A 56,375-nucleotide genomic window follows, 5' to 3' on the forward strand; every position below is an offset into this window, starting at 1 on the left:
TGCTCCTGCAGTACGACCGGGTCTATCCGGGAAAAGGCGGGAATCCCACCGGCGGCTTCATCGAAGAAAACCTCCCGTGGATTCCGAACCTCAAGCTTGACTTCGCCTTCCGCATGGACGTCCTGGCATGGGTGATGTCCTTGCTGGTCCTGGGAGTCGGCTCGCTGGTCCTGGTCTATTGCGCTCGGTACTTCAAGAACAAGGACGCCAACCTCGGCGGGTTCGGAGCCCAGCTACTCGCCTTCGCGGGGGCGATGTTCGGCCTGGTGACGGCGGACGACCTCCTGATGATGTTCATCTTCTGGGAACTCACCACCGTCCTGTCCTACCTCCTGATCGGCTACGCGCGAACGCGCCTCGCCGCCCGCCGCTCGGCCTTGCAGGCCCTCATGGTCACCACCGCGGGTGGCCTGGCCATGCTGGTCGGCCTCATCATCCTGGGCCAGGCAGCCGGAACATACCGGATTTCGGCGATCATGACACAGGCGGCCACCCTCATCACGGGACCCGCGCAAAGTGCGGTCGCAGCCGCCGTCGTACTCATCCTGGTAGGTGCGATTACCAAATCGGCGCTGGTCCCTTTCCACTTCTGGCTCCCGGGGGCCATGGCCGCTCCCACCCCGGTGAGCGCCTACCTGCACGCGGCGGCCATGGTCAAGGCCGGCATCTACATCGTGGCCCGCCTGGCGCCGGGGTTCAGCGAAAGCCCCTACTGGTTGCCGCTGGTGCTTGGGCTCGGCCTGGCGACGATGCTGGTGGGCGGCTACCGGGCGCTCCGGCAGACCGACATCAAGCTCATCCTTGCGTACGGCACAGTCAGCCAGCTCGGGTTCCTCATGATGGTGGTGGGCCTCGGCCGGCCCGACGCCGCACTCGCCGGTCTCGCGCTTCTGCTGGCGCACGGGCTCTTCAAGGCTTCCTTGTTCCTGGTGGTGGGCATCATCGACCACCAATCCGGCACACGCGATATCCGCAAACTCTCGGGCGTCTACAAGTCCTCCAGGGCGCTCGCCATCGTGGCGGGGATCGCCGCCGCATCCATGGCCGGCATACCTCCGCTGGCAGGTTTCGTGGCCAAGGAATCCGTGTTGGAAACGTTCGTCCATTACGGCACGGGTCACTCCGGCGCGGGCGCTGCGCCGGAACCGTGGGGGCTGGTCCTGCTCGGCGGCTTGGTGCTGGGGTCCATCCTCACGTTCGCCTACAGCGCCCGCTTCATGTGGGGTGCATTCGCCACCAAGCAGGGCGTCGACCGGACGCCCTTCAAGGCCGTCCAGCCATCGTTCCTCGCGGCGCCCGCCATCCTGAGTTTCCTCACCATCGTGTACGGCCTGTGGCCGGATCCCGTTGACGGGTGGATCCAGCCGTACGCCGCGCTTTTTGCAGCGCCCGACGCCGGAACCGGCGCTCCCAGCGCCAACCACCTCGCGCTGTGGCACGGCCTGACTCCCGCCTTGGGGCTGACCGCCCTGACGTTCGCGGCCGGCGTCGTCATGTTCCATGCCCGCAACCTCGTCTCCCGGGCGCAAAGCCGAGTCCCGGACTGGGTGGACGGCGATCGCGCCTACCAGCGCACCGTCGGGGCCCTGGACGACGTCGCCGTATGGGTCACCGGCCGCACGCAGCGCGGTTCCCTCTACTTCTACTTGGCGGTCATCCTCACCGTGGCTTTCGCCGTCCCGCTCACGGCGCTCATCGTGGCCAACAAGCCGCTCCCGGGCGGTGTGTTCTTGATCGACCCGAATTCTCCGCTCCAGCTCATTGCCGCGGCAGGAATCGTCGTTGGCGCGCTGGCCGCGGTTCGTGCCAACAAGCGCTTCCTCGCTGTGCTGATGGTCTCCGTCACCGGTTACGGCATAGCCCTGATGTTCGCATTGCAGGGAGCCCCCGACCTCGCCCTGACGCAGATGCTGGTGGAGACCATCATCCTGGTGGCCTTCGTGCTGGCGATGCGCAGCCTCCCTCCGGAACTCCGGGACCGCACTGGCGGCAAATACCGGGTAGTACGCGTCATCATCGGCGTGGCCTTCGCGGTCACCATGATCTTCGTAGCGATCTACGCCATGGGTGCCCGCATTGCCGAGCCTGTGTCCCTCTCCTTCCCGCGGTTGGCCTACGAAGGCGGCGGCGGACTCAACGTGGTCAACGTGACGCTGGTGGACATCCGGGCATGGGACACCTTCGGTGAGATCTCGGTGCTGGCAGTCGCCGCTACCGGCGTCGCGAGCCTGATCTTTGTCCGCAGCAGGGGAGAGCGCCTCGACAAAGCCGCCACGATCCCCGAGGGAACCGTGGGAAGGCGCGCCGCGGCCGGAGGCAGTTCGCGCGACGACGCCTCGCTGGCGCTCGTGCGCAAGTTCGCGGGCTCCCTGACGGACCCTTGGCTCGTGGCCGGCCGAACCCTTGCACCCGAACGGCGTTCCATCATCTTCGAAGTGGTCACGCGGCTGATTTTCCACTCGATGATCGTTTTCTCCGTGTACCTCCTGTTGGCGGGACACAATCTTCCCGGAGGCGGCTTCGCCGGCGGACTCACTGCCGGACTCGCCCTGACGATCCGATACCTGGCCGGCGGACGGTTCGAGCTGCGGGAAGCCGCGCCGATCAGCGCAGGCATGCTCTTGGGAACCGGCCTCGCGACGGCGGCCACCGCGGGATTCGTCCCGCTGCTTCTGGGCGGCCAGGTGTTCCAAAGCGCCATCATCGAGTTCTGGCTACCGCTGTTCGGCGACATCAAGTTCGTGACCTCCACGATCTTCGACATCGGCGTGTACTTGGTGGTTATAGGCCTGGCCCTGGACGTGCTGCGCAGTTTGGGAGCCGAGATCGACGAACACTTCGAAGAGACCTCCAGCGCAGACGCAGACGCAGGGGATCAAGGGGGCATCGGATCCGCCGCCCCCGTCGCGTCGCCGGCAACCACTGGCGAGTCCGCAGCCACCGCGCCCGGAAAGGGAATCCCATGAGCGTCAATTTGACCTTGTTGATCGTCATGGGAGTGCTCTACGCCTGTGGGATCTATCTGATCCTGGAACGCAGCCTGACCCGTGTTCTCCTGGGGCTCATGCTCCTGGCCAACGCCACCAACCTGCTCATCCTCGCGACGGGTGGCTATGCCGGACTTGCCCCGCTGTTCAGCAAATCGACGGATCCGCGCGACTACAACGATCCCCTGCCGCAAGCCTTGATTCTCACGTCGATCGTGATTTCCTTCGCGGTGACGGCATTCATGCTCGGCATCATCTACCGGACATGGGCGTTGGCACGGCAAGACGACATCCAGGACGACGCCGAAGACCGGCGCGTCGCGAAGACACCCAGCTTTGACGCCGAGGACGACTCGGTGGTTCCCGAGGAAACATCCGAGTTCCCGGTCACGGCAGTCACCGAAGCAGCCAAGGAAGGAGGCCCCCTGTGAACATCGCCAGCCTGGCGCCGCTCGCCGTCGTACTTCCCATCCTCGGTGCCGCACTCACGTTCGCCTTGAACAGGAACCCGCTGGCCCAACGGGTGGTCAGCATCGGTTTGTTGTCCCTTACCTTGCTCCTGGAATGCTTGCTCCTTGCCTCGGTATGGACCACGGGCACCGCATCCGTCACCCTGGGTGGCTGGCAACCGCCCTTTGGCGTGGTGATGGTGGTGGACCAGTTCTCTTCGCTCATGTTGGTGGTCTCGTCCGTCATCAGCCTCGCGGTGCTGATTTACGCCACCGGCCAGGGCATGGCCGACGGCGACCGCGAGGCACCGGTGTCGATCTTCCACCCGACCTACCTGATCCTGGTGGCCGGTGTCTCCAACGCCTTCCTCACGGGTGACCTCTTCAACCTGTACGTGGGCTTCGAGATCCTGTTGACGGCGAGCTACGTGCTCATGACGTTGGGGGGCACCGGTCCGCGCATCCGCGCAGGGGTCACGTACGTGGTGGTTTCCGTCGTGTCCTCGGTGTTGTTCCTGATCGCCATTGCGATGATCTACGGAGCCACTGGAACCATCACGATGGCGGATCTCGCGATCAAGCTGGCCGGACTGGATCCGGGCACCAGGAACCTGCTCCACGTCATGCTGCTCGTGGCCTTCGGGATCAAGGCCGCCGTTTTCCCGCTGTCCTTCTGGTTGCCTGACTCGTATCCGACCGCGCCGGCACCGGTCACCGCCGTGTTCGCTGGCCTGCTCACCAAGGTAGGCGTGTATGCCATGGTCCGGACGGAAACCCTGCTCTTCCCTGGTGACACCTTGAATACCCCGTTGATGGTGGTAGCGCTCCTGACCATGCTGGTGGGCATCCTCGGCGCCATAGCCCAGAGCGACATCAAACGATTACTCTCCTTCACCCTGGTCAGCCACATCGGCTACATGGTGTTTGGGCTTGCCATGTCTTCCGTTGCCGGGCTTGCGGCAGCTGTCTTCTACGTGGCCCACCACATCACGGTCCAAACGAGCCTGTTCCTGGTCACGGGTTTGATCGAACGCCGGGGCGGCAGCTCATCCATGGACAGGCTGGGCGGGCTTGCCAAGCTCTCTCCGCTCCTGGCGCTGCTGTTCTTCATTCCAGCGATGAACCTCGCGGGAATTCCACCCTTCTCCGGGTTCCTGGGGAAGCTTGGACTCCTGCAGGCAGGGATCGCCCTGGGGACACCCTTGTCCATGACTTTGGTGGTGGGGGGAGTGGTCACGAGCCTCTTGACCTTGTTGGCGATCGCCCGCGTCTGGAACCGCGCATTCTGGCGGAAGCCCGAGGACGCTGAGTACCCGGCCCCCGTCCTGAAAGACTCTGCGGCCGTCGGGCTGCTTCCACGGACCATGGTGGGGCCGACCGCCGCGCTGGTGGTCTTTGGCGTGGCCCTGACCGTCTTTGCGGGTCCGCTCTTCCAATTGGCCGGAAACTCTGCGACCCAGATGCTGGACCGTACGGCGTACATCCATTCCGTGCTCGGCGGGAATGCGAAAGTTCCGGACATCGCTGGACCGGATACGTCGATCCCAGCGCAGGGAGGTGGAAAGTGAGCCGCAAGCGGATCTCGTTCCGCACCGAGTTGCCCCTGCTGGTCTGGCTGGTGGTCGTCTGGGGTGCGCTCTGGCGGGACTTCAGCCCCGGCAATCTGGTGTTCGGTGCGCTGATCGCCGTGGTGGTAGCCAGGGTCTTCTACTTGCCCCCTGTGGAGCTCAGCGGGCGTTTCAACGTGCTGCGGGCCATTCCTTTCGTCGTGGTGTTCCTCGGTAAAGTGGTGGCCGCGAGCTTCCAGGTCATGTACCTGGCGGTCTTCCGGGGTCCTTCGGTAACCAACGCGGTGGTTGCTGTTCCCCTGCGCAGCCGTTCCGACCTTATGGTGACGGCCACAGGGCATGTGATTTCGCTGATTCCGGGTTCCTTGGTGGTGGAGGTGGATCGCTCGACGTCCACGCTCTACATCCATGGGCTCAATGTGCGCAACGTTGTGGACACCGCCAAACTGCGCAAGGAAGTCCAGGACACCGAAGCCTCGCTGATCCGGATCATGGGTACCCGGGCCGAAATGGACGCACTCCAGGCCGAAGGCCGGCCTGCAACGAGGGGAGCCGGCTCATGAAGGACATCGTGCTGATCGTCACGGCGGTGATTCTTAGCCTCGCGGCGGCGGGCGCAATCTACAGGATCGCCGTCGGGCCTTCGCTGCTGGACCGGGTGCTCGCCTCGGACGTGCTGCTCGCCATATTGGGCGCAGCGCTGGCCATCGACATGGCCGTCAACAGGCACCTCAACAACCTTGTGCTCCTCGTCGCCCTGACGCTGATCGGGTTCGTTGGCTCGGTGACGGTGGCCCGCTTCGTGGCCGACCGAAGGGGACAAGTCAATGACTCCTAATGCCACCGGAGTTGACGCAGTGATCGATGTGGTCACGGCAGTGCTGCTGATTGTTGGTGCGCTGATGTCATTCGGCGCGGCAATCGGCCTGTTGCGGTTCCCGGACCTGATGAGCCGCATGCACGCAGCCACCAAGCCCCAAGTGCTCGGGTTGTTCCTTGTCTTGGCGGCCATCGGGCTTCAGATGCGCGAATGGTGGGTGTGGCCGATCCTGGCCGTCGCCTGGATCTTCCAACTGCTGACCGTGCCCGTGTCCGCACACATGGTGGGCCGCGCAGGCTACCGGACCAAACACCTCCACCCCGAGCTGCTGAGCATAGACGAACTCGAGGCTGTGGTGGTGCGGGCAGCCGGTCAACGGGCAGCGGAGAAAGCCCAGGAAGCGGCTTCGGAAATGCGCCCCACCGGGAGCACGCGCGACGACGGGAGGAGTGCCCGGGAGAGCGGCAACGCCCGCGACGCCCGGGATAGCGGGAGCGCGGGCGCTAACGACGGGCCGTCCGCTTAGACGACGTCCTGTGTCTTTTCGAAGTGCGAGATGGCGCGCTTCGTACCCCGCCCCGCTACAACCTGGATGACGGCGCTCACAGCGGCGGAAATCAGGGCGAAGGTCAGGGCGGAACGCAGGCTCGCTTCCATGTCGTCGTTGCCCTTGGGTGGCTTGTTGCCTGTGGTTTTTTCCCACAGGGCGTTGACGAGCTTGGTGCCGGCAAAGCCTGCGCCGATGCTTACTCCGGTACCGAGCAGTTTGAAGAAGAAGTTCATTCCGGGACTCCTTGCGGGAGGAAACAGGACCGTCCCCAGCCTAACCCCACTTCAGGGCAGTTCCGGAGCATCGGATGGCGGCTGGTGCCTCAGCCGGAAGAACTCCTGCAGGGCCCCCGGCTTTGGACGCACGGGAACGATGTCCCGGCTCTCCCCCAGCACCGCTTCCATCGTGCCGAGGGCGAGGAGCTCATCCAGCAGCGCCAAGGTGGGCGGCATGAGCTTGAGCGTTCCGGCGGCTTCGGCATCAAGGATTGCGCGGACCGGCATCCACAGGGAGGATGACGCTTCCGTGGTCTGGTGCCTTGGCTCGGCACCGGAAACCGGGCAGGCAAGGTAGAAGTAGGTGTCGAAGCGCTTGGGCTGGTCTGCCGGGGTGACCCAGTTGGCCCACGGACGGAGGGTGGCGGCGTCGAGCTTCACCCCGGCCTCTTCGAAAACCTCGCGCTGTGCGGCCGCCAGTACGCGGCCGGCGTTGAAGCGGGCGGAAGAGGGCTCGACGGCGATGCTGCTCCGGTGCCACGCGGCAGCGTGCCGCTCCACGACGTCGTCCGCGAAGTCCCAGCCGGAGCTGTCCGATTGGTCCACCCGCCCGCCGGGGAAAACGACCATTCCCGCGGCAAAGTCCATCGTGGTCACCCGGTGCTGGACGAACACTTCCAAAGCGCGCGCCGCATCTTGAAAGCCCTCCGGAACCGCGGCGTCGCGGACCAGGATCACGCTCGCGGCGAGTCTCGGTTCGGCCGTGCTGTTCGCTTCGTCAATCCCTGCCAAGACCGCTCCTTTGCCTGCGCTTCTGCGTCACATTCTGCTGGATCATTCTCCCAGTTTCCGCGGCAGCCCGCGTCATTCCGGGCAGGACTGCGCCCAACCCGCGAGTGATCCAGCAGAATCCGCCGATTCGCGTTCCGGCACAGCGCCCGCAACCCCGTCAAGGTGTAAACTGAACCACGCCCAAAAGGGCGGATTGATAACGACAGGGGAGCGCCGCCGTCGGGCTCGCAGCAATGCGGCACGGAGGACGGGCGCTGAGAGTGCGGACAGCCGCAGACCCTCGAACCTGATCCGGCTAGTACCGGCGCAAGGGAGTCGAGTTCTCATAGTGTCCGGAACCGGCGCGGCGGAAGCCGCCCGCAGGAAACCGGAAACACTTTCCCCTCCTGTTCCTCAGGAGGACAAAATGACTGGTATTTCTGCAAAGCGGGGCCTCACCAAGCCTGCCTACAATTGGCGCGTCGTGGACATTGTCGTGGCGGCGCTGATCTCCATCGCCGGTGGCGTGATCTTCTGGGCATGGGACCAGATGGCTCTGGTTGCCACGCCTATGTCCGCCGGCTACCCGCCCCTGAGCGGCCTGATCGCCGGCGGGTGGATGATTCCGGCAGTCTTGGGCATGCTCATCGTGCGCAAGCCCGGTGCTGCGATTTTCTGCGAGACGGTGGCTGCCACCAGTGAGCTCATCATGGGTTCGCAGTACGGCACCACGGTGCTGATCTCGGGCCTGCTCCAGGGCCTCGGCGCGGAACTCATCTTCCTGGCCTTCATGTACAAGAAGTTCAACCTGCCGGTGTCACTGCTGGCCGGTGCCGGCGCGGGCCTGTTCTGCGGCCTCAACGATTCCTTCCTGCCGTGGGGCTGGAACATCGCCTACGAACCCGTCGACAAGCTCGCGTACATCGTGTTCTGCACCATTTCCGGTGCCGTTATTGCCGGAGCTTTGTCCTGGGTTGCGACACGCGGCCTGGCCAAGACGGGTGTCCTGAGCGCGTTCGCGTCCCGCAAGGCCGCTTCGGAGCCCGTCTTTTCCTGATGCCCAGTCCTGATTCCGGCACCCCTGCTGCGGTGCGACCCGCCGCCATTTCCGCCCAAGGCTGGGGCTGGCGGCACGCCGGCCGCACCACGCAGGCCATCCATGCCCTCGACCTGGACATCCGCCCGGGCGAGCGCGTGCTCCTGCTCGGCCCCTCGGGCGCGGGCAAGTCGACGCTCCTGCATGCACTGGCCGGTGTGCTGGGCGAGGAAGGGGACGACGCCGACGAGACCGGCTCGTTGCTGGTGGACGGCGTGTCGCCGAAGGCCCAGCGGGGCCGTGCCGGACTCATGCAGCAGGACCCGGAAACCCAGGTGGTGCTTTCCCGGTTGGGCGACGACGTCGCGTTCGGTGCCGAGAACCTCTGCGTGCCGCGGGAAGAGATCTGGAAGCGCGTCGGTGAAGCGCTCGACGACGTCGGGCTGCGGAATAGCGCGAGCGGCAACTTTGCGCTCGACCACCCGACGTCGGCCCTCTCCGGCGGGCAGAAACAGCGCCTTGCGCTGGCCGGCATCCTGGCGATGCGGCCGGGATTGATCCTGCTGGACGAGCCGACCGCCAACCTGGACCCCGCCGGCGTGCTGGAGGTCCGTGACGCCGTGGGCCGCTGCCTCGACAAGACCGGCGCCACGTTGGTGGTGGTGGAGCACCGGGTCTCCGTCTGGAAAGACCTCGTGGACCGGATCGTGGTGCTCCAGCCTGGCAGTTCTTCCTCTGCGGGGGGCTCGACGCCGGCGGTTCTCCTGGACGGCGATCCCGAGACGGTGCTGGTTCAGGCAAGGGACATGCTCATTGCTGCGGGCGTCTGGGTGCCCGGGTACGTCCCGGCCACCCGGCCACGTTCGGGTACAGCGGCCGGCTCGGGGGCCGGCTTCGAGGCGGGGAGCTCCGGGGCGTCGGGAGGGGAGTTGCTCCTCGCCACCCGGGAGCTCGCAGTGTCCCGTGAACGGTCGCGGCGCCGGGGTTTCACGACGATCCCGCCGCTTCCCGTGCAGTCCGGTCTCGACGCCGAGGTGCTCGCCGGGCAGGCACTGACCATCACGGGCCCCAACGGCGCCGGAAAATCCACCTTCGCCTTGACCCTCGCGGGGCTGCTGGCGCCGGTGTCCGGCGCGGTGACTGCCGCCGTCGGGCTCAGCGACGGCGCCGGCACGGACCCGTTCAAGTGGAAGGCCCAGCAGTTGATCTCGCGCATCGGGACGGTCTTCCAGGAGCCGGAGCACCAGTTTGTCACCGGCCGCGTGCTCGACGAGCTCATGTTCGGCCCCAAGCACCTTGGCCACGGCGAGGAGCGGGTGGACGAATTGCTGGAGCGTCTGCGCCTTCGGCATCTGGTGGACGCCAATCCGTACACGCTCTCCGGGGGCGAAAAGCGCCGGCTGTCCGTGGCCACGGTGCTCGCCGCGCACCCCCGGGTCCTGGTGCTGGACGAGCCCACCTTTGGCCAGGACGCGAACACGTGGGCTGAGCTTGCCTCGTTCCTGTCCGAACTGCTCGATGCAGGAACCTCCGTTGTGTCGGTGACTCACGATCGGGAATTCAGCTCCGTCCTGGGTGGCACCGAGATGCGGCTCGAGCCTGCGCTCCGGGGCGGGGCCCGGCAGGAAGCAGGTGCGGCATGAGGGAAGCCTTGACACTGCGCGGCAACAATGCCCTCCTGACACGCGCCAATCCGTTGGCCAAGTTCGTGTCGGTCTTCCTGATCACCCTGGTGCTGGCGTTGTCCATCGACCTGGTGTCGGCTTCGACGGCGCTCTTGGGCGAACTGGCGTTGTTCCCGCTCGCGGGCCTTACCGTGCGTTTGCTCTGGCAGCGCGGCTGGCCGTTGATCATCGCGGCGATACTGGGCGGCTGGAGCACAGCGATCCTGTCGGCTGGCAGCGGCAGGACACTGCTCGACGTCGGGATCTGGTCAATCAGCGAAGGCTCGCTCCAGCTGGGAGTCGGCTTCATGCTGCGCGGCCTTGCCATAGCGCTTCCGGCCATCCTCCTGATGAGTTGCACCGACCCCACCGATCTTGCCGATGCGCTGGCACAGAAGGCGAAACTGCCGCACCGTTTTGTCCTGGGTACCTTGGCCGCGCTGCGGCTCGTGGGGCTCATGGCGGAGGAGTGGCAGACCATCGGCATGGCCCGGCGCGCGCGGGGTGTCGGCTCGCACGGAAGCCCGCCGCAACGGGTCAAGGCCATGCTCGGCCAAAGCTTCGGGCTGCTGGTCCAGGCGATCCGTCGGGCGTCCCGCTTGGCCGTGACCATGGAGGCGCGGGGCTTCGGCGGGGGACAGCGGACCTGGGCCCGTGAATCAAGCTACAGCCGCCTGGACGTCTGGGTTCTGGCCGGCGGGGTGGTCATCGCAGCCGCAGCCGTGCTCGCGGCCCAATGGGCAGGGACGTGGCACTTCGTCTGGCTGAAGCAACCCAACTAGCTCGCATTTGTTGTCGTTTTGGCGCCTCATAACGACAACAACTGTTAGTCAGTTGGGTGCGCCAGATCCAATCCAGGCGGGCGTCGTCGTCGATGGCTGCCGCCAGCCTGATCGGGTCCGGAAAGGGACGGCCCGCTTCGGGGGTTCACTCGAGAGAGGCTTTCGCGGCGGGCGCGAACCTGTCAACCCCCGGCGCTTTCGGTGCCCGGAATCCGGCGGGGAATTTTGTTGACCCCCAGGTTCGTTGTAATTCACGAGTGACCAACTTCAGAACGTGAATATCGCACGAGGTGACTATTGTTCGACGGAATCGGCGTGTTGCATCACAAAATATCTGATCAATAGACCATCTGTGATATTTGTTGATTATGACTCAACCGACTGCCGAACATGTAGGTCTCCTTCTTCGTGACGCCCGCGGCGAAAAGGGTTGGACGCAGGGACAGCTAGCCTCGGAACTGGGCACCAGCCAAAGCGCCATTGCACGCATGGAACAGGGCAAGCAGAATCTCAGCCTCCGCATGATTGAGCGCCTTGAGTCGATCTTCGGGCGAACCATCGTCAAGGTCGGAAAACGGCAGATGACCCACCTGCGCGTAGAAGGCGGACGCACGCTCTCGGGCTCGGTGGACGTCAACAGCAGCAAGAATGCCGGCGTCGCACTGCTTTGCGCGAGCCTCATCAACCGCGGCACCACCACCTTGCGCCGGCTTGCCCGGATCGAAGAAGTCAACCGGATCGTCGAGGTCCTGACCTCCATCGGCGTCGAATGCACCTGGCTGAACGGCAACGATCTGCGCATCCGCCGCCCGGAAACCCTGGACCTCGCCTCCATGGACGTGGAGGCCGCGCGGCGAACCCGCAGCGTCATCATGCTGCTCGGCCCGCTCCTCGATGAGGCTGCCTCATACCAACTGCCCTACGCTGGCGGTTGCGATCTCGGGACCCGCACCGTGGAACCGCACATGCAGGCGTTGCGGCAGTTCGGACTCTCGGTGGAGGCCAAGTCCGGCTTCTATTCCGTGCAGGCCCCGCCGGCCGACGGCGAGGACCGCACTTTCGTGCTTACGGAGCGCGGCGACACCGTAACCGAGAACGCCATCATGGCCGCCGCGCACCGCAGCGGTACCACCGTGATCCGCAATGCCAGCCCCAATTACATGGTGCAGGACCTCTGTTTCTACCTGCAGAGGCTCGGTGTGCTGATCGACGGCATCGGGACAACCACCCTCAAGATCACGGGCCGTCCGGCGATCGACGTCGACATCGAGTACTTCCCGTCGGAAGACCCCATTGAAGCCATGAGCCTGATCACGGCGGGCATCGTGACCAACTCGGAAGTCACCATTTGCAGAGTCCCCATCGAGTTCATGGAGATCGAACTGGCCACGCTTGAGCAGATGGGCCAGCAACTCGACATCTCGGGGGAGTATTTCGCGCGCAACGGGCGGACCCGCTTGGTTGATGTCACCACCAAGCCATCGCGATTGCGTGCGCCGGAGGACAAGATCCACCCCATGCCCTTCCCCGGGCTCAACATCGACAACTTGCCGTTCTTCGCGGTCATCGCCGGCAATGCCGAGGGCCAGACCATGATCCACGACTGGGTCTACGAGAACCGGGCGATCTACTTGACCGAGCTCAACAAGCTCGGCGCCCAGGTCCAACTCCTCGATCCCCACCGCATCTATGTCAATGGCCCCACCAAGTGGCGTGGTGCCGAAGTCGGATGCCCTCCGGCCCTCCGGCCCGCAGCTTGCCTGCTGTTGGCCATGCTGGCGGCCCGCGGCACGTCCGAGTTGCGCAACATCTACGTGATTGAGCGCGGCTACGAGGACCTGGCCGAGCGGCTCAACACCATCGGCGCGAAGATCGAGTACTTCCAGGACTGACGGCGTCGGATTCTGCACGATCATGTGATCCAGCAGAATCCTTCAGCGGCGCCCCCAAAATCTCGATCTGTCTCCGCAAGGCTGCCATGGCGCACAATTGTTCCGTGCGCACTTTTGGTGTGGAAGAGGAATTGCTGATCGTCGATCCCGTGACCGGCGAGCCGCTCGCGCTTGCCGACGCGCTCCTCGCTGGCGCTGCCGATGACGGGCCCGCCCACGACGGCCCCGAACCTGGACCCACCCTTGACGAGGTCGACGGCCCCGATACCGGCCTAAGCCACGAACTCAAACTTGAGCAGATCGAAACCCAGACCCGGCCATGCCGCAGCTATGCCGAGCTCTTACACCAGATCCGCAGGGGCCGGGGCCTCGCGAGTCACGCCGCCCGGCGCCACGGCGCGCGGATCGCCGCGTTGGCCACGTCGCCCGTGGATGCCGCGTTGCACACCACTCCGGATCCCCGGTATGCCATCATGCTCGAACGCTTCGGCATCACCGCACACGAACAGCTCACGTGCGGATTCCACGTCCACACCTCGATCGAGTCTCCCGAGGAGGGCGTGATGGTCCTGGACCGCATCCGGGACAAGCTCGCCGTCTTCACCGCGATGAGCGCCAACTCCCCCTACTGGCGGGGGCTGGCCACGGGCTTTGAAAGCTATCGGACGCAAGCATGGAACCGCTGGCCTTCGTCGGGGCCGTCAGCCATCTTCGGATCCCTTGCCTCCTACCGGCGGGTTGTCCGGAGGCTCATCGAAACGGGAGTGTTGCTGGACGAGGGGATGGTCTACTTCGACGCCAGGCTGTCCCGGCACGTTCCCACGGTGGAGGTCCGGGTGGCCGATGTCTGCCTCCGGGCCGAGGATGCGGCGCTCATCGCCGTCCTTGTCAGGGCCCTGGTTGAGACGTCTGTTCGTGAATACCATGCCGGAATAGAGCCGGCGGCCGTGCCCACGGCGCTTCTGCGGATGGCGTCCTGGCAGGCAAGCAACTTCGGCCTGCGCACCGAGCTGCTGGACTTCGGGACCTTCCGCCCTGAGCCCGCCGCGGACGTTGTCTGGTCCTTGGTGGAGTATCTGGAACCTGTGCTCGCCGAACAGGGCGAATTCGACTTGGTCCAAACCGGCGTGGCAGCCATCCTGGGCCGTGGCAATGGCGCCATCGAGCAGCGTGGTGTTGCCGAACGCTGGAGCGGCAGCAACGGGGGCGCGCCCGACGCCGCCGGGCTGGCCGCCGTCGTCGAGCACGCTGTTCAGATCACGATGCGCTCAGAGCGGGACGAGAGCGACACCAAGCCGCAGCCCGTCCTCACCTGGGTGCGCCAAGACTGGCGCGAAGCGCCGGGCTAGACCTGCTTGAGGGCCCGCTCGAGGTCCCCGATGAGGTCGTCCACATCCTCCAGCCCCACCGAAAGCCGCACGACGCCGTCGCTCAGGCCAATGGCTGCGCGGCCTTCCGGACCCATGGCGCGATGCGTGGTGGTGGCGGGGTGCGTGATGAGGGACTTGGAGTCGCCCAGGTTGTTCGAGATGTCGATGACGGCGAGCCCGTCCAGCAGCGCGAAGGCGGCCTCCTTCGCTGATCGCCCCGCGGAGGGGAGCAGCTCGAAAGTGAGCACCGTTCCGCCGGCCTTCATTTGCTTCGCGGCGAGCTCGTGCTGCGGGTGCGACTTCAGCAGCGGGTACTTGACCCAGCTGATGGCCGGTTGTGCCTCAAGCCATTCGGCGATCCGCAACGCAGATGCCGAGGAGTGGTTGACCCGCAGGGCCATCGTCTCCAGGCCTTTGGTCAGGACCCAGGCGTTGAACGCGGAAAGGGACGGCCCGGTGTGCCGCATGAGTTGCTTGACCGGCCCGTCGATGAACTCCTTGGTGCCCAGGATCGCGCCGCCCAGGACCCGTCCTTGGCCGTCGATGTGCTTGGTGCCGGAGTAGACAATCACGTCTGCGCCGAGATCGCCGCAGCGCTGCAGCAAGGGGGTGGCGAAGACGTTGTCGACGACGACCGTGGCGCCCGCCGCGTGGGCAAGCTCGCTCACCGCGGCAATGTCCACGATTTCCTGCATGGGGTTCGACGGCGACTCGAAGAACACCGCCGTTGTCGGCTCGGACAACGCGGCACGCCATTGGTCGAGGTCCGGCCCGTCGACGAAGACGGTCTCGACCCCCCAGCGCGGCAGGATCTCGTTGAGGATCACGAAGCAGGAACCGAAGAGCGAGCGGGCGGCAACCACGCGGTCACCAGCCGCCAGCAACGCACCGAGGGCGGTGAAGACAGCTGACATGCCCGACGCCGTCGCGAAGCACGCTTCGGTGCCCTCAAGCAGGCGGAGGCGCTCCTGGAAGGTGGCGACCGAAGGGTTGCCGTAACGGGAGTAGACGAAGCGTTCGTCCTCGCCTGTGAAGGCACGCTCGGCAGCCGCGGCGGACTGGTAGACGAAACCGGAGTTCAAGAAGACGGCTTCGGACGTTTCCTGGAAGTTGGTACGGTCAAGACCGCCGCGGACTGCCTGGGTGTCAGGGCTCCAGCTGGCGGCGTCAGGATTGAAAGTCACTTAGATATTCCCCAGGTTCGTCGGAAGTCCACGGTTTTTCCAGCCATTCACGGTTCGCTCGCCGTAGCGGTCCGGTTCGCCCTCAAAGCCCTCGAGGACGTTGTAGGCGGTGTATCCGGCCTGGGTTGCGGCGATCGCGGCCGCGATGGAGCGCTGGCCGGAGCGGCAGAGGAAGACGAGTTCCGTGCCGTCCCCCTCGGGAGCCTGTTGTGTCAGCTGTTCGATGAAGCGGGTGTTGGGGATGCCGCCGGCCAGGTTCCACTGGATGAACAAGGGATCGTTTTCGGTGGCTTTGGTGTCCGGGATCCCGATGTGTGCCCACTCGCCTTCGGTGCGGACGTCCACCAAGATGGCGCCCTGCTCGAGCTTGGCCCAGGCGTCGTGCGGGCTGAGGTCGCCTGCGTAGCTCATGCGTGGCCCTCGCCGTCGAACTCTTCATCAAGCTGATCCACCGCATTGGCGACGGCGGCATCCGCGCTCGCGATCGCCGCGGGCAGGACGATGGCTTGTGCCACAATCACGTCCTTGCCGTTGAAAGTCGCGGCCGGGCTGCCGTGCAACACGTATCCCTCTGCGAGGGCGGTGGAGATCCGCTCGCAGAATTCCTTGGTGTCAGGGCCCGTGATGAGACGGTAGGAGAGTTTTTCCTCGGTGGGTTCAGGCATTGGTGCTCCTCAGTCACGCTTGCAGTTCGAAAGTGTCGATACGCCGAGTAGTCACCTGAGGCACCCCGCCGGAGAGAGGGTTGCCGACCAGCAAGTCAGGGCTTCGCGCTGGTGCTCATTACTCAAGAAGAAAAATAACACCCACGACGGCGGCCCGCATCACCGGCCGTCGTCATGTTCCGTAACCGGGGGGCGGCCGGTGGGGAGCCGGCGGGTGGGGCCACGCTGGCGCGGACCCTAGGCTTCGGTTTCTGTAGGCAGCGGGTCCAGGCTTGCCTGGACCCGGGGTGAAACGGCATCAAAGCGCGATGCTACTCCTGTGGGGGAGTGATGAAACGTGGAACCTTGATGCTTCCGGATTTCCAGCAACTCGTGCACGGATATCCCGGTGGCCGTGGCGAGTGCGTGCAGCGAGAGGCTGTTGTGATGAGCCAGGGCAAAAACCACGCCAGACAGCGCTTCGAAACCTTCTGTCTCGTAGATTTCCTTTATCAAGTTGGACATGCCGTTCGCATCATCGATTGATCCCGCTGACGCACCGGTTGCCATGGCCGTCAGCGACCACGCAGCAGAGTCGGGGCTGATGTAGATGCTCATGTCGATACCCTACGGACTCAGGCCCACTTGGGGAATGGGCGATACGTTTATCTTTATGGCAGCACTCACCGACCTTGACCGCCAGCTCCTCTCCGCCCTCAGGGAGGACGGCCGGGCATCTGTCGCGAGCCTCGCGCGCCAGCTGGGCGTCGCCAGGGCCACCGTGAACAGCCGGCTCGAGCGCCTGGTCTCCTCCGGAACGATCGTTGGCTTCACCGCGAGGGTGCGCGACGAAGTCGATCCACTTGCGATCCGGGCTATTGCGCTCATTGCCGTGGAAGGAAGGTCGGCCGACAGGGTCATTCGCCAGCTGAGGGGGCTCCCCGAGATTTGGGCACTGCACACCACGAATGGCGGCTGGGACCTCGTGGCTGAGCTGCGCACGGAAAGCCTCAGCGACTTTGACCAAGTGCTGGGCAGGATCCGCGGGATCGAGGGGATCGTCAATAGCGAGACAAGCCTGCTGCTCAGCTCCGTCCTGCGGTAGCCGGTTGCTTGGCGGCGACAAACCTCATGAGCATTATGTTCGAAAGGACTCGTCATTTTGTGCATTTTTTCAATGAAAAGTACATACTTTGGCAATTGCGGATGCATATCGCCGCTCCGTAGCCTCATAGCAACAATGCTCATGAGGGAAAGGAGCGCACATGACGCGCTTTGTCGATGTCCGCAATATGGTCCGCTGGACGGCCGGGCGAGGCCCGGAAACCATCATTTCGGAGATGATTCAGTACTTGGAAGACGACTTCCGGCGATGGGAATCTTTTGACAAGACCCCGCGGGTGGCGAGTCACACCGCGTTTGGCGTCATCGAGCTGATGCCCACCAGTGACCAGGAAACATACGGCTTCAAGTACGTCAATGGACACCCTTCGAATCCAGCGCGCGGCTTCCAGACTGTGACAGCCTTCGGTGTCCTGTCCGATGTCCATAACGGCTACCCGACGTTCCTCGCGGAGATGACAGTGCTGACGGCGCTGCGGACGGCGGCCACGTCCGGCATGGTCGCCAAGAAACTTGCGCGCCCCGATGCACGGGTCATGGCGATGATCGGAACCGGAACCCAGTCGGAGTTCCAAGCGCTGGCCTTCCGGGCAGCCCTGGGCATCAACACTGTCAGGATCTGGGACACTGATCCGGCTGCGATGGAGAAGTTCGTCAGGAACATGGCTCCCCTCGGCTTCGACATCACCATCGCGGGCTCGGCGGCCCACGCAGTGGAAGACGCCGACGTCATCACCACGTGCACCGCGGACAAGGCCAACGCCACCATCCTGACTGCAGACCAGGTTTCTCCGGGCGTTCACATCAACGCGATCGGCGGCGATTGCCCAGGAAAGACCGAACTCGACGCTGCCATCCTGGACCTCGGCGACGTCTTTGTGGAATACGATCCCCAGACGCGGATTGAAGGCGAGATCCAGCAAATGTCCGCCGATTTTCCCGTCACCGAGTTCTGGCAAGTCCTTGGCGGTCATGCGCCGGGCCGGACCTCCAGGCACCAGATCACGGTATTCGATTCCGTGGGCTTCGCGATCGAGGACTTTTCCGCCTTGCGGTATCTCCGCGACGCCGTCGAGGGTTCGGAATTCTTCGAGGAGATCGACCTCGTCGCGAACCCCGACGACCCCAAGGACCTCTTCGGCTTGGTGCGCGCGCTCTCTCCGGTCGGATCCTGAGAAGCCCAACTGACTCGCATTTGTTGTCGTTTAGGGCGCTCTAAACGACAACAACTGCGAGTCAGTTGGGGAGGGAGAAGCCTGGTGCGCCGGCCCCAGAACCGGCGCACCAGACGTTTTTCCCGGCCAGACTGCCAGCCCGGCAGCCCGGGCTATTCCGCCGCCAGTCGCAGGATCAGCTCAGCATGCCCGGGGAACCTCATGACGAGCGACTCGATGTCCCGTGCCGTTGGTTTCGCGGAGTCAGACCTCTCGTATCCGGGTGAGACGCTGCAGCTGACCAAGGCGAACCCTGGACCGGCCAACTCGGCACCGAACCAGGTGGAGCCCGGGGCAACTCCTTGCAGCGTCTCGCCTGCCTCCGGATCCGGCCCTAACACGGTCTCGGTATAGCCAAAGTCCTGGTGTCCAAGCTCCCGGGAGAAGACGTGCAGCCTGATGGGCGTCCCCAGGTGGAAGAACCACAATTCGTCCTGCTTCAGGGCGTGCAACTGGAGGACTTCTCCTGATTGCAGCAAGTACCAGTTGGAACTGTAGAGCGGATGATCGACGCCGAAGCGCGGAGGCAGCGCCGATCCCGCGATGTCCTCGTTGCTCACGAGCGCCGGCGCGAACCAGCCGCCCACGAGAGCGGGGGACATGTCCAGCCGTTTGATCCAGTCCTCGGCGGCGGCAATCACGTGACCGGATCCTTCAGTGAGAAGCATGCCGGGAGGCCGATGGTCTTGTTGGGATCCTGGGGTCCGGGCGTGGGAAAACCGTGATTGAAATTCCAGGACGAAGAAACTGCGCTCATCATGATGCCCTCCATCAACTGTGCTGATTCCACGGCACCGTGAAACCAGGTGCCCGCCGGGCCGAGAGCCAGATCACCCTTCCCCAGCAGAGGTCACGGGACTAGTTAACTACTGCCGCCATGGCGGCACAATAGCGTTCGCCACGCTGAATTTTCCGGCCCGTGGACGGAGCCGTCGCTCCCGACGCCCGCGCCGCCGGCGTGAGAGTCACAGCCGGCGGCTGAGATAGCCGCGGCGAGCACTCCGCGGCTATTGACGGTCTCCCGGTTTCGGCGGGGGCCCGGGCGGCCGATGCGGCGGTGGCGGGCCGGGATGCGGGGGCAGGGGCACATGTTTGTGCAAATGTGGCGGATGCGGCGGATGTGGCCCCCCGTGCGGGGGTGGCGGGCCGCCGTGCGGCGGATGTGGCCCCCCGTGCGCCATCGGGAGAGGCAGGTCCGGTGCGTTCTCGCCGGAGGGGGTGTCCGCAGGCGCGAGCCCGGTATCCTCGGTATCGTTTGCCGCGGCGGCATCATTGGATTCCTGGGCCACCAGCCCGTAATAGCTGTAAAGTTCCTGTTCCTGCGTCTCCGTGATCACGCCGCGTTCACTCTCGATGCGCGGGCCGTTCTTAACTTTGTCCTTGGCGAAAGCCACCTTGATCACCGAATTAACCAGGCTGGCTCCGGAGAGCGGAGCGAAAGATTCGCCCATGCCGAACAAACCGGTCCGCACGGTGACAAAAACCGGATCCCCGGAATCGCCACTGGTGAAGACCTGCTCCACTGAGCCGATTTTCTCCCCGGCGGAGTCCACCACAATCCCTCCGTTGAGGACGATGTTGTCGATGTCCTGCAGACTGAGCATGAGGCGGATCCTTCGTGTATTCGGCCCCGACTATACGACCGGGCTGTTCTACATTCTGTCTTGATTCTTCACGCCGGGCGACACGGCTACTGCCGAAGACGCTCAGTGGCCGGTGGCTGCCAGGACCGCCACTGCCGCGAGCACCGTCAGGGGCGCGACAATCAGTCCGAAGAGCGCATAGCCCTTCCACGTGATCAGGACATTCATGCGGACGAGCCGGTCGTGCCAGAGCAATGTGGCCAGGGAGGCCCAAGGGGTGATGATCGGTCCGGCATTGACTCCGATCAGCAAGGCCGCCATCCGCGCAGGCGTCCCCGCCAGCGGTTCCGCCAGCAGGTAGGCAGGCAAATTGTTGAGGACATTGGAACCGGCGGCGCCCGTCACGGCAAGCCGAACCAGGTCCATGAAGCCTTGGCCTTGTCCGGCCAACTGGCTCAGCAACACGGGAGCCCCCAGATGCCTGGCGGCTTCCATCACCAGGAAAAGTCCGGAAGCGAACAGCAGCAAGGACCATGGAATCAGCGTCACCTTGAGGACCCGCGGACTCCGGAGCGCGAACACGACCCCCAGTACAACAGCCCCGGCCAGGGCCGGGATCCAAACCGGGACCCCGGACACCAACGCAGGCAGAAGCAACGCCAGCACCAAGGCGCTGAACCCGAGCAGTACCCGGTCCGCGGCAGCCCTGGTTTCAGCCCCGGCCGGCTGATCCGGCCTGATCCGCACCACCGGGATCCGTGAATAGCGGTTGCGCAGATCCCGTCGGAAGACGATACCGATGAAGAGCAACGGCACGACGACGGCGGCAAGGGCGGGTGCCCACATGAGGCCGGCGAAGCCACCCGGAGTAATGCCGCCAAGGCTGTGCTGGGCGAGAAGGTTGGTCAGGTTGGAAATGGGCAGCAGCAGGCTTGCCGTGTTGGCCAGCCACACCGTGGTCAGGGCGAAAGGCAGGGCCGGCAGCCCGGCTTGCCGCGTCACACTGACCACCACGGGTGTCAGGAGCACCGCTGTTGTATCCAAAGAGAGGAAGACGGTGCTCAGCGTCGCGAAGACCGCCAGGAACAGCCACAAGAGAATGCTGTATCCGCGGCCCCAATAACGGAGCCGCCGGGCTGTCCAAAGGAAGACTCCGGCCTCACTGCACAGCTCAGTCACAACTGTCATCGCCACGACGAACAGCAGAATCGGAGCCACCCGATCCACGAGTGCCATGAGATCCGTGAAAGGGAGGGCACCCGTGGCGATCGCCACGGCCCCTAAGCCAAGGAGAACCGCTCCAATGATCGCCAGACGCATGAACGGAGTCTATTGCCCGGCAAGCGATCCTCAGACCAAGGACTGCGCCCCCAACGTCAATCGACGGCGGAATTCAGGACAGCCGCTAAGCTCGGATCACGTCGATACTGACTGAATCCCTGCTTGACGGAAAACATAGGTGCAACCGTGACGCTCGCCGAGGACAACCTCAACCAGCCAATTCGGATCCAATTCGAAGCATTCATCGACGAGCACCGGCGCGCGCTCAGCGACTGCTTGAACGGTTTGACGGAGGAACAGGCCCGGCGGTCATTGGTCCCGTCCCGGACCACGCTGCTGGGCCTCGTGAAACACGTGACCTTCGTGGAAAAGGTCTGGTTCGACGAAGCCGTCACGTGCCGCTCCCGCGCAGAGATCGGCATCCCGGCCACGCCGGACGAATCCTTTATCCTCGACGACGGCGACACTATCGCCACGATCCAGCAAGCACACCGCGAGGCTTGCGAAGCTTCGCGCCAAGCGACGTCGTCCTTGGGGCTCGACGACCTGCTCAACGGCAACCGACGCGGTCCGCTCCCGTTGCGTTGGGTTTACCTCCACATGCTCCGGGAGCTAGCCCAACACTGCGGGCACGCAGACATTCTGCGCGAACAGATCACCGCACCCAAGTAGCTCGCAGTAGATGTCGTTTTGGGCGCTCTTAACGACATTTACTGCTAGTCACTTGGGCAGGCGGAGGCAGTCGGGTTGGAACCCCTACTCAATCCCCGCGAACAGCTCGTTGAGCTCGGCCGTCAGCTGCTTGCGCATTGCCGGGGTGCCGATCTCCCTGCCGTCCACGTGGTTCACGGGAGCGATGAGCCGGATGCTCGAGATCAGCCACACCGCATCGGCGTCGAACAGGTCTTCCGGGACCAACGGGCCGTAGCCCAGCTCCCAGCCCGCTGCCTTTGCCTTGGTGAAAAGCGCGTCCTGGGACGTGCCCGGCAGGATGCCGCTGTCCAGTTGCGGAGTGATGAGGCGCTTGACCGTGCGCACCGAGCCGGCACCGTCGTCGACCGTTTCCACGTGAGCCAGCAGCACCGTGGACGTCGGGCCCTCAAGAACCCGGCCGTCCGTTGAGGTGAAGATCGCGTCGTCCGCGCCTTGCTTGTGGGCGTAGCGCAGTGCGGCCATGTTCACGGCGTAGGAGAGCGTCTTGGCGCCGAGCAGCAGCCAGGGAGCGCGGTCGCCCGCCTCCGTGTCGAAGCCACGGTCAAGAAGTACGACGTCGATGCCCGTCTCGCGCTGCCGGCGGCTGCCCGCGGGGGACGGCGAAGCCTGGATCCAGCAGGTAGGAGTCGAGGCGCCTTCCACTCCGCGCATCACCAAGAGCTTGACGACAACTTCGTCCTCGGCCGGGCTTGGCGCGGGGAAGGCGTCCCGGAATTCGGTGATCGCGGTGTCGATCGCTCGGCGCCAGACCTCCTGTTCGGGAATGTTGAGGTCCAGCGCGCGGGCTGAGCTCTCAAGCCTGTTCAGGTGCGCCTGTACCTTGCGCGCACGGCCCTCGACGGCGAGCAGCGACTCGAAGACGCCGTCACCCCGGGTGGCGCCCAGGTCTGTGGCCATGAGCTGCGGCTGGCTGGAATCGGCGACGCGGCCGTTTTCGAACGCTGGATCCAGGAATACGAGGACCGTCGAGGCAGGTAAAGTCATGTTTCCAGCTTAGTGCTGGCCCGCGGGACGGACGGTCGGATGCGGCGTGCCAGATAGGCTGGGCTGACTGTTGGTTCTTTGAATAGCTGTTCGATCGTGGGGGTGTGGGTGCTGTTTCCTTTTCAGTTCGGGCCAGAGTGGACCTGGCTCCTCGGTGCGTGGGCCATCTTTGAAATCATTTTGCGCATCGTGCTGCTGGGCGTCATTCCTGGAAACCGCCGACCCACGACGGCCATGGCGTGGCTCCTCGCCGTCTTCCTCGTTCCATCCGTCGGTTTCGTCCTGTTCCTGTTGTTCGGCAATTTCCGTTTGTCCCGCCGCCGTCGGGAGCAGCAGGAGCAAGTCAATGATCGGGTGCGTGCAGGCACGTCGGCGCTCGCCGACGTCGTAAGCACGTACTCGGGACCCGAATGGGTGACCTCGGCCGGTGAGCTGAACCGGCGCCTGGGTTCCTTGCCGATGGTGGACGGTAACTCCGTGGAGCTCTTCCCAGGCTACGAGGAGTCGATCAAGGCCATGGCGGAAGCGGTCCGGGGGGCCAAGAAGTTCGTCAATGCGGAGTTCTACATCATGAGCAGTGACTCGGTCACTGACGAGCTCCTCACCGAGTTGGAAAACGCGGCAGCGCGCGGCGTCAACGTCCGCCTTCTGTTCGACCACATCGGCACCCTGCGTATCCCCGGCTACCGAAAGCTCGTCCGCCGGCTCAAGCGCGGCCAGATCCAGTGGCGCCGTATGTTGCCGCTGTTGCCCATCCACGGCCAGTGGCGTCGGCCGGACTTACGGAACCACCGGAAAATCCTGGTTATCGACGGCGAAATCGCCTTCACGGGCTCGCAGAACCTGATCGAGCCCTCCTACAACAACCCCAAGCACCGACGCGCCGGGCGCAAATGGGTGGAACTCATGGCGCGTATGGAGGGTCCGATTGTTGCGACCCTCAACGTCGTCTTCGCTACCGACTGGCTCAGCGAAACCGACGAGTCCCTCGAATACCAGCTGCAGGTTGCGGTCCAGGCAACGCCCGGCCGGATGACGGCCCAGGTGGTTCCCAGCGGGCCCGGGTTTGTCACCGAAAACAACCTGCGCCTGTTCAACACGCTCATCTACTCGGCCCAGCACCGCATCTCGATTTGCAGCCCGTACTTCGTGCCCGACGATTCGCTGCTGTACGCCATTACGACGGCGGCCCAGCGCGGCGTCGACGTGGAGCTTTTCGTCTCCGAGAAGGGCGATCAGTTCCTCGTCCACCATGCCCAGCGCTCCTATTACGAGGCGTTGCTGGAGGCCGGGGTCCGGATCTACTTGTACCGCGCCCCTTACGTCCTGCACGCCAAGCACTTCACGATCGACGAGGAAGTGGCTGTCCTCGGCTCCAGCAATATGGACATGCGCTCCTTCTCGCTCAACATGGAGGTGTCCGTGATGATCCTGGGCGCCGAGGCCGTGGACAGCATGCGCGCCGTGGAATCGAGCTACCGGGAAACGTGCCGCGAGCTGACCCTGGAGGGCTGGTTGCACCGGCCGATGCTTGCCAAGTACGTGGACAACGTGGCGCGGCTGACGGCCACCCTGCAGTAGGGACTCAGTCCTCGCAGGCCTCGTCCGCGGGTTCGCCGTGGATCCTCGACAACAGTGCATGGAGTTGCTGGAGCTCATCGGAGGAGAATCCGGCAAAGGCCTCCTGCTCGACGTCGGCCACCGCCACCTCAATCGACGCTACCGCGCGCTTGCCTTCTGCGGTGATGTCGACGATATGACGACGGCGGTCCGCGGGATCGCGGCGCCGTTCCGCCAGTCCCGCGCGCTCAAGGTCGTTCAGGACCGCAACCAGTCCGCTCGCGTCGATTGAGAGGATATCGATCAGGTCCTGCTGACTGAGCGGACCGGAATCGTCAAGCCGGCACAGCAGCACGGCATGCCTTGGGCTCAGCCCGGAGGAGTCAAGGGCTTGGCGGAGGCGCGTATTCATGATGCGCCCGTGGCGTGCCAGAAGAAACCCCAGTTGCTTTCCTGCTGCCGAAGAACTCATCAGGAAAATCTTATCACTGAGGAAATTATTGACTACGGGCAATCGTTGTCCTTCATAAACGATCTGAGCGGCACGAGCCGAGCAGCGTGAGCTTTCTACTAAGGAGTTGCGATGAACAACGAGGCTCCGCACCCCACTGTGGCAGTCATCGGCGGAGGTTACGGCGGGATCTCCGTAGCGAAGGCGCTGGACGAATACGCGACGGTTACCTTGGTGGAGCCCAAGGACGCTTTCGTGCACAACATTGCGGCCCTCCGATCCGTGGTCCAACCCGACTTCCTGCCGCGGATGTTCCTTCCTTATGACCGCCTGCTGGGGCACGGTGAGGTACTCCGGGATCGCGCTGTCCGGGTAGACGGGCACACTGTCGAGTTGGCTTCGGGTGCCCGGCTGGCGCCGGACTACATCGTCCTCGCAAGCGGTTCCAGCTACCCCTTCCCGGCCAAGAGCGATCGAATGGTCACGAGCGACGCCATCGCCCGCTACCAAGCCGCACATGACGACCTCAAACGTGCCGGCAGGGTGATGCTGCTGGGCGCCGGGGCGGTGGGCCTTGAATTTGCGGGCGAAATCGCGGCGGCATGGCCGGACAAGGACATCGTGATGGTGGATCTTGCGCCGGACATCCTTCCCGGCCCGTACGACCCGCGGCTGCGGATCGAGGTCAACCGGCAGCTGGATGAACTCGGCGTACGGCGAATTTTGGGAAGCCCGTTGGTGCAGTTGCCGCCGGTTCCTGCGGGTGAATTCGCCACGTTCACCGTCAACACCGTGGACGGTACCGCCATCGGGGCGGACATCTGGTTCCGTTGCTACGGAATCGCCCCGCAGACCGACTACGTGGCAGGCGACCTCCTGGCCGCACGGACCGCCGATGGCTACCTGGACGTCACCTCCGAACTGCGCGTCGTAGGCTTCGACAACGTCTACGCCTTGGGTGACATTTCGGCGATCGACGTGAACAAAGCCGGAGTCGCGGGACGCGAAGCCGCGGTGGTTGCCAGGAACATCCAGGCGCAGATCGAGGGCTCCGCGGAACTGGCCGCGTACACGCCGTCGAAGCCCGTCATCATCCTTCCCCTGGGGCCGTCCGGCGGCTCGGGACAACTGCCCGACGGCGAGATCGCCAGTCCGGAACTGATCTCCGAGATCAAGGGCCAACACATGATGATCGACCGCTACGTCGAAATGTTGAACCTCGGCGCTTGATGGACTGCGGCGGAAGGGTGCCGTGTTCGTAGTCCGCCGTGAGACTGTGGAGCATGGTGAGTTCAATCGAAGTTTCCTGGCAACTGGACGGCATCACGATGGAGGGCACGGTTGTCCGTCCCGACGGCGAGGGGCCGTTCCCTGCTGTGGCGCTCGTGGCCGGGAGCGGACCGACGGACCGGGATTGGTGTTCGCCCCTGCTCCCCGGCAGTAACGGAAGCGGGCGGCTGTTTGCCGAGGAGTTTGCACGCGCCGGTATCGCCTCGATCCGCTATGACAAAAGGGCGTCCGGCCCGCACGTGATGGACAACATCACGAAGCTCATCGGGAAGCTGAGCATGCAGTCCCATCTGGACGAGTTGGTGGCGGCCGTCCAGGTGCTTTCCGGGTTGGATTTCGTTGACTCCGCAAGAATTGCCGGGCTCGGCAACAGCGAGGGTGCCCTCCATGTGCTTCACTACGCCACGAGCAGCCAGACCGTTCCCTTCGCCGGGATCGTTCTCGCTGCGCCTCCCGGCCGCGCGATACAGACTGTGCTGCTGTCCCAGTTGGCTCTTCAGTCCGCCCAGGTCCCAGGCGGCGCTGAATTGATGCCCAAAGTCGAGGAAGCTGCTGCGCGGTACGCGGTCGGGCAGCCGATGAACCCCGACCCAGGCCTGCCCGACAGTGTGAAGATGGTTCTCGCGAGCTTCGAGGCTCCGGCAAATCTGCCCTTCGCCCGTGAGCTATGGGGCGAGTCTTCGTGCGACTCCCTGGGCAAGACGCGGATTCCCACACTGGTATTGATCGGCGGCAGGGACGTGCAGGTCGACGTAGACGCCGACGGCGGCCCTCTCCGGGAAGCCGCCGCCGGGATGGCGAACGTGGCTTTCGCCTTCCCGACCAACGCAAATCACGTGTTCAAGGAGGATGGGCGGAGTCCGGCCGAAGTCGCCGCATCCCCCGGGAACGGCTACAACGAACCGGGCACACATCTCGACCCTGAAAGCCTGGAAACGATTGTCGCCTGGCTGGGGGAGACCCTGAAGATTCAGAGCCTCCCGCCTGGCGGGCCGGGCTGAGTCCTCCGCCGCCCGATTACTGGCCGAGGACCGCGTCGACGAGTTTGACCAGTTCCGCCGCCGAGTCAGGGGTGACGGTGGCGCCCGTCTTGATCGCCGTGGCCCCGAGGTTGCCTTTCACTCCGGTCACGGTCAGTGTGGTGGCCTTCTGGCCCGACGGCAGGACCTGGGTCATCAACATCCCGACCGACTGGTCCCCGCTGGTCTTTTCCGGCAACGACTGTGTCCGGGTAGTGACCTTCTGCCCTCCCGCCTCGATCGTGAAGGTAGAACACTGGGCCAGCGCATCACTGGACTTCTTCGTCTGGCCGCCCAACACCGTGGGATCCTTCACCGCCAGGGCGGTGATCACGGTGACGGACTTGTCCGCCGCCGAGATGCTCTGCCCCGCCGCATACGTCGCCCCCTCCGGAACCTGAGCGTTGTTGTTCGCCAAGGCCGCGCACGCCGGGGGTGTGATGACGGCGGACTTGAGCATCTGCTTCGCGGCGATGATGCCCTGGTCGATCTGCGCAGCGGGTATGACGGTCAACGGCTTGCCCTGGTCGTCCTTCAACTGCGCGACGATCGAAGCGAGTTCTTCATTCGTGTACGTCTTCGGAGTGGGCGTCGGTGTAGGCGTCGGCGTCGAGGAAGAAGCGGCCGCGGTTCCCGGATTCGAGGGACCTCCGCAGCCTGTCAACGCCAGGACGGCAGCAAAGAGAATCCCGAGCGGTGCGAGCATTTTTTTCATGTGTAAACCCCAATTTTCGTGGCGGCATGGCCTTTCCCGGGGGTAACCGGCACAGCCTTGCCTCAACCGCCGGGCCGGTCTTTTCCCGCACCGATCCCAAGCAGTCATGAATAGGATGGTTGCCACGGTACATAATCAGTAGGCTTCCTAAATAGAGTGTTGTCTACTTGGATGCCGTCGGCACGGTCAGTACTCGCCCTTGATCACGAAGAACGAGCCGCGGATAACGCCTGCAAGCTTCGACTTCTGGCGGGCAAACTTGAAGCGTGACTCCAGTTCCTCTGGAATCTCCATGCCGTCGGAGAGCTTGAATCCGACTGCCCGCTTCCCGCCGGCCTCGATGCTGTACATGACGTTGATCGACAACCCCGACTCGTAGAAGACGTAGGCCATGCGCAAACCGTCGACGTCGAAGGCGGTCGCTTCCAGCGGGCGGGAGCCGATGACGATGTCACGCTCCTCCTTCAGGATGCGGCTCACGTGCTCCACCACCTCCGGAACCTCGCCGGCAGGGCTCACGGTGAAGACGTGGCCGTACTTGTTCCTGTAGTAGCGGCCTTCGTTGGCGCGCAGCCCGGCAAGGGCCTCGGCAACGGGAGACGATTCCAGCCCGGTAGTAGAAACATTCTCGAAGTCAACGATGTATGGCATGCATCCTCCTGGTACGACGTGGTTTGACCAATGCTAACGCGACCAGGATCCGGCGCTCCCGAGGGGTCTTTCCATCCTGGAGCAATGGGGCGATTCTGGAAGTCCAAGCATGTTTGGAAGCGTTGTTCGGAGGCGTCATGGCGCGGAAAAACGAGTCCCCGGCTGTGCAGGCACCGCCAGAGCCTGGAGACGAATACCCTGAGAAAGTCCGGATCCTGGCCGAGGGCAGATTGGTCAGCGACAGGTTGTGGAACGCAGACCTAGCACCGGCCCGGCAACGCAACTGGAGGGTCCGCAGCCTCTTCGCCCTGTGGATGTGCGACGTCCACAGCATCGCCGGATACACTTTCGCGGCCGGCCTCTTCATCACCGGCCTCGTGGGCTGGCAGGTCTTCCTTGCCCTTGTCCTCGGCATCACCCTCGTCTACTTCCTGATGAACTTTGCCGGGACGGCGGGGCAGAAGACCGGCGTACCGTATCCGGTCCTGGCGCGGATGTCCTTCGGCCTCTTCGGTGCCAACCTGGCTGCACTGATCCGGGCACTCATCGCCATTGCCTGGTACGGCATCCAGACCTGGCTCGCCTCCGAAGCCGTGTTGGTGCTGCTGTTTTCCGTGTGGCCCCAGTTGACCCCGCTCGATGGCCCGGACGTGCCACACATCCTTGGCTTGACGCCGATCGGCTGGGCGGCGTTCCTGGTCCTCTGGGCGGTCCAGCTGCTCGTCATCCGGCGCGGCATGGAGACCGTGCGGAAATTCCAGGACTGGGCCGGCCCTGCTATCTGGGTGGCAATGTTCGCGCTCGCGATCTACATCCTGACGCAAGCGGGCAATAAGTTCAGCCTCTCGATCCCCGGCGTCGCCCCTTTGGACGGCCCGGCAGCCGTGACCCAGTTCTTCTCGGCAATTGCCCTGACCGTCACCTACTTTGCGGCGCTGCTCCTGAACTTCTGCGATTTCTCGCGGTTCGCACCGGACCGCAAGACCATCCTGCGCGGCAATTTCTGGGGCCTGCCCGTGAACTTCATCGCGTTCGCCCTGGTCACAGTGGTGGTCACAGCGGGCGCGGCGTCCTACTTCACCGCAGACCAGTACCGCGGCCAGGACATGTTCAAGGTCATCACCGATCCGGTGGCGATCGTCCAGGCGATCAAGAATCCGTGGATCACCATCATCGCCGCCGTCACGTTCGTGGTGGCCACGATCGGCATCAACGTGGTGGCAAACTTCGTCTCCGCCTCCTACGACCTCGCCAACGTGGCCCCGCACAGGATCGACTTCCGCCGCGGCGGCCTCATCAGCGCGGTGCTGGCCATCGTGATCCTGCCCTGGAACCTCTTCAGCAGTCCCGTGGTGATCGTGTACTTCCTGGGCGGCCTCGGCGCGCTGCTCGGTCCGCTGTTCGGGGTCATCTTCACGGACTTCTTCCGCATCCGGCACCAGCGGTGCAAGGTCTCGGACCTTTACCACGAGGACGAGAAGGGCCTCTACTTCTACACCAAGGGCTGGAACCTCAAGGCCATCGCCGCGTTGGTTCCAGCCGCCGTCGTCGCAGGCGTTCTGGCCTTGGTCCCGGCGCTGCAGACCTTCCTGCCGGGAGGCTCGGGCCTGGGTCCGTATTCATGGTTCGTGGGGGCGATCCTGGCCAGCCTGATCTACTACACGATCACCCGGAACGATCCGCGGACGGTCCGCGCCCGGACGGAAGAACACAACTGATTCTCAGGTAGAGGGAAACTCCGCGCCCAGGGCGGAGAGCACGCCGAACGCCTTGGTCCGGATTTCCTCGTATTCGTCCTGGGCCGTGGAGTCCGCCGTGATGGCGCCCCCGACGCCGAGACTGAGCGTGCGTCCGCCGTCGCCGTCGGGACCCATCACCAGGGTCCGGATCACGACGGCGAGATCCGTCGCCGCGTTGAGCGAAAAGTACCCAATCGCGCCCGAGTAGACCCCGCGCGGTCCGGACTCCAAGCTGTCAAGGATGTCCATGGTGCTGATCTTCGGAGCTCCCGTCATGGACCCGGCAGGGAACGCTGCCGCGACGGCTTCGGCCCGGGGTGCTCCGGGTCGCAACCGGGCGTCGATCGTGCTCACCATCTGGTGTACGGTGGCGTAGCTTTCCACCGCGCATAACCGGCTGACCGTCACCGATCCGGGCACGGCGAAATGGCTGAGGTCGTTGCGAAGCAGATCCACGATCATGATGTTCTCCGCACGGTCCTTGAGGGAGGATTCAAGGCCACGCCGCAGTGCCTCGTCGATGACAGGATCGTTGGCCCGGCCCCTGGTGCCCTTGATCGGCTCGGCCCGCATGCCGCCGTCGGAGGTTATCCGGAGGAAGCGCTCAGGCGAGGTGCTCGCGACCGTCAGATCGCCGAAACGCAAGTAGCTCGCGAACGGCGCCGGGTTGCGCTTGCGCAGCGCGAGGTAGCCTTCCCACGGGTCCAGCCCGGGATCCGTGGCGGTCACGGTGGTGGTCAGGCAGACCTCGTAGGTGTTGCCCTCGGCGATCTGGTGCTGCGCGTCGCTGATTTTGCTTTTGTATTCGTCCTCGGTGTCGCGGCTGGAGAACTCAAGCGCCACTGTGCGACCCCCGACGGCGGGATCCCCGGCCGAGTGCCTCGGCGCGCTGGCCGCTTGGGGTGCCGACGCCGCGGACAGCACGGCCTCCCGCGCAAGCCCAAGCCATTCGCCGGCGTCGGGGGTATCGATGGCGAGCAGCCACACGGCAGCCTCACGGTGGTCGATCACCACGGCCCTGCCGGCGAAGAGCAACGCGGCATCCGGAGTGCCGGCCTGGACATCGCTGCCACCGGTCTCCCGCTTCAATTCATAGCCGAGGTAGCCCAACCAGCCGAGCGTGAATTCGCAGTCGTAGCCTTCCGGCGCCTTCAAAGCCTTGCGGCCCCACACGGTGTCCAACCAACGGAAGAAGGGTCCGGTGGTCTCCACGGTGGCGCAACCGGCACTGAGCCGGGTGGTTCCGGAACGGTGCGTTACGGCTTGGCCGAAGGAGCCGCCGTCGTCCGCGAGGATACTGAAGCGGCTGCGCTCGGCCGCGGCGTTGGAGGATCCGGCGTCGCCGACCGTGTCCCTGTTGGAGGACGTGTTGGAGGAATCGAGCCAGACGGCGTTGGCGGAGTGGGCGTAGAGCGTGTGGAACAGGGCCGCGGCGTCCGGCGTGGCATCTATCCGTTCGGCCTTGAGCTGCAAACCGCGGCGTGCCGAGAGCTCGGGAGCCAGCACGGGGGAGAGCGACGGGAGGTAGTTCAGCGCCTGCAGCGCGTCATCCGGGGCGTTGCCGTCAGCCCGGTTCAGCACCCTGACGTCAGTGTGGTCGAGGACGTCGTCGGTCTCCAGCCACTCGTCCTCCTGGGCCGCCCAGCTGTCCCAGAACGGTTCGTAGCTGCTGCCGTCCCGGGCCATCGCACGGTGCCTGCGGTCGTCCTCGGGAGCGTCCACCCAAACCACGGCGTCCAGCATCGGGCGGGCAGCATTCGCAGCGGCCCCGACGCCCTCGACGATGACGATTTCGGCAGGCAGCGTCACGTGGTTGCGGCCGTCGTAGTGCTTCTCCCAGTCCCAACTGACCCACTCGGCGGCGTCGCCGTGCCGCAGCGGTGCCAGGACCGTGGTGACGTACCGCTCGATGCCTGCAGCGAGGCCGTTCCAGCCCGGATAGATGTCCTCGAGATGGAACAGCGACACCTTGTGATGCATGCGGAGGCGGGCGGCAAGTTCGACGGCGAGAGTGGTCTTTCCGGCGCCGGACCGGCCATCGATGGCGATGATCACGGGTGCTGGGGTCATGAAATAGAGCGTACCTGCTGTGGGTCGTGGTGCCGTGCGTGCTGCCCGGCGGCCACGGCGTCGCGCGTGAAGGCGACAATCCCGGGGACGGCCGCCCGGATGAGGTCCCAGGTGACGTCGAAATCGTGGTGGCCCCCGTACCAGGGATCTTCGATGCCCAGGTCCAGGGTGCTCCGGCCAGCGACGGATGGGTCGAAGCTGCGCAGCATCCGGATCTTGGCGAGCGTCTCCGAATCCGGGGCGGCCTCATGCAGCCAGCCGTAGTGATCCACGTCGAGCGCCAAAATCAAGTCCCGCTCCCGGAACCACTCCTGGCGCCAGCTCCTGGCAAGGTGACCTTCGGAGTGGATCCGGTGTGCTGAAAGGACCCGTGCCGCACGCGGATCGATAGGGTGTCCGGCCTCGTATGAGGTGGTTCCCGCGGAGTCCACCACAACCGCTCCACCCAGCCCTCCGGCGTCGAACGCTTCGGTCAGCATGAGCTCCGCCATGGGTGAGCGGCAGATGTTTCCCGTGCAAACGGTGATGATGCGGTATGGGCTCGGCGCTGAGTACATGGAGCAAGCATGGGGGATCCCACCCCGTCTTGGCTAGTCAAAATTACAAGATTTGTAAAGTCGCTGGTGGAGGCGTAAAAGCGCAGGCTGGGTCAGGAAATCCGCAAATGCTCCAGGACTTCCTCGGCGCCGGGGTAGGCCGCCTGGGTGCCCTTCTTGGTCGTGGCGAGCGCCGCGGCAACCGATGCGAACGCCGCGGCTTCGGCCAAGGTCTCGCCCGCGGCGAGACGGGCAGCCACCGCGCCGGTGAAGGCATCCCCTGCACCGGTCGTGTCCACGGCATTGACCTTGGTGGGTGCGATCCGGGAGATCTGTTCTCCGGGCGCCGCGAGTGAATCCAGCACCACCGAGCCGTGGGACCCGAGGGTCACCAAGACCCGCTCCAGTCCCCGCTCGGCGAACTGGCTCCGGACTGACTCCCAGGCGCTGGCGTGCGCTCCCGGGTGCGGCATTTCGGCGTCGCCCAGGAACATGGACGCTTCATGGGCGTTCACCAGCAGGACGTCGCTCAAGGCGGCCAGGCTCTGCGGGATTTCGGCGTACGGGGAGAGGTTCAACAGAACTGTTGCGCCGGCGTCGTGCGCTGTTTTGGCGGCAGCTTCCACCGTGTCGAGGCCGACCTCCAGGCAGAGGCAGAGCACTGCCGCGTCGTCGAAGGCGTCCGCCGACACGTCCGCCGGGGCGAGCGTTCCGTTGGCGCCGGCCGAAATGATGATGTTGTTCTCCCCGTGCGCGTCCACCGCGATAACCGCGACGCCGGTGGCGGCATCCGCGGAACGGCGGACGCGCGAAACGTCCACGCCGCCCCCTTCCGTGGAGGCGAGCAGCATGGCGCCGTTGGAATCGTCTCCGACGGCGCCGATCAGGCTCACGGTGCCGCCCAGTTTGCTCGCCGCGACGGCCTGGTTGGCGCTCTTGCCACCGGGATTGACCGCGAAGCCATTGCCGTGGACGGTTTCACCGGGGAGCGGGAGCCGCTCGCAATAGATGGTCAGGTCCGCGTTCAAGGACCCGACGACGACGATCCGGCGGCTCACTTTCCGACCTCGGCTTCGAGGGGCTTGGGGATGAGCAGCGACGCCGCGAAGGCGGCAACCGTGATGGCAAGGCCGACGACGACGACCGTCAAATATGAGGCCTTGGCGTCGCCGAGCGCGGAGGTCGCCACAAGGACAGCCGGCAACACCAGGAAGCTCAGTCCGGCGCCGAGGTTGAAGGCCCCGGCGTTCATGCCGGGCAGGAAGCCGGGGTTGCCGGCGGGGGAGAGGACGACTCCGAGTCCATTGAGCATGATGTTGACCGTACCGGCGTACATGATGCCGAGCAAGGCCGTTCCCACGATCATGAGGGGGAGGCTGCTGAGTCCGAGGAACGCGATGACGGCCAGGGCCGCGATGCTGCCCAGCATGCCGATGCGCAGGACTTTGGTGTAGCCGAGCACGGGAGCGAGCCGGCCGCTGATGGGGCCGAATACCCAGCCGAGGAGGGCGTACGGCGTGAGGATCATGAGCGACATCTCGGTGGGGCCGACCCCGAATCCCGGTGCCGCGGCCTGGACGTAGGCCGGGACGATGCCGTTGATGACCGCGAAGATGCCGGTCATGGCGAGGGTGGTGGTCAGCAGCGGCGCCCACGTGGAACGCTGGCGGAGGTGGACGGTTTCCACCATCGGTTTCTTGGAACGCTTCTCCACCGTCCAGAAGGCGGCGAAAGCAACAGCAGCGACCACGATCAGCCCGATGGACAGCATGAGCGTTCCGGAAGAGAAGGCGCCAACCAGCTTGGATCCCTCATTGAGGGCTGTCAGGAGTGCGCCCACGGCGATGACGATGAAGAACACGCCCAGCCAGTCCATGCCGGTGCCCGCGGCAGGCTTGCTCTCGCCGGCAAGGATGGCGATCAAGGCCGTTGCCACGATGGCGAGGCCAACCATGAGCCAGAAGATGCTGCGGAAGCCGAAGTGCTCGGCGAAGTAGCCGCCCACGAAGGAGTCGACGCCGGCAACGCCGCCGTTGACTGCCGTGATGAGGCCCATCAGGGCTCCGTATTTGCGCGGGTTGTCGACGGCGGAGCGCAGCATGATGAGGCAGAGCGGCACGGTGGGGCCGCTGACGCCCTGGATGATGCGGCCCACGAAGAGCCAGGTAACGTCGGGCGCCATCGCTGCGATGACCGAGCCGATCGCCATCAGCAGCATCATGCCGAGGAGGATCTTCTTGCGTCCCACGATGTCGCTCAGGCGCGGCAGGAAGAGCGAGAACAGGGCTGCGGCCGTGAAGAACCAGGTCTGCGAGAGGCCGATGACTGCCTGGTCCGTGTGGAGCTCGTTGCCCATGGTGACCAGGGCCGGGCTGAGCATCGATGCGTTGAGCTGGAAGGCCACGCAGGCGGCCAGCAGGGCGACCATGAGTGCGGCGACGTTGCCGCGGTTGGTCTTGGTTTCATTGATGAGCGTGGTCATTTACTTTGCCTCTCCTGCGATGCTGACGGCGACGGCGGCGTCGGCGGCGCTCATGGTGGCGGGAGCGCCGGCGTCGGGCTCACCGATGCGGATGATCGCGTCGGTGACGAGGTTCCAGAACTTCTCGTGGTCAAGGTCGACCGCGACGGAGGTGTTGCAGTCGGCTGGTGCGGGGGCCCGGAAATCTGCCACGGTCATGCCCAGGGTGAGCTTGCCCTGCAGTTCGATGTCGACCGGGACCTTGCGGGTGGTCATCACGGTGGGGTCGATGACGTATGCCACGGCGCAGGGATCGTGCACCGGGGGATAGTCGAATCCCTGGGCGTCCTTGTAGGTCTTGGTGAAGAACTCCATCAGTTCCATGACGAACTTGGCCGGCTTGGTGCCGACGGCGGCGATCTTCCCGACCACCTCGGGAGTGGCCAGGGCCTGGTGCGTGAGGTCCAATCCGACCATCACCACGGGCCACTTTTCGTTGAACACGATGTGCGCGGCTTCGGGGTCGATGATGATGTTGAACTCGGCCACGGCACTCCAGTTGCCTACGTGGTAGCCGCCGCCCATGAGGACGACTTCCTTGACGCGTTCAACGATGCGCGGCTCCTTGCGGGCGGCCATGGCGATGTTGGTGAGTCCCGCGGTGGGGACGAGGGTGACGGTGCCCGGCTCGTGCGCCATGATCGTTTCGATGATCAGGTCCACGGCGTGGCGCGGGTCCAGTTCGATGGTGGACTCGGGCTGTTCGGGGCCGTCCATGCCGGTTTCGCCGTGGATGTCCGGTGCGGTTTCGATCGAGCGCACCAGCGGACGGTCGCAGCCGGCGGCAAAGGGAACACCCGTGATGCCTGCGATGGTGCCCACGGACAGGGCGTTGCGGGTGACCTTTTCGAGGGTCTGGTTGCCGACCACCGTGGTGACGGCGAGCAGCTCGATGTCCGGGTTGCCGTGGGCCAGCAGCAGGGCCACGGCGTCGTCATGGCCGGGATCACAATCCAGGATGATCTTCTTGCGTTCACGGGTCATGGTGTTGGGATCCATGTTCATCTCCACGTCATTGGGGCCTGCCGAGGCAGGGCGCTAAAGCATTCAGGGGAATTCTGGCACTGGCTTGCGTGTCGCGTCAAGCGCTTAACGCAAAACACGTCAAGCGCTTGATGCGTTGGCGCGTGGGAATTGGCTGATTCCGACTACGATCGTTGTATGGAATCCGCCGAACCAGTGCATCGGACCTCAAGCCGTACGCAGCGCGTCACCGCGGCGATGGTGGCCTCCTTGGCAGGGGTCTCGACTGCGACGGTGTCCTTGGTTGCCAATGGAAAAACCCAGGGCAGGGTCTCCGAGGACAACATTTCGCGGGTCCGCAGGGCCATCGCCGAGCTTGGCTACGTGGTGGATGGCATCGGCAGTTCCTTGGCCAAGGGCGTGAGCTCGATTGTGATCCTCGTGGCGCCGGACATTTCCAACCCCTTCTTCGCGAAGGTCATCGCCGGAGTCCGGGAATCGCTCGGCTCCGAGTACCAGCTGTTGCTATCCGTCACCGACGCCGGCGAGTTCCCCCGGGCGGAGGATGTCCGAAAGCTCATGGCCCTTCGCCCCGCCGGACTGCTGGTGGATGCGCCCAACGCGGCCTTCCTGGAGGACCTGTCCGTCGCCGGGCCCCTGGTCCTTCTGGATGCGCCTGGCCTTGAGGCCTACGCTCCGTCGGTGAACCTCGATGTCGCCCACGGCGCCCGTGAATTGGCCGCGCACCTTGCGGCCTCCGGACACAAGCGCGTTGCGTACGTGGACAGCGTGACGGGCACAGCGACATTCGAGGTGCGCCGGGCTGCCTTCTTGGATGAGGCAGATTCCTGCGGTATTTCGGTGGCGGACTCCCACATCATCAGTACCACCATCGACGTCGGCGCTGCCGCGGCTGCCTTCGCTGCCGCCTGGCCGGACTGGCAGCGCGCCGGGGTCACCGCCGTCGTCTGCGGAACGGACACCCACGCCTACGGTGTGCTGCAGGAGGCCCGCGTGGCCGGGGTCCGGATTCCGGAGGAACTCGCTGTCGCCGGCTTCGATGACCTGCCGTATTCGGCCACGAGCAACCCGAGCCTGACCAGCGTGCATTTGCCGGCCACCCCGCTGGGTCTCCAGGCCGGGAAACAACTCCGGGGCCTGATGGAAGGCCGCGAGCTGGAGCAACCGCAACTGACGCTCGAGAGCTCATTGGTGGTACGCGGCTCCACGGGCTTTCCCCTTTCCCCATCGATTGCTGAGTAATTGTCGCTTTGAGGGTTCAAAACGACCGTTTTGGAGCAATCGATGGAGGCTGTGGATAACTTCTGCGTCGCTGTCACCGCTGTGGAGCGCACTTGGCCGGTGGGGAGCAGTCGAGTTGTTTTAGTGGATGGCGGCGAGCAGCACTCCCACGGACATGAAGAGCACGCCGAAAGTGCGGTTGAGGACTTTTTGTCCGTGCGCGTTGTGCGTGAACCGTTGGAATGAACGGGCCGCCAAGGCGAAGAAGAACCACATGACGCAGATGTCGATGAAAACGATCGTGGTGCTGAGGATCAGATACTGCGGAATCAGTGGCTGCTCGGGGCGGATGAATTGCGGCATGAAGGCCAGGAAGAAGACGATCGCCTTGGGGTTGAGCAGGTTGACCCAAATGCCTCGCTGGAACATCGACCACGCCGGCTCGTTCCGCCGGGCCTCCACTTTTTCCTTGTCCAGGTCCGGCCGGTGCAGGAACTGCCGGATGCCCATGTACACGAGATATGCCGCCCCCGTGTAGCGGATCACGTTGAAAACCACGGGTGAGCTCGAGACCAGAACACCTACCCCGAGAGCCACGATCAGGATATGGATGATCAGTGCCGCCTGTTGGCCCAGCACTCCCCAGATGGAGCGGCGGAATCCGGAGTTGAGCGAGTTGCTCATCGTGGAGATGGCGCCTGCGCCGGGAGTGAAACTGATCAGGGTGCCGGCGCCTACCAGGGCCAGCCAAAGCGAAATTTGCACCAATCCAGCTTATGCCCGCAGGGCGGGACGGCGAGACGAATGGCTACCAGATCGTGCTGACGAGTCGGAATTCCTGGAGCACCCGATCGGACATCACAAGCGTCGAGCCCTCGACGGCGGCCCGTGAGTACTTGTAAGCCAGTTCATAGGCCGAGGCAGCTGAGGCAAAAGTTCGATTTTCGAGATCTTCGATGATCGACCGGGCCGTGCTGGACAATTGTTCTGGCCTGGTCATCGCGAGCACCAACGCGTTGGAATCCAAGAGGAACGCAGTCATTCCCACTCCGCCAGTTCTTGCTCCGTCTGAGGGTCGAACAGGTTGTCAGGAAGATCGATCTGACCCAGGAAGCCCAACTCGCGCTTTCGAGGATGCTCAATACGAACTATTCGTGGATGATCATGGTTTGAGGCTATTCGCGGCCGAGGAGCACAACCAGAGACCACTTAGCCTATGTGGACAACTGCCCGAGTTTGGCCACCTTCACCAGGAGATACTGCCGCTCCTGCAGACTCCCGGTCTTCTTCGCCGCGGTCAGCAAGCACTCCCGGGCGCCCGCAGGGTCGCCGGACATTTCGAGCAGGTGTCCGCGAACGGCGTCGAGCCTGTGCCAGTCTCCCAGCCCGGTCCCAAGCCCATCCAACAGCTCAAGGGCCGCCCGCGGGCTTTCCGCCATGGCCACCGCAACTGCCCGGTTGAGCGTCACCACCGGGCTTGGCGCTACGGCTTCGAGGACCGTGTACAACGCCAGGATCTGCGGCCAGTCGGTCTGGGCCGCGGACGGTGCCTCGGCGTGGACCGCCGCAATGGCGGCCTGCAGCTGATAGGGCCCCGGACGCCCGGCCCCCAGCACCGTTGACAAGAGTTCGAGACCTTCGGCGATCTGGGCCCGGTCCCACAGCCGGCGATCCTGCTCGGCGAGCGGCACCAACATCCCGTCCGGGAGGGACCTCGCGCGTCGTCGCGAGTCGGTCAGGAGCATGAGGGCCAGCAACCCGCCCGCTTCGAACTCGTCCGGGAGCAGCTCCCGAAGGAGCCGGGCAAGGCGGATGGCCTCGGCAGTGAGGTCTTCGCGCTGCATGGATGGGCCGGAACTGGCCGCGTAGCCCTCGTTGAAGATCAGGTACAGGACGTGGAGGACGACGCCGAGCCGCGCCTTTCGCTCGCCCGGTTCCGGGAGCTCGAAATGGGCTCCCGCCTTCTTGATGCTCTGCTTGGCCCTGCTGATCCTTTGGCCCATGGTGGCTTCCGGGACAAAGAACGCGCTGGCGATTTCCGCCGTCGTGAGCCCTCCGACCGCCCGCAATGTCAGTGCCAGTTGCGAGGGTGCTGACAGGGCCGGGTGGCAGCACAGGAAAAGGAGGGTGAGGGTGTCTTCCGCAATCCCGTCCGTCTCACTGCTCGGGGAAGGGTCTTCTCGAGGCGGCGGTTCCAAGGCCGCCGCGCGTTGTTCGCGTGCCTGCCGGGCACTTTCGCTGCGCCAGTAGTCCACCAAACGCCGTGAAGCGACCGTGAGCAGCCACGATCTCGGGTTCTCCGGAACACCGGAGGCGGGCCATTGCATTGCTGCCGCGAGCAGCGCTTCCTGGACGGCATCCTCGCATTCGGCGAACTGGCCGTGCCTTCGGATGAGCACGCCAAGGACCTGCGGCGCGAGCGTGCGCTGCAGGTCCTCGAACGTGGATTCCTTGGAAGGTGCGGCCAAGCGCTAGATCTCCGGCGGAGCGTCCTGGACGCGGCGCAGCTCCACAACCGGTGCGTATTTCACGATGCTGGAGCAGATTTCCACGGCCCGTTCCTCGCTGGCGACGTCCACTACCCAGTAGCCGATGAGGGATTCCTTGGCCTCGGCGAAAGGTCCATCGGTGGTGATGACCCCGTTGTCCGTCTGCTTGACCAGCTTGGCAGTACCAGGATCGGCCAATCCGGCGTTGAAGACCATCTCGCCGGAATCAGTAAGGTCCTTGTCGATCTGGATCATGAATCCGATCATTTCCCTGATCCACTCGGGGTCCGCGGCCTCCATCATGCCCTCGGCAGAACCAAACATCATGATCATGTATTTCATCTCGAACTCCTTTATCAGGGCGCTCCGTGTGGACGCCTTCGTTCATAAGTCGGAACTGCAGGACGGTTTTCGACATGGGCCGAGGGAAATTCCAAGAAACTTTGGGCGGCCGGCTAGGCCCGTGCGATGACTTCCCCGTTCGGGATCAGGAAGAAGCCGTCATCCGTGGAGCCCCAACGGTGCCAACCGGCGGCGATCCTGGCGAGGTCTGCCTCGTTGGCCAGGCCATATTCCAGCGCCTGCTCGGCAAAGGCGGAGTGCAGGACGCGTTCGCTCCACACACGCGACTGCCAGCGGCGCTGCTGCGCGGTGGCGTACAGCCAGTTGCTGCTGGAGGGAGCGACGTCGGTGAAGCCCGCCTGCTGCGCCCAGGACACGAGCCGCCGCCCGGCGTCGGGTTCTGCTCCGTTCCGTCGGGCGATCTTCTGGTAGAGCTCCATCCAGTCGTCGAGCTCGCGGACCTCCGGGTACCAGCTCATGCCGTGGAAATCGGCGTCGCGGACTGCAACGATGGCGCCGGGTTTGGCGACACGCCGCATCTCGCGCAGCGCGGCGACGGGGTCGGTCAGGTGCTGCAGGACTTGGTGGGCATGGACGAGGTCGAAGGTCTCGTCCTCGAAGTCCAGATCGTAGATATTGCCCGTGACGAACTCCACGTTTTCCACGCCACGCTCGGCCGCGAGCGTCGCAGCCTGCGCCACGATCTCGGCGGAACGGTCGAGCCCGACGACCTTCGCGGGAGCCACCAGCTCCGCGAAGTCGCACGTGATGCTCCCGGGCCCGCATCCGACGTCGAGCACCGACGTCCCGGCGGTGAGATGCGGGATGACAAACGCGGCAGAGTTCTCGGCTGTGCGGGAGGCGTGGGCGCGTACGACGGACTCGTGGTGGCCGTGTGTGTAGACGTCTTCAGGCTTCTGCTCGTTCATAGGGAAACGCTACCCCGATGGAGCCGAAAGCGGGCGGAACTGCGCGTGGCCCTTACGCCTGGGGCCGGTTCCGATACGCCGCCAGGAACGTGGCGATCCGCCGCACGGCTTCCTCGATCTCGCGGACGGATGGCAGGATGACGAAGCGGAAATGGTCCGGGGCTGGCCAGTTGAAAGCCGAGCCGTGGGAGACCAGGATCTTCTGGTCCTGCAGGAGGTCCAGGACGAATTTCTCGTCGCTCTCGATCGGGTAGACATCAAGGTCCAGCCGCGGGAACAAATACATCGCCCCGGCTGCAGGAACGCAACTCACCCCGGGAATCGCCGTCAGGAGCTTCAAGGCCAGGTCCCGTTGTTCGCGGAGCCTGCCGCCTGGCCTGATGAGTTCCTCGATGCTCTGGTAGCCGCCAAGGCAGGTCTGGATGGCGTGCTGCGCCGGAACGTTGGAGCACAAGCGGAGGGACGCCAGGAGCTCCAACGCTTCGCGGTATTCGGCAGTTGCCGCGTGCGGGCCGGTCACAGCGACCCAGCCGGCCCGGTAACCAGGCATCCGGTAAGCCTTGGAGAGGCCGCTGAAGGTGAGGACGCAGATGTCGTCTGCCACGGATGCCGTATGGATGTGCTGGGCGTCCTCGTAGCGGATCTTCTCGTAGATCTCGTCGGAGAAGAGGACAAGATCGTGCTTGCGTGCCAGTGCCGCGAACTCCTCCAGGATGTGGCGCGGGTATACAGCACCCGTGGGGTTGTTCGGGTTGATGATGACGATGGCTTTGGTGCGCTTGGTGATTTTGGCTTCGACGTCGGACATGTCCGGCCACCAATTCCGGCCCTCGTCGCAAAGATAGTGAACCGGCGTTCCGCCTGTGAGGGTCACCGTTGCCGTCCACAGCGGATAGTCCGGCGCGGGGATCAGGACCTCGTCGCCGTTTTCCAGGAAAGCCTGCAGCGTCATGGAAATCAGTTCGCTGACGCCGTTGCCGATGAAGATATCCTCGACGCCGATATTCATGAGGTTTTTGGTCTGGTAGTACTGCGAAATCGCTGTGCGCGCCGTGAAGATGCCTTTGGAATCGCTGTACCCTTGGGCGCCGCGGAGGTGGTGGATCATGTCCACCACAACCGACTCTGGAGCTTCCAGTCCGAACGGCGCGGTGTCCCCGAGATTCATCTTGAGGATGCGGTGCCCTTCGGCCTCCATGGTCTTGGCGGCTTGGAGGATGGGCCCGCGGAGTTCATAGCGGACGTTCTGTAGTTTGCTGGAGTGCTGCATCGGACGCATGGTTGATCATTTCACGTCCCGCGCCTCACTCCCATCGGATGATGACCGGCAGGCTGCTCGTGTTGGCCGAGACTTCGCGTTCGGTGCCGCGGACTGCCACCACAAAGTGCTGGAGATCGTCCGCCGAGGCCAGGACCTCGAAATGGCCGGTGGGATCGCTCACGACGGCGGTCGCCGACGAATGCGGGCGGATATAAGCCTCGGGGATGCCCTTGTTGTGGACGTCGACCAACCTGCCGTGGATGAGGCGGGCCAGCGTGGAAGCGGCAAGCAGGGGTTCGGCGACCGGAGGCCCGGAGGGCTCGTCGAGGCTTATGCCCACAGGGACGCGGACCAGGAAGCCGAGGCCTTGGCGGATCCCGGCGTCGTATTCGTCCGGTTGGAATTCACCGCTGGAGACCACGGAGTACTGGGTGTTTTGTTCGATGGCCACCAGGAGCTTCTCCATGTTGTCCAGTTGCGTGGGTCCATGGCATTCCACGGCCACTTTGAGCTCGAGGTCCAGCAGCGGCCCCTCCCGCCGGGACCGGCCCACCCTGTTCATGGCGACGGCGTGGACCGTGACGGGAGCGTCGGAGGATTGACCCCTTGGCGGTTCCGAACCGTCGTCGAAACGGACGCGCACTGGAGAGACGGCGTCGGAAAGTATCCCGAGGAGCTCGGTCAGGGATGATCGCACAACACCCACGGTGACACTCCAGTCCACAAAGTGGTCCAGCTAGCCGTTGTGCACTACGTTACTCCCGCACTGGTCCGCGAGTCACCGGGGTTCAGGCGTCACTCCATTCGATGGTTGGCTGTTTGCCGGGACGTCGTTGCGGGCCGTCTTGGTGGCCTCGATGACGCCTTGCATGAAAGTCATGACTACGTGGACTTCTTCCGGCGAAAGTGCGTCAATGACAGGGGTTATGGCGCCCGCCAAGGGAGAGAACAATTCGCTGCCGGTGGCGCGTGCGGAGTCAGTCATCTCCAGCTGGACCTGCCGACGGTCCTTTTCGCTGCGGCGGCGTGCCAAATGGCCTGCCCGGTCAAGTCGATCCACAAGCGCGGTTGTTGCCGGAGAACTCAGGTTGAGTGCCGCCCTGAGCGCCCCGGGAGTCATTGTCTTGCCCTCCCGCGCGGCGGCCACCATGGCCGCCAATGCGTTCAGGTCCGTTCGATGGAGATGGTGGCGGTTGCTGACAGCCTCCACGTAGCGCTCCGTTTCGACCGTGAACTGCTGGAGAAGCCCAAGGAGTGCCGCTGCGGACCGAACGTCGTGATTGTCATCCATGAGGCCTCCTTCAGCCTCAAATTATCCCACCGGGATGCCATTGACCAATTATCTCCATGATAGATATATTTCACCATGGAAGTAATTACGGAGGGGGCGGCCATGATCGACAGACGGCCTGGAATCGGGCGACGAAGCAGTTCGCGGTGGTGGGTGGCGGCGGCGGTGCTAGCGCTGGCGGCGTGGATGGTCATCGGTGGAATCGGCGGCCCGACCTTTGGAAAGCTCAGCGAGGTGTCCAGCAACGACCAAGCATCCTTCCTGCCGGCGAGCGCCGAATCCACCGAAGCCCGCGCATGGCAAAGCAAGTTCGCTTCCAGCGGCAGTGTTCCCGCGGTGGTGCTGTTCGAGTCTCCCGAGAAACTTTCACCCGCTCAACTGGCCGGATTGGCGCCCCTCGGCACCCAGCTGTCCGCCGTCGCCGGGGTCAGCCATTCGACGGCGATGGTCGGGCCGATTCCGTCCGCGGACGGCAAGGCGGTGCAATTCATCGTCCCCGTGGAGGAAGGAAACGGTGTCAAGGAGAGCATTCAAGCACTTCGCGCAAACGCGACGGGGTATGCGGCGGGGGCAGGGCTCCCCGCTGGAACAACCAGCTACGTGACGGGACCGGCAGGCTTTCTCGCCGATTTGGTGAACGCTTTTGGCGGCATCGACGGGATATTGCTCTTCGCGGCGCTGGGCGCCGTCCTGGTCATCCTGCTGGCAGTCTATCGATCCGTGGTGCTGCCCTTTGTGGTGCTCCTTACTGCCGTCTTCGCGCTTTGCGGGTCCATCTTGGTGGTCTTTGCCTTGGCGAAGGCGGGCGCAATCCAATTGACAGGACAGAGCCAAGGGATCCTGTCCATCCTGGTGGTGGGCTCGGCCACCGACTATGCGCTCCTCTTTGTGGCCCGTTACCGTGAGGCCTTGGGTGACGCGTCAAACAAATGGTCGGCTGTGGGACGCGCGTACAAGGGTAGCTTTGGGGCCATTGTGGCGTCCGGCACGACGGTCGCGCTGGCGTTGCTTTGCCTGCTCTTCTCGGAACTGAATTCAAACCGGGGGCTGGGGCCTATCGGAGCGATCGGAATCGTCTTCTCAATGTTGGCTAGCCTCACGCTGCTTCCCGCGGCGCTTGGACTTCTCGGCCGGTCCGCATTTTGGCCGCGAACGCCGAGGAAAGCCCAGGCCGCGAGTGCTGCGGCGAGTGCCGCCGTCGCCGCCCCGGCCCACTCCAACATTCCCCGGGTCTGGAGGCGTCTGGCCGGAATCATAGCCAAGCGGCCCAGGGCCGTATGGCTGGGGGCCGCCGCCGTTTTGGTGGTCTGCGCTTCAGGCCTGCTGCAACTCCAGGCGAGCGGTGTTCCGCAGTCGGCACTCATCCTGAGCAAATCCGAGGCTGTGGACGGCCAAACGGCTGTGGGCCGGCACTATCCGGCCGGCGCAGGAAGCCCCGTAGTGGTGGTGGCCGAGGAAAAGTCGGCAGCCGTGGTGCTTGCCGAAGTCAAGGCCCAGGAAGGCATCTCGGATGCATCCGTGGTTGCCGTTCCACCGGATTCCGGAGCCCGACCGCTGGCTGACGCCGCGACCGGTGCTGCCCCCTTGGTGCGGGACGGACGGGTGTTGATCAATGCCACCCTGTCCTCGGAGGCCGACTCGGCGAAGGCCGAACAGACCATCGCCACGCTCCGGCAGAAGCTCCATGACACGGCCCCCGGAACCCTGGTGGGAGGAACCACGGCCACGGCCACGGACACCAACGCGAGCGCGCAGTCGGATTTGTGGCGCATCATCCCGATCGTCTTGGCGGTCATCTTGTTGGTGCTCATGGCACTGCTGCGGTCCATCCTGGCGCCGCTCTTGCTGATAGGAACCGTGGTGCTGTCCTATGCCGCCGCGTTGGGTGTCTCGGCCTGGGTGTTCAACCATGTGTTTGGATTCCCCGGAGCGGATGCCTCGGTTCCGCTCTTCGGTTTTGTCTTCCTTGTAGCCCTCGGCGTGGACTACAACATCTTCCTCATGACCCGCGTCCGGGAGGAGTCGATGCTCAACGGAACCAGGGCCGGCATCTTGAAGGGGCTCGGTGCCACCGGCGGAGTGATTACCTCGGCCGGCGTTGTCCTTGCTGCAACCTTTGCCGCCCTGGGGGTCATTCCGATCCTCTTCCTTGCGCAGATTTCCTTTATCGTGGCGTTCGGGGTGCTGCTCGACACGACGATCGTGCGATCGCTCCTGGTGCCTGCGCTGTCCTACGACGTCGGGTCCCGCATCTGGTGGCCGGGACGCTTGGCCCGCCATCCGGCGTCGAAAGAGGATCAGCGGGCGGCCACGGCTTCCTGATCCCGCCACCAGGCCACGGTCGCCGCCATCGCGTCCGCGCGCGGCGTCGGTTCCAGCCCGAGCTTGGCCTGGCTCGCCGTGGAATCCATGACGAACGGCCGCTCAAACTGGTACATCATTTCGGCCAGCTCCCGCATGTCGGTTGAAAACAAGCCGAGTGCCCGGAGCAGCCAACCGGGAACCACGCTCAGCTTCGGTTCGGGAACGCCGGCCGACCGTGCGAAGTTGCCGGCAATTTCCCGCATCGTCATTGCCGGTCCCGTGGGGGCGTGCAGCACCGAGTTCCAGAGTTCGGGCTTCTGGGCCGCGGCGATCATGGCTGCGGCGAGATCCGGGACATAGGTGAAAGAGTGCGGCTGCTCGGCGCTTCCGAGAACCTGGACTGTCTTGCCCTTCAGTATCAGCGGGACCATGCGCTCGCCGGCATGCGCCATGCGTGCCCGTGGACCGAAGAAATCGCCTGCCACCACGCTGACGGTGTTCGCGGCGTGGGTTTGCCGGGCCTTCAGCAGGGCGGAACGGATCCCGCGTTTCCCGCCGGCCGCTTCGCGCGGGCTGCTTTCAGTGAGGGTATTGTCCGGCTCGCTGTAGGAGTAAAGGCTTTCAGGGAAGACGACGACGGCGCCCGCCGCCCATGCCGCGTCCATCACCACCCGCTCTGCAACAGGGAGTTCGGCCGCCCAGGCTTTGGCGCGATAGGCGGAACCGTGGATGCAGTGGAAGACGGCCGCGGCCCCGTCGAAGGCTTGCACCAACTTCGCCGGGTACGAGACATCCACGCGGAGCTTTTCGACCAGCGGGTGGTCCGGGCCGCTACCTGAGCGCGTCAGGACACGCACCTGTTCTCCGCGGTCCGCGAGTTGTTCGGCAATGGTCCATCCGACGGGGCCTGCTCCTGTGACGACATACATGGTGTTGCTCGCTTTCCGGCTGGGATCTATTGGTGGAAGTCTTGATTAGAGAGCGGTGCTCTCTGAATTCAGGATGGATCCTTTCGAATTGCATGTCAAGAGCATTGCTCGCATTTGTTTCCAGTGCTCTCCTTTATGGCATGCTGGATGCATGGACCTCCCCTTAGTTGCAGCGGCCAAGCAATCGACGCCCCGAGAGCGGGCCCGGGCCCAGACCGTGGCGGACATCATCCGGCTGGGCCGTCAGCACCTTGCTTTGCATGGCGCCGCGGGCCTGTCCCTGAGGGCAGTTGCGCGCGACCTCGGCGTGGTGTCTTCTGCTGTGTACCGCTATGTGGAGAGCCGCGACGAACTGCTGACCCTCTTGCTGATTGACGCGTACGGAGAGCTGGGCGACGACGTGGATGCCGCCGTCGACGCCCTCCCTGAAGGCGACTATCGTGGCAGGTTCCTGGCGCTCGGCCGTGCCGTGCGGCAGTGGGCCCTGCGCGAGCCGGCGCGGTACGCCCTCCTGTTCGGCAGCCCGGTGCCCGGATACCAAGCGCCCGCGGAACGGACCACCGAACCTGGAACGCGGGTGATCTACCGGATGGTGGGGATCTTCGACGCCGCCTACCGCGCGGGCGCCTTGGCCGCCGAAGTGGCGCCCGCCGTCGTCGTTCCTCCCGCCCTCGCCGCGAACCTGGCGGCGGTCCGGGCCGAACTGGGCGTGGCCGTTCCGGAGCCCGCGTTGGCCCGGGGCGTGCTGGTGTGGACATCGGTTTTCGGCGCGGTCAGCTTCGAGGTGTTCGGCCAATACGGCGCCGACACCTTTGCCGCGCGGGACGAGCTCTTTGAGCACCAGCTCGAGGTGCTGCTGGGGGTCGTGGGGCTGTAGCCGCGAATGTACAGTAACTGCATGGGTCGTGGACTTGCTGACATCGGCGCGGAGGGCGTGTTGCTGGCCGGTGCAGGCCGCGCCATCCTGATGCAGGTCGCCGATCCCGCGGTCGGTCACGGCGTCGCCGAGCACAGCAATTTCGCCGAGCGGCCACTCGACCGCTTGCGTGCCACCATGACGTACGTCTACGCCGTGGTCTATGGCTCGGAAGAGCAACTGGCGGCGGTGCGCCGGGCCGTGAATCGTGCGCACGCCCCGGTTCGCCGGCCAGCGGACGAGGCGTCGAACGGGTACAACGCCTTCGATGCGCACTCCCAGCTCTGGGTCGTGGCCACCCTCTATGACACCGCTGTCACCGTTTACGAAAAGGTCCACGGAGCCCTCGACGACGACACTGCCGACCGGATCTACCGTGAGTATGCGCGGATCGGGACGGCCTTGCAGCTTCCCGCGGAACTCTGGCCGGCCGACCGCCCGGCCTTCGCGCGCTATCGGGACGATTCCTTGCGGCACCTCGAACCGGATGCGGCCGCTTTGCGAGTGGCCCACGAGCTCCTGTACCCCGCGAGCGGGCCGTTCTTGATGCGTTTGAGCATGCCGTTGGTCCGCCTGCTGACAGCCGGGCTCTTGCCGGAGCAGCTTCGCGCGGGATTCGGACTTCCTTGGAAGGCGCGTCACCGGCGCAGCTTCGACGCCATCATGCGGTTGTTGGCCGTGGCTTATCCGAGGCTTCCGGAAAAGGTCAGGCATTGGCCGAAGAACTACTATCTTGCCCAGCTCGGCCCGGGCGAATAACGCGCCGGCCCGTCCTCGACATCGCCGGAACGCTGCGCAGTCGCCGGAGCGTTCCGGCGAACCGGCACTGTTCCCGCGAGCTCGACGTCGGCCCTCAACCGGGCGTTCTCCCACGGCGAAATCGCCCATGGATCCCTGAGTTTCCGGGGTTCATGGGCTCTCGTTGAAAAGAGTTGAGCCTACTCGACTCAACTTTGGATTGACATTGAATGAGGCCTGAGTACAGTTGAGTGCAGAACGCTCAACTAGCCGAAGGTTGAGTGCTCCCCGGCTCCGAACCCTCCATGAGGAAAGGAATCGGGTGAAATCTCGATCGTCGGCCATTGAAAGGAAGCACCATATGTCACGCGCTGTAGGTATCGACCTCGGAACCACCAACTCCGTCGTCTCTGTTCTCGAAGGTGGCGAGCCCACCGTCATTGCCAACGCCGAGGGTGGCCGCACCACGCCGTCGGTCGTTGCATTCTCCAAGTCGGGCGAAGTCCTGGTCGGCGAAATCGCCAAGCGCCAGGCCGTCAACAACATCGACCGCACCATCGCTTCCGTGAAGCGCCACATGGGCACCGACTGGTCCGTCGCCATTGACGACAAGAAGTACACGCCGCAGGAAATCTCCGCGCGCATCCTCATGAAGCTGAAGAACGACGCCGAGAGCTACCTCGGCGAGAAGGTCACCGACGCTGTCATCACCGTCCCGGCCTACTTCAACGACGCCGAGCGCCAGGCCACCAAGGAGGCCGGCGAGATCGCCGGCATGAACGTTCTCCGCATCGTCAACGAGCCCACCGCCGCTGCACTTGCGTACGGCCTGGACAAGGGCAAAGAAGACGAACTCATCCTGGTCTTCGACCTCGGTGGCGGCACGTTCGACGTCTCCCTGCTGGAAGTCGGCAAGGACGAAGACGGCTTCTCCACCATCCAGGTCCGCGCCACCGCCGGCGACAACCGCCTCGGCGGCGACGACTGGGACCAGCGCGTTGTTGACTACCTGCTGAACCAGCTCAAGATCAAGGGCATCGACCTTTCCAAGGACAAGATCGCCCTGCAGCGCCTGCGCGAAGCTTCTGAGCAGGCCAAGAAGGAACTCTCGTCCTCCACCAGCACCAACGTCTCCCTCCAGTACCTCTCCGTCACCCCCGACGGCCCGGTCCACCTGGACGAGCAGCTGACCCGTGCCAAGTTCCAGGACCTCACCAAGGACCTGCTCGAGCGCACCAAGAAGCCGTTCCACGACGTCATCGCCGAGACCGGGATCAAGCTCTCCGAAATCGACCACATTGTGCTCGTGGGCGGTTCCACCCGTATGCCCGCCGTCTACGACCTCGTGAAGGAACTCGCCGGCGGCAAGGAGCCCAACAAGGGCGTCAACCCGGACGAAGTTGTTGCCGTTGGCGCAGCCCTCCAGGCTGGTGTGCTGAAGGGCGAGCGCAAGGACGTCCTGCTGATCGACGTCACCCCGCTCTCCCTCGGTATCGAAACCAAGGGCGGCGTCATGACGCACCTGATCGAGCGCAACACGGCCATCCCCACGAAGCGTTCCGAGACCTTCACCACCGCTGACGACAACCAGCCGTCCGTGGCCATCCAGGTCTTCCAGGGCGAGCGTGAATTCACCCGCGACAACAAGCCGCTGGGAACGTTCGAACTGACCGGCATCGCACCGGCCCCGCGCGGCGTCCCGCAGGTCGAGGTCACCTTCGACATCGACGCCAACGGCATTGTCCACGTCTCCGCCAAGGACAAGGGCACCGGCAAGGAGCAGTCGATGACCATCACCGGCGGCACTGCGCTGTCCAAGGAAGACATCGACCGGATGGTCCGTGAAGCCGAGGAGCACGCAGCCGAGGACAAGGCCCGCCGCGAGGCTACCGACACGCGCAACACTGCCGAGCAGCTCGCCTACTCCGTGGACAAGCTCATCGCCGAAAACGACGACAAGCTGCCTGAAGAGGTCAAGACCGAGGTCAAGGCCGACGTCGACGCCCTCAAGAAGGCCCTCGAAGGCACCGACGACGCAGCAGTGAAGACCGCTTTCGAGAAGCTGCAGCACTCGCAGTCGAAGCTCGGCGAAGCGATCTACTCGCACGCCGGTTCCCCGGATGGCGCAAGCAGCGCCGCTGGTGCTGAGGGCGCTCACGCCGATGCCAAGGCTGCCGACGAGGACATCGTCGACGCCGAGATCATCGACGAAGACGAAAAGAAGTAAGCATGCCTCACCACGGCAACGACGCAGAGCACTCACCGTCCAACAACGAGGGCAACGAGCAGCACAAGCCGGTCATTCGGGACAACCGCAAGGTTGACCCGGAGACCGGGGCCGCCCGCCACACCCAAGGATCGGCAGCTGAATCCAACGCCGCTGCCGCCGAGGGCGACGCCCTGTCCCAGGCTGAGGAAATCCTCAACGGCGTGGAGGTTCCGGCTGAAGAGTCGGTAGCCCCCGGAGCCGCTGCAGAAGCAGCGGCCGCGGAACTCCGCAACGACCTCCTGCGCCTGCAGGCCGAGTACGTCAACTACCGCAAGCGCGTCGAACGCGACCGCGCCGTCGCAGGGGAAATGGCCGTCATCGGCGTCCTGAACTCCCTGCTGCCGGTGCTGGACGACGTCGACGCCGCCCGCCAGCACGGCGACCTCGTGGACGGCCCGTTCGCAGCGATCGCCGCCAAGCTGGAGAATGCGCTGAAGACGTACGGCCTGGAACGCATCGCGGAAACCGGAGTCGAATTCGACCCCACGATCCACGAAGCACTCATCCAGCAGCCGGGCGAGGACATCGAAGTAGACACGGTCAGCCAAGTGCTGCGCTCCGGCTACAAGTCGGGCGAGCGCGTGCTGCGTGCGGCACAGGTGATTGTGGCTGTGCCGGCGTAGGGTTTCGCCTCACCGTGCCTTCGCGGATGAGGGGGAGCATCGCGAAACGAGACAAGGGGCCCCGCCCCTTCGCCGGGTGGCCCAGGATCTGCGATCCTTGGTCACCCGGCTTCGGCAGCGGATATTGGCCTTCCCAACACTCGCAAGCTCGTGTCGGGGCCCTCGGCCAGATCCTTAGATGCCACTCCCGGGCCCCTTGCCTCGCTCCGCTCAGACGGTCGTCTCACCTAAGGTGGGATAAGCGCAGCGCACGCAACTTAACCAGAAACGAAAGAGAGTAGCCGAGTGGCCAGCCAGGACTGGGTTGAGAAGGATTTTTACGCCATCCTTGGTGTCGCCAAGGACGCCTCTGACGCTGACATCAAGAAGGCGTACCGCAAGCTTGCGCGGAAGTACCATCCGGATACCAATTCCGGGGATGCTGCTGCGGAGAAGAAGTTCAAGGACATCTCAGAGGCCTATTCGGTCCTCTCGGATGCCGAGGAGCGCCAGCAGTACGATGCCATTCGCGCCATGGGCGGTGCACGCTTCGCTCCGGGCGCAGCTCGCGGCGGGCCGGCCAATGGCGGCTTCGAGGACCTGTTCGGCGGGCTTTTCGGCGGCGGCGGACGCCAGCCTGGCGGTGCCGGCGGCATCCCTCCCGAGTTCGCTGACCTGTTCGGCGGCGGCTTCGGTGGTGGGCAGACCGGCTTCCAGCGCGCCCCGCAAAAGGGCAGCGACCGCACGGCGTCCACCTCGATTTCCTTTGCCGGATCCATTCATGGCACCACGGTGAGCCTGCGCGAAAGCAACGGCAACGTCATCGACGTGAAGATTCCCGCGGGCATCAGGGACGGCCAGAAGGTCCGCCAGCGGGGCAAGGGCAACCCCGGGGCGGCCGGCAACGGGGACCTCATCATCACGGTGAACGTCAAGCCCCACGATTTCTTCAACCGCGACGGCGACAACATCCGCATCCACGTCCCGGTCACCTTCGCTGAGGCGGCTCTGGGTTCCAACATCCACGTGCCAACGCTCGACGGCGACACGGTCACCGTCCGCGTCCCGGCGGGCACGCCTTCCGGGCGCACGCTCCGGGTCAAGGGCCGCGGCGTCAAGACGTCGAAGGGCACCGGGGACCTGTTGGTGACAATCGACGTCTCCGTACCGCAGAACCTCAACAAGCAGGCCGAGGAGGCCGTCAAGGCGTTTGCCGCGGCCACTGCCGACGCCGACCCCCGCCACGACCTGGCCTCCAGGGCCCGCTTGTAGCGGCAGAACACAATGGGAGGGGACGCAGGCATGGGCATCGACATCAACCAGCCGATCTTCGTCATCTCCGTCGCGGCCGAACTGGCTGACATGCACCCGCAGACCTTGCGCCAGTACGACCGCCTCGGCATCGTGTCGCCGAGCCGTGCCCCGGGCAAGTCCCGACGATACTCCCAACGCGACATCGACCGCTTGCGCGAGGTCCAGCGGCTCTCCCACGAAGGCGTGTCCCTCGAGGGCATCAAGCGCATCCTCGAACTCGAAAACCAGGTGGCCGCGCTGCAATTCCGCGTTGCTGAACTGAGCGAGGAACTGCAACGCAGGCGCAGCCCGATGGAGGCCCGCGTTTTCGCGGCGGGAGCAGCCGGCGACGTCGTCAGCCTGGCCCGCGGGCAGCGCCCCCGGGCGCGGTCCCAGGCAATCGTGGTGTGGAGACCGCGGACGGGGGAGTAGTCCCTAGGCCTGCGAGAGGGAAGCCAGCAGCACCGGCCCTTCCTGGCCGGCCCACGTGCCCCGCAGGACAGCCGAATTTTCCGGACCCGGTGTCCCCGGAACGAGGACACGGTTCACCTGCACGGTGAGTTGACCGGCGTCGATACTGGTGATGCCGTCTTCGGTGATCGGGGCCGCCGGGCTCAGCGCAGGCACTTCGCTACCGGGGGTACCGCTGCCCTTGACCTCGACGGAACTCTTGCGAGGCTCCAGCACGCCGTCCATATCCACGAACTGTTCGGCCTCCCGCTGACCAGTGACGATGACGGTGGCCAGGGCAGCGACGTAGACGGGATCGGCGCAGGCGTCGTACACCCACCGCGTGCCCAAAACGGAGTGTTCCATGGTGCCGAGGAACGAGTCCTTTGCCCCGGGCAATTCCGAACCCCGGTAGCTCAGGGGAACCTGGTAGATCTTGCCGCCGTGGGAGACCAAGTGGGTCTCGAGGCCGACTTCGCCGTCCGGATCATCGAAGCGGTATGCGCCGAGCAGCTCGGGCGGTGCGGAGCCGTCCTTGGTGAACCACGGCTGGACGGGCAAGTACTTTTCGATGAGCTCACGTTTGCTGGGACTCAGGGTTGCTTGATGGATGATAGCCATGCGGTCCAGCCTAGTTGGCCAGTGCGGGCGCGGAGACTGCTCTCGGGGTCCAACGCAGGTGCGTGTTGTCGGCGTCGGACTCGCGCTCTTTCAAGAGTGAAAGCCTGGGCCTAACGGCATCCGTGCGGGAGCTCGGCGGTTTGCGTCGCCCCGCCCGGAACTGCGGCACCCACTGCGCCCCGGGGCCTTGGTATTCCTGCTCGGCTGCGGCGTGGAGCGTCCACTGGGGGTCGAACAGGTGCGTCCTGCCCAGTGCCACGAGGTCGGCCCGCCCGGCAAGAAGGACGGAGTTGACGTCGTCGTAGCTGGAGATGGCACCGACGGCGATGACGGCTGCTCCGGCGGGTGCGGCGACCTCCTGGCGGATGCGGTCGGCGAAAGGCGTCTGGTAGCTGCGGCCGAAAGCCGGTTGTTCTTCCTTGGCGACCTGGCCGGTGGAGACGTCGATGCCCGCGGCGCCATGGGCTACGAATGCCCGCGCGATGTCGAGCGAGTCGTCTGAGGTGTTGCCGCCTTCGATCCAGTCCGTCGCGGAGATGCGTACCGTCACAGGCTTGCTGGCAGGCCACGCCGCACGGACGGCGTCGAACACTTCCAGGGGGAACCGCAGGCGGTTCTCCAAGCTGCCGCCGTACGCGTCCGTCCTGCGGTTGGACACGGGTGAGAGGAACGAGGAAAGCAGGTAGCCGTGGGCGGCATGGACCTCGAGGAGGTCGAAGCCTGCCTCTTCGGCACGGAGGGTCGCGGCGACGAACTCAGCCTTGATGGCGGCCATTCCTGCGTGGTCGAGTTCCACAGGCGTCTGGTTGCCGGGACCGTATGGCAGGGCCGTCGGTCCAACAGCCTGCCAGTTGCCGGATGCGAGCGGTTCGTCGATGCCTTCCCACATGAGCTTGGTGGAGCCCTTGCGGCCGGAATGACCCAGCTGCGCACCGATCTTGGCCGTCGAACGCGCATGGACGAAGTCCACGATTTCCTTCCAGCTGTCTCGCTGTGTGTCCGTGTACAGGCCGGTGCAGCCGGGGGTGATCCGCCCGGTCTCGGAAACACACACCATTTCTGTCATGACCAACCCGGCGCCGCCGAGTGCCTTGGAACCGAGGTGTACTTTGTGGAAGTCGCCCGGGACGCCATCCACCGCGGAGTACATGTCCATCGGAGAGACCACAATGCGGTTCTTGAGCTCCAGTCCGCCGATCCGGAACGGTTGGAACATGGCCGGGGCAGTCTCCGTCAGTCCTTGGGACTCGGCGAAGTTGCGGTCTACGGCGTCGGCGAATTCCGGGTCGCGCAGGCGCAGGTTTTCCTGTGTGATGCGGCGGCTCCGGGTGAGGAGGTTGAAAGCGAACTGCGTCGGGTCCTGCCCCTTGTATTGGGCGATCCGCTCGAACCATTCAAGCGAAGCCTGGGCGGCGCGCTGTGTGGATGCGACAACGGGACGACGCTCCGTTTCATAGGCAGACAACGCCGACTCCACATCCGGGTGCTCGTGCAGGCACGCGGCGAGTGCCAGGGAGTCCTCCATGGCCAGTTTCGTTCCGGAACCGATGGAGAAGTGTGCGGTATGAGCCGCATCGCCGAGCAACACCACATTGTTGTGGCGCCAGCTCTCGTTACGGACCGTGGTGAAGTTGATCCATTTGGAGTTGTTGGACAGGACCTCGTAGCCGTCCAGTTCTTCCGCGAAGATCGTGCGGATCTTGGCAATCGCCTTCTCGTCGGACACCCCTGGCGGGAAGACGTCGGTTGCGGTCTCGTCGAAGCCGGCTGCCCGCCACACGTCCTCGTGCATCTCGACAATGAACGTGGATCCTTCGTCGGAATACGGGTAGCCATGGATCTGCATGACGCCCCATTCTGTTTCCTTGACGAAGAACTTGAACGCCTCGAACACCTGGTCCGTACCGAGCCACATGAACTTGTTGGGCCGCAGATCGAGGGTCGGAGCGAAGGAGTCCGCGTACTTCGCGCGGATCTGGGAGTTGATGCCATCCGCTGCGAGGACCAGATCATAGTTGGCCTCAAGCTCTTCCACCGCCGGCGCAAGGGTCTGGAAACGCAGGTCGACGCCGAGCTCGGCACACCGGCGCTGAAGCAGTTCCAGCAGTTCCTTGCGACTCATGGCCGCAAAGCCCTGGCCGCCCACCGTCACCGTTTCGCCGCCGAAGTGGATGTCGATGTCGGACCAGCGGGCGAAGCGCCGGCTCATGTATTCGGCCACGGCGGGGTCGGCGTTGCCGATGCCGCCGAGAGTCTCATCGGAAAATACGACGCCGAAACCGAAAGTGTCGCTGGCGGCGTTGCGTTCCCAGAGGGTGATCTTGTGGGACGGGTCGAGTTGCTTCATCAATGCC

The 56,375-nt window shown here is 64.7% G+C and carries 54 protein-coding genes, 1 pseudogene and 2 riboswitches (2 of these 57 cut by a window edge); of the genes and pseudogenes, 26 read left to right on the forward strand and 29 right to left on the reverse strand.

Features of this window, described 5'->3' with window-relative positions:
• The 6 genes and pseudogenes from QRN45_RS14800 to mnhG all read left to right on the forward strand — a co-directional run.
• Positions 1-2,966, forward strand: partial view of a Na+/H+ antiporter subunit A gene (locus tag QRN45_RS14800; RefSeq protein ID WP_264637045.1) — the 3' portion only. Its footprint begins 121 nt before the window's first position; only the last 2,966 of its 3,087 coding nucleotides appear in the window; its start codon lies off the left edge, out of view; its stop codon occupies positions 2,964-2,966.
• Positions 2,963-3,418 (forward strand): Na(+)/H(+) antiporter subunit C, encoded by a 456-nt coding sequence (locus QRN45_RS14805; RefSeq protein WP_078107368.1) that lies wholly within the window; start codon positions 2,963-2,965, stop codon positions 3,416-3,418. The genes QRN45_RS14800 and QRN45_RS14805 overlap by 4 nt, the downstream gene beginning before the upstream one ends.
• The gene (locus QRN45_RS14810) at positions 3,415-5,004 is read left to right on the forward strand and encodes a Na+/H+ antiporter subunit D (RefSeq protein ID WP_264637044.1); all 1,590 of its coding nucleotides are present in this window, start codon (positions 3,415-3,417) and stop codon (positions 5,002-5,004) included. The genes QRN45_RS14805 and QRN45_RS14810 overlap by 4 nt, the downstream gene beginning before the upstream one ends.
• Entirely contained in the window at positions 5,001-5,567 is a 567-nt protein-coding gene (locus QRN45_RS14815) for a Na+/H+ antiporter subunit E (protein ID WP_241709395.1), read from the forward strand. Before QRN45_RS14810 ends, QRN45_RS14815 begins: the two co-directional genes overlap by 4 nt.
• The gene (locus QRN45_RS14820) at positions 5,564-5,842 is read left to right on the forward strand and encodes an MrpF/PhaF family protein (RefSeq protein WP_078107371.1); all 279 of its coding nucleotides are present in this window, start codon (positions 5,564-5,566) and stop codon (positions 5,840-5,842) included. Before QRN45_RS14815 ends, QRN45_RS14820 begins: the two co-directional genes overlap by 4 nt.
• A pseudogene (gene mnhG, locus QRN45_RS14825) lies at positions 5,832-6,212 on the forward strand (monovalent cation/H(+) antiporter subunit G); the annotation flags it as partial. The gene QRN45_RS14820 and the pseudogene mnhG, both read left to right, overlap by 11 nt.
• Positions 6,213-6,346: 134 nt before the next feature.
• Here mnhG and QRN45_RS14830 read toward each other — a convergent pair.
• Both QRN45_RS14830 and QRN45_RS14835 read right to left on the reverse strand, forming a co-directional pair.
• Positions 6,347-6,607: a DUF4235 domain-containing protein gene (locus QRN45_RS14830; protein WP_078107373.1), complete on the reverse strand. Its 261-nt coding sequence runs from the start codon at positions 6,605-6,607 to the stop codon at positions 6,347-6,349.
• 51 nt (positions 6,608-6,658) lie between these two features.
• The gene (locus QRN45_RS14835) at positions 6,659-7,381 is read right to left on the reverse strand and encodes an NUDIX hydrolase (RefSeq protein WP_264637043.1); all 723 of its coding nucleotides are present in this window, start codon (positions 7,379-7,381) and stop codon (positions 6,659-6,661) included.
• A 194-nt stretch (positions 7,382-7,575) separates the two neighbouring features.
• Positions 7,576-7,712, forward strand: a riboswitch (TPP riboswitch).
• Positions 7,713-7,787: 75 nt separating this feature from the next.
• Here QRN45_RS14835 and QRN45_RS14840 point away from each other — a divergent pair.
• The 5 genes from QRN45_RS14840 (at position 7,788) to QRN45_RS14860 (ending at position 14,083) form a co-directional block, all read left to right on the forward strand.
• Positions 7,788-8,417, forward strand: coding sequence for an ECF transporter S component (locus tag QRN45_RS14840; RefSeq protein WP_241709399.1), 630 nt, complete (start codon positions 7,788-7,790; stop codon positions 8,415-8,417).
• Positions 8,417-10,039, forward strand: a complete 1,623-nt coding sequence (locus QRN45_RS14845; RefSeq protein ID WP_241709400.1) for an ABC transporter ATP-binding protein — start codon at positions 8,417-8,419, stop codon at positions 10,037-10,039. Before QRN45_RS14840 ends, QRN45_RS14845 begins: the two co-directional genes overlap by 1 nt.
• The gene (locus QRN45_RS14850) at positions 10,036-10,842 is read left to right on the forward strand and encodes an energy-coupling factor transporter transmembrane component T family protein (protein ID WP_241709401.1); all 807 of its coding nucleotides are present in this window, start codon (positions 10,036-10,038) and stop codon (positions 10,840-10,842) included. Before QRN45_RS14845 ends, QRN45_RS14850 begins: the two co-directional genes overlap by 4 nt.
• Before the next feature lie 368 nt (positions 10,843-11,210).
• Positions 11,211-12,734 carry a UDP-N-acetylglucosamine 1-carboxyvinyltransferase gene (locus QRN45_RS14855; protein ID WP_264637042.1) on the forward strand — a complete coding sequence of 508 codons (1,524 nt, stop codon included), beginning with the start codon at positions 11,211-11,213 and terminating at the stop codon, positions 12,732-12,734.
• Positions 12,735-12,838: 104 nt separating this feature from the next.
• The gene (locus QRN45_RS14860; protein WP_264637041.1) at positions 12,839-14,083 is read left to right on the forward strand and encodes a glutamate--cysteine ligase 2; all 1,245 of its coding nucleotides are present in this window, start codon (positions 12,839-12,841) and stop codon (positions 14,081-14,083) included.
• Here QRN45_RS14860 and QRN45_RS14865 read toward each other — a convergent pair.
• The 4 genes from QRN45_RS14865 to QRN45_RS14880 form a co-directional block, all read right to left on the reverse strand.
• Entirely contained in the window at positions 14,080-15,288 is a 1,209-nt protein-coding gene (locus QRN45_RS14865; RefSeq protein ID WP_241709404.1) for an O-succinylhomoserine sulfhydrylase, read from the reverse strand. The genes QRN45_RS14860 and QRN45_RS14865 overlap by 4 nt on opposite strands.
• On the reverse strand, positions 15,289-15,699 hold the full coding sequence (locus QRN45_RS14870; RefSeq protein WP_241709405.1) for a rhodanese-like domain-containing protein: 411 nt from the start codon (positions 15,697-15,699) through the stop codon (positions 15,289-15,291). It lies immediately after the preceding gene.
• Positions 15,696-15,953, reverse strand: coding sequence for a DUF1737 domain-containing protein (locus QRN45_RS14875; protein ID WP_078107380.1), 258 nt, complete (start codon positions 15,951-15,953; stop codon positions 15,696-15,698). Before QRN45_RS14875 ends, QRN45_RS14870 begins: the two co-directional genes overlap by 4 nt.
• Positions 15,954-15,963: 10 nt before the next feature.
• Positions 15,964-16,076, reverse strand: a riboswitch (SAM riboswitch).
• Between the two features lie 114 nt (positions 16,077-16,190).
• Positions 16,191-16,550, reverse strand: coding sequence for a hypothetical protein (locus tag QRN45_RS14880; RefSeq protein ID WP_241709406.1), 360 nt, complete (start codon positions 16,548-16,550; stop codon positions 16,191-16,193).
• 55 nt (positions 16,551-16,605) lie between these two features.
• Between QRN45_RS14880 and QRN45_RS14885 the strand changes: the two genes are divergently transcribed.
• The gene (locus QRN45_RS14885; RefSeq protein WP_078107421.1) at positions 16,606-17,037 is read left to right on the forward strand and encodes an Lrp/AsnC family transcriptional regulator; all 432 of its coding nucleotides are present in this window, start codon (positions 16,606-16,608) and stop codon (positions 17,035-17,037) included.
• A 160-nt stretch (positions 17,038-17,197) separates the two neighbouring features.
• Positions 17,198-18,229, forward strand: coding sequence for an ornithine cyclodeaminase (gene ocd, locus QRN45_RS14890; RefSeq protein WP_241709407.1), 1,032 nt, complete (start codon positions 17,198-17,200; stop codon positions 18,227-18,229).
• A gap of 152 nt (positions 18,230-18,381) precedes the next feature.
• Here the strand turns inward: ocd and QRN45_RS14895 are convergent, their stop codons facing one another.
• The 3 genes from QRN45_RS14895 to QRN45_RS14905 all read right to left on the reverse strand — a co-directional run bounded on the left by QRN45_RS14895 (position 18,382) and on the right by QRN45_RS14905 (position 21,171).
• Entirely contained in the window at positions 18,382-18,936 is a 555-nt protein-coding gene (locus QRN45_RS14895; RefSeq protein WP_264637040.1) for a cupin domain-containing protein, read from the reverse strand.
• 339 nt (positions 18,937-19,275) lie between these two features.
• Positions 19,276-19,872 (reverse strand): PRC-barrel domain-containing protein, encoded by a 597-nt coding sequence (locus QRN45_RS14900; protein ID WP_264637039.1) that lies wholly within the window; start codon positions 19,870-19,872, stop codon positions 19,276-19,278.
• Between the two features lie 102 nt (positions 19,873-19,974).
• A complete protein-coding gene (locus QRN45_RS14905; protein ID WP_284763837.1) occupies positions 19,975-21,171 on the reverse strand; it encodes an ArsB/NhaD family transporter in 1,197 nt (398 codons plus the stop codon).
• 123 nt (positions 21,172-21,294) lie between these two features.
• Here QRN45_RS14905 and QRN45_RS14910 point away from each other — a divergent pair, with 123 nt between their 5' ends.
• Positions 21,295-21,804: a DinB family protein gene (locus QRN45_RS14910; RefSeq protein WP_284763838.1), complete on the forward strand. Its 510-nt coding sequence runs from the start codon at positions 21,295-21,297 to the stop codon at positions 21,802-21,804.
• Positions 21,805-21,888: 84 nt separating this feature from the next.
• Here QRN45_RS14910 and QRN45_RS14915 read toward each other — a convergent pair whose 3' ends face one another.
• Positions 21,889-22,830 (reverse strand): aminodeoxychorismate lyase, encoded by a 942-nt coding sequence (locus QRN45_RS14915; RefSeq protein ID WP_284763840.1) that lies wholly within the window; start codon positions 22,828-22,830, stop codon positions 21,889-21,891.
• Between the two features lie 108 nt (positions 22,831-22,938).
• Here QRN45_RS14915 and cls point away from each other — a divergent pair, with 108 nt between their 5' ends.
• Positions 22,939-24,411, forward strand: a complete 1,473-nt coding sequence (gene cls, locus QRN45_RS14920) for a cardiolipin synthase (protein WP_502870723.1) — start codon at positions 22,939-22,941, stop codon at positions 24,409-24,411.
• 4 nt (positions 24,412-24,415) lie between these two features.
• Here the strand turns inward: cls and QRN45_RS14925 are convergent, their stop codons facing one another.
• A complete protein-coding gene (locus QRN45_RS14925; protein WP_264637038.1) occupies positions 24,416-24,862 on the reverse strand; it encodes a MarR family winged helix-turn-helix transcriptional regulator in 447 nt (148 codons plus the stop codon).
• Between the two features lie 111 nt (positions 24,863-24,973).
• On the opposite strand from QRN45_RS14925, the gene QRN45_RS14930 reads away from it, so the two are divergent.
• Together QRN45_RS14930 and QRN45_RS14935 are read left to right on the forward strand one after the other, a co-directional pair.
• A complete protein-coding gene (locus QRN45_RS14930) occupies positions 24,974-26,071 on the forward strand; it encodes an NAD(P)/FAD-dependent oxidoreductase (protein ID WP_284763841.1) in 1,098 nt (365 codons plus the stop codon).
• A 53-nt stretch (positions 26,072-26,124) separates the two neighbouring features.
• Positions 26,125-27,132, forward strand: coding sequence for a dienelactone hydrolase family protein (locus QRN45_RS14935; RefSeq protein WP_284763843.1), 1,008 nt, complete (start codon positions 26,125-26,127; stop codon positions 27,130-27,132).
• Positions 27,133-27,148: 16 nt separating this feature from the next.
• On the opposite strand, the gene QRN45_RS14940 is transcribed toward QRN45_RS14935, so the two are convergent.
• Entirely contained in the window at positions 27,149-27,865 is a 717-nt protein-coding gene (locus QRN45_RS14940) for a hypothetical protein (RefSeq protein ID WP_284763844.1), read from the reverse strand.
• A gap of 186 nt (positions 27,866-28,051) precedes the next feature.
• The gene (locus QRN45_RS14945) at positions 28,052-28,516 is read right to left on the reverse strand and encodes a DUF8821 family protein (RefSeq protein ID WP_241709417.1); all 465 of its coding nucleotides are present in this window, start codon (positions 28,514-28,516) and stop codon (positions 28,052-28,054) included.
• A gap of 137 nt (positions 28,517-28,653) precedes the next feature.
• Between QRN45_RS14945 and QRN45_RS14950 the strand changes: the two genes are divergently transcribed.
• Entirely contained in the window at positions 28,654-30,234 is a 1,581-nt protein-coding gene (locus QRN45_RS14950; protein WP_241709418.1) for an NCS1 family nucleobase:cation symporter-1, read from the forward strand.
• 3 nt (positions 30,235-30,237) lie between these two features.
• On the opposite strand, the gene pabB is transcribed toward QRN45_RS14950, so the two are convergent.
• The 5 genes from pabB to uriH form a co-directional block, all read right to left on the reverse strand.
• On the reverse strand, positions 30,238-32,325 hold the full coding sequence (gene pabB / locus QRN45_RS14955; protein WP_241709419.1) for an aminodeoxychorismate synthase component I: 2,088 nt from the start codon (positions 32,323-32,325) through the stop codon (positions 30,238-30,240).
• A complete protein-coding gene (locus QRN45_RS14960) occupies positions 32,322-32,882 on the reverse strand; it encodes a low molecular weight protein-tyrosine-phosphatase (RefSeq protein WP_078107392.1) in 561 nt (186 codons plus the stop codon). Before QRN45_RS14960 ends, pabB begins: the two co-directional genes overlap by 4 nt.
• A 92-nt stretch (positions 32,883-32,974) precedes the next feature.
• Entirely contained in the window at positions 32,975-33,919 is a 945-nt protein-coding gene (locus tag QRN45_RS14965) for a ribokinase (protein WP_264637034.1), read from the reverse strand.
• The gene (gene uriT, locus QRN45_RS14970; RefSeq protein ID WP_241709421.1) at positions 33,916-35,343 is read right to left on the reverse strand and encodes a uridine transporter UriT; all 1,428 of its coding nucleotides are present in this window, start codon (positions 35,341-35,343) and stop codon (positions 33,916-33,918) included. Before uriT ends, QRN45_RS14965 begins: the two co-directional genes overlap by 4 nt.
• Entirely contained in the window at positions 35,344-36,381 is a 1,038-nt protein-coding gene (uriH, locus tag QRN45_RS14975; RefSeq protein WP_241709422.1) for a uridine-preferring nucleoside hydrolase UriH, read from the reverse strand. It abuts the gene before it with no gap.
• Positions 36,382-36,603: 222 nt separating this feature from the next.
• Here uriH and QRN45_RS14980 point away from each other — a divergent pair, with 222 nt between their 5' ends.
• Positions 36,604-37,608, forward strand: coding sequence for a LacI family DNA-binding transcriptional regulator (locus QRN45_RS14980; RefSeq protein ID WP_372489672.1), 1,005 nt, complete (start codon positions 36,604-36,606; stop codon positions 37,606-37,608).
• Positions 37,609-37,728: 120 nt separating this feature from the next.
• Here QRN45_RS14980 and QRN45_RS14985 read toward each other — a convergent pair whose 3' ends face one another.
• From QRN45_RS14985 to QRN45_RS15020, 8 genes are all read right to left on the reverse strand, one after another.
• Positions 37,729-38,352 carry a LysE family transporter gene (locus tag QRN45_RS14985; protein WP_241709424.1) on the reverse strand — a complete coding sequence of 208 codons (624 nt, stop codon included), beginning with the start codon at positions 38,350-38,352 and terminating at the stop codon, positions 37,729-37,731.
• Between the two features lie 43 nt (positions 38,353-38,395).
• Entirely contained in the window at positions 38,396-38,629 is a 234-nt protein-coding gene (locus QRN45_RS14990) for a PIN domain-containing protein (RefSeq protein WP_241709425.1), read from the reverse strand.
• Between the two features lie 172 nt (positions 38,630-38,801).
• On the reverse strand, positions 38,802-40,055 hold the full coding sequence (locus QRN45_RS14995; RefSeq protein WP_241709426.1) for an RNA polymerase sigma factor: 1,254 nt from the start codon (positions 40,053-40,055) through the stop codon (positions 38,802-38,804).
• Between the two features lie 3 nt (positions 40,056-40,058).
• A complete protein-coding gene (locus tag QRN45_RS15000) occupies positions 40,059-40,418 on the reverse strand; it encodes a YciI family protein (protein WP_241709427.1) in 360 nt (119 codons plus the stop codon).
• A gap of 113 nt (positions 40,419-40,531) precedes the next feature.
• Positions 40,532-41,347 (reverse strand): methyltransferase domain-containing protein, encoded by an 816-nt coding sequence (locus tag QRN45_RS15005; protein ID WP_078107399.1) that lies wholly within the window; start codon positions 41,345-41,347, stop codon positions 40,532-40,534.
• Positions 41,348-41,399: 52 nt separating this feature from the next.
• Complete coding sequence (locus QRN45_RS15010; RefSeq protein ID WP_078107400.1) at positions 41,400-42,626, reverse strand: pyridoxal phosphate-dependent aminotransferase; 1,227 nt, start codon at positions 42,624-42,626, stop codon at positions 41,400-41,402.
• A 25-nt stretch (positions 42,627-42,651) separates the two neighbouring features.
• Positions 42,652-43,314 carry a hypothetical protein gene (locus QRN45_RS15015; protein ID WP_078107427.1) on the reverse strand — a complete coding sequence of 221 codons (663 nt, stop codon included), beginning with the start codon at positions 43,312-43,314 and terminating at the stop codon, positions 42,652-42,654.
• 72 nt (positions 43,315-43,386) lie between these two features.
• Positions 43,387-43,899, reverse strand: coding sequence for a MarR family winged helix-turn-helix transcriptional regulator (locus QRN45_RS15020; protein WP_241709429.1), 513 nt, complete (start codon positions 43,897-43,899; stop codon positions 43,387-43,389).
• Positions 43,900-44,001: 102 nt separating this feature from the next.
• Between QRN45_RS15020 and QRN45_RS15025 the strand changes: the two genes are divergently transcribed.
• A complete protein-coding gene (locus QRN45_RS15025) occupies positions 44,002-46,221 on the forward strand; it encodes an MMPL family transporter (protein WP_241709430.1) in 2,220 nt (739 codons plus the stop codon).
• Here QRN45_RS15025 and QRN45_RS15030 read toward each other — a convergent pair.
• On the reverse strand, positions 46,197-47,132 hold the full coding sequence (locus tag QRN45_RS15030; RefSeq protein WP_241709431.1) for an NAD-dependent epimerase/dehydratase family protein: 936 nt from the start codon (positions 47,130-47,132) through the stop codon (positions 46,197-46,199). The genes QRN45_RS15025 and QRN45_RS15030 overlap by 25 nt on opposite strands.
• 151 nt (positions 47,133-47,283) lie before the next feature.
• Between QRN45_RS15030 and QRN45_RS15035 the strand changes: the two genes are divergently transcribed.
• The 6 genes from QRN45_RS15035 to QRN45_RS15060 all read left to right on the forward strand — a co-directional run bounded on the left by QRN45_RS15035 (position 47,284) and on the right by QRN45_RS15060 (position 53,382).
• A complete protein-coding gene (locus QRN45_RS15035) occupies positions 47,284-48,009 on the forward strand; it encodes a TetR/AcrR family transcriptional regulator (protein ID WP_241709432.1) in 726 nt (241 codons plus the stop codon).
• Positions 48,010-48,030: 21 nt separating this feature from the next.
• A complete protein-coding gene (locus QRN45_RS15040; RefSeq protein WP_241709433.1) occupies positions 48,031-48,807 on the forward strand; it encodes an oxygenase MpaB family protein in 777 nt (258 codons plus the stop codon).
• A 340-nt stretch (positions 48,808-49,147) separates the two neighbouring features.
• Positions 49,148-51,013 (forward strand): molecular chaperone DnaK, encoded by a 1,866-nt coding sequence (dnaK, locus tag QRN45_RS15045; RefSeq protein WP_078107406.1) that lies wholly within the window; start codon positions 49,148-49,150, stop codon positions 51,011-51,013.
• Between the two features lie 2 nt (positions 51,014-51,015).
• Positions 51,016-51,678 (forward strand): nucleotide exchange factor GrpE, encoded by a 663-nt coding sequence (locus QRN45_RS15050; RefSeq protein ID WP_241709434.1) that lies wholly within the window; start codon positions 51,016-51,018, stop codon positions 51,676-51,678.
• Positions 51,679-51,963: 285 nt separating this feature from the next.
• Positions 51,964-52,929 carry a DnaJ C-terminal domain-containing protein gene (locus tag QRN45_RS15055; protein WP_284763849.1) on the forward strand — a complete coding sequence of 322 codons (966 nt, stop codon included), beginning with the start codon at positions 51,964-51,966 and terminating at the stop codon, positions 52,927-52,929.
• 30 nt (positions 52,930-52,959) lie between these two features.
• Positions 52,960-53,382, forward strand: a complete 423-nt coding sequence (locus QRN45_RS15060; RefSeq protein WP_078107409.1) for a heat shock protein transcriptional repressor HspR — start codon at positions 52,960-52,962, stop codon at positions 53,380-53,382.
• 3 nt (positions 53,383-53,385) lie between these two features.
• Here the strand turns inward: QRN45_RS15060 and QRN45_RS15065 are convergent, their stop codons facing one another.
• Together QRN45_RS15065 and QRN45_RS15070 are read right to left on the reverse strand one after the other, a co-directional pair.
• Entirely contained in the window at positions 53,386-54,021 is a 636-nt protein-coding gene (locus tag QRN45_RS15065) for a CG0192-related protein (protein ID WP_241709435.1), read from the reverse strand.
• Between the two features lie 10 nt (positions 54,022-54,031).
• Positions 54,032-56,375: the 3' portion of a bifunctional salicylyl-CoA 5-hydroxylase/oxidoreductase gene (locus tag QRN45_RS15070; protein ID WP_284763850.1), read on the reverse strand. Its footprint extends 47 nt past the window's final position; the window shows 2,344 of its 2,391 coding nt (coding positions 48-2,391); its start codon lies beyond the right edge, outside the window — the gene reads right to left on this strand; its stop codon occupies positions 54,032-54,034.

Source organism: Arthrobacter sp. efr-133-R2A-63, from assembly GCF_030209795.1.
In the GTDB taxonomy this organism is placed as follows: domain Bacteria; phylum Actinomycetota; class Actinomycetes; order Actinomycetales; family Micrococcaceae; genus Arthrobacter; species Arthrobacter bambusae_A.

Coding starts and splice junctions, on each gene's coding strand:
- QRN45_RS14805 (WP_078107368.1), top strand. CDS start 2,963: ATGAGCGTCAATTTGACCTTGTTGATCGTCATGGGAGTGCTCTACGCC.
- QRN45_RS14820 (WP_078107371.1), top strand. CDS start 5,564: ATGAAGGACATCGTGCTGATCGTCACGGCGGTGATTCTTAGCCTCGCG.
- QRN45_RS14830 (WP_078107373.1), bottom strand. CDS start 6,607: ATGAACTTCTTCTTCAAACTGCTCGGTACCGGAGTAAGCATCGGCGCA.
- QRN45_RS14840 (WP_241709399.1), top strand. CDS start 7,788: ATGACTGGTATTTCTGCAAAGCGGGGCCTCACCAAGCCTGCCTACAAT.
- QRN45_RS14845 (WP_241709400.1), top strand. CDS start 8,417: ATGCCCAGTCCTGATTCCGGCACCCCTGCTGCGGTGCGACCCGCCGCC.
- QRN45_RS14850 (WP_241709401.1), top strand. CDS start 10,036: ATGAGGGAAGCCTTGACACTGCGCGGCAACAATGCCCTCCTGACACGC.
- QRN45_RS14855 (WP_264637042.1), top strand. CDS start 11,211: ATGACTCAACCGACTGCCGAACATGTAGGTCTCCTTCTTCGTGACGCC.
- QRN45_RS14870 (WP_241709405.1), bottom strand. CDS start 15,699: ATGAGCTACGCAGGCGACCTCAGCCCGCACGACGCCTGGGCCAAGCTC.
- QRN45_RS14875 (WP_078107380.1), bottom strand. CDS start 15,953: ATGCCTGAACCCACCGAGGAAAAACTCTCCTACCGTCTCATCACGGGC.
- QRN45_RS14880 (WP_241709406.1), bottom strand. CDS start 16,550: ATGAGCATCTACATCAGCCCCGACTCTGCTGCGTGGTCGCTGACGGCC.
- QRN45_RS14885 (WP_078107421.1), top strand. CDS start 16,606: ATGGCAGCACTCACCGACCTTGACCGCCAGCTCCTCTCCGCCCTCAGG.
- ocd (WP_241709407.1), top strand. CDS start 17,198: ATGACGCGCTTTGTCGATGTCCGCAATATGGTCCGCTGGACGGCCGGG.
- QRN45_RS14895 (WP_264637040.1), bottom strand. CDS start 18,936: ATGCTTCTCACTGAAGGATCCGGTCACGTGATTGCCGCCGCCGAGGAC.
- QRN45_RS14900 (WP_264637039.1), bottom strand. CDS start 19,872: ATGCTCAGTCTGCAGGACATCGACAACATCGTCCTCAACGGAGGGATT.
- QRN45_RS14905 (WP_284763837.1), bottom strand. CDS start 21,171: ATGCGTCTGGCGATCATTGGAGCGGTTCTCCTTGGCTTAGGGGCCGTG.
- QRN45_RS14915 (WP_284763840.1), bottom strand. CDS start 22,830: ATGACTTTACCTGCCTCGACGGTCCTCGTATTCCTGGATCCAGCGTTC.
- QRN45_RS14925 (WP_264637038.1), bottom strand. CDS start 24,862: ATGAGTTCTTCGGCAGCAGGAAAGCAACTGGGGTTTCTTCTGGCACGC.
- QRN45_RS14930 (WP_284763841.1), top strand. CDS start 24,974: ATGAACAACGAGGCTCCGCACCCCACTGTGGCAGTCATCGGCGGAGGT.
- QRN45_RS14935 (WP_284763843.1), top strand. CDS start 26,125: ATGGTGAGTTCAATCGAAGTTTCCTGGCAACTGGACGGCATCACGATG.
- QRN45_RS14940 (WP_284763844.1), bottom strand. CDS start 27,865: ATGAAAAAAATGCTCGCACCGCTCGGGATTCTCTTTGCTGCCGTCCTG.
- QRN45_RS14945 (WP_241709417.1), bottom strand. CDS start 28,516: ATGCCATACATCGTTGACTTCGAGAATGTTTCTACTACCGGGCTGGAA.
- QRN45_RS14950 (WP_241709418.1), top strand. CDS start 28,654: ATGGCGCGGAAAAACGAGTCCCCGGCTGTGCAGGCACCGCCAGAGCCT.
- pabB (WP_241709419.1), bottom strand. CDS start 32,325: ATGACCCCAGCACCCGTGATCATCGCCATCGATGGCCGGTCCGGCGCC.
- QRN45_RS14960 (WP_078107392.1), bottom strand. CDS start 32,882: ATGTACTCAGCGCCGAGCCCATACCGCATCATCACCGTTTGCACGGGA.
- uriT (WP_241709421.1), bottom strand. CDS start 35,343: ATGACCACGCTCATCAATGAAACCAAGACCAACCGCGGCAACGTCGCC.
- uriH (WP_241709422.1), bottom strand. CDS start 36,381: ATGGATCCCAACACCATGACCCGTGAACGCAAGAAGATCATCCTGGAT.
- QRN45_RS14980 (WP_372489672.1), top strand. CDS start 36,604: ATGGTGGCCTCCTTGGCAGGGGTCTCGACTGCGACGGTGTCCTTGGTT.
- QRN45_RS14990 (WP_241709425.1), bottom strand. CDS start 38,629: ATGACTGCGTTCCTCTTGGATTCCAACGCGTTGGTGCTCGCGATGACC.
- QRN45_RS15000 (WP_241709427.1), bottom strand. CDS start 40,418: ATGAAATACATGATCATGATGTTTGGTTCTGCCGAGGGCATGATGGAG.
- QRN45_RS15005 (WP_078107399.1), bottom strand. CDS start 41,347: ATGAACGAGCAGAAGCCTGAAGACGTCTACACACACGGCCACCACGAG.
- QRN45_RS15010 (WP_078107400.1), bottom strand. CDS start 42,626: ATGCGTCCGATGCAGCACTCCAGCAAACTACAGAACGTCCGCTATGAA.
- QRN45_RS15020 (WP_241709429.1), bottom strand. CDS start 43,899: ATGGATGACAATCACGACGTTCGGTCCGCAGCGGCACTCCTTGGGCTT.
- QRN45_RS15025 (WP_241709430.1), top strand. CDS start 44,002: ATGATCGACAGACGGCCTGGAATCGGGCGACGAAGCAGTTCGCGGTGG.
- QRN45_RS15030 (WP_241709431.1), bottom strand. CDS start 47,132: ATGTATGTCGTCACAGGAGCAGGCCCCGTCGGATGGACCATTGCCGAA.
- QRN45_RS15035 (WP_241709432.1), top strand. CDS start 47,284: ATGGACCTCCCCTTAGTTGCAGCGGCCAAGCAATCGACGCCCCGAGAG.
- QRN45_RS15040 (WP_241709433.1), top strand. CDS start 48,031: ATGGGTCGTGGACTTGCTGACATCGGCGCGGAGGGCGTGTTGCTGGCC.
- dnaK (WP_078107406.1), top strand. CDS start 49,148: ATGTCACGCGCTGTAGGTATCGACCTCGGAACCACCAACTCCGTCGTC.
- QRN45_RS15050 (WP_241709434.1), top strand. CDS start 51,016: ATGCCTCACCACGGCAACGACGCAGAGCACTCACCGTCCAACAACGAG.
- QRN45_RS15060 (WP_078107409.1), top strand. CDS start 52,960: ATGGGCATCGACATCAACCAGCCGATCTTCGTCATCTCCGTCGCGGCC.
- QRN45_RS15065 (WP_241709435.1), bottom strand. CDS start 54,021: ATGGCTATCATCCATCAAGCAACCCTGAGTCCCAGCAAACGTGAGCTC.